The organism is Streptomyces sp. NPDC104307 (genome assembly GCF_055584045.1).
Genome location: NZ_JBVJMU010000020.1, coordinates 112,464 through 158,742 on the forward strand (window position 1 = coordinate 112,464; position 46,279 = coordinate 158,742).

Consider the following 46,279-nt stretch of genomic DNA (forward strand, 5'->3'; position numbering starts at 1 on the left):
CTGGGGCCACCTCTGGCGGGGCGCCCTGCGTGATCTGCCCGCCAGCCCCACGGCTCCCGCCCTGCGCGCCTGCGCCGTCGCCGCCTCGCTGACCGCCCTGATCCCCGGCACCATGCATCTGCTCTGGGCCACCGGGTCGACCGCCGGGCTCAACCCGGCGCTGATAGCGGAGAGCAACAGCGGCTCCCACGTCGTCGACGCGGTCGATGTCCTCTTCGCCGCCGCCGTCGCCGGGGTGCTGCTCCTCGCCTTCCGCCGGAACTCCGCGCTGCCGCTGCGGGTGCCGCTCGCGCTCGCCTGGGGCGGCTCCGGCGCGGTGGGCTGCTGGGGCGGCTGGATGGGCCTCGCCGCACTGAGCAGCGTCGACGACCTCGCCCATCGGCCCACCCCCGCCGCGGTGCTGACCTACGCTGTGCAAATGCTGGTCGGAACGCTGGTGTTGGCCCTGGGCACATACTTCCTGGCCGAGCGCGCTGCCGGTACGCGGCCGCCATCCGGTCTCCGGGCATGACGCCGCTGCTCGGGCGGCGGGCCCGGCTGCGCTGGCTCCACCTGATCATCGGCGGCGCCCTGTTGATGCCGTACTTCCTGGTGGGCACGGCGATCGTCGGCTCGTTCCGGGCGGGCGCCAATGTGTTCAGCTCGCCGGTCGACCAGCTGATCGCGTTCGCCTTCGCCCTGCCGATGGCCTCGGTCACCGCGCTCTTCCCGCTCGCCCGGCCGCTGTCGGTGTCCGCCGCCCGCGCCCTGTGCGGCCTGGAGCCGGACCGGCCGCTGGCCGACGGGCCGGCCAGGACCCGGCAGGCCCGGGTCCGTGCGGCGCTCTGGTACACCCTGCACGTGGCGCTCGGCGGCATCGTGAGCGGCATGACGCTGGCCCTGACCCCGTTCGCGGTGGGTGTGACGGTGCTGCCTTTCTTCGCCGCCGTGCGCGAGGCCCCGGTGCTCGACGTGCCGGAGGCGCTGGACGGCCCGTGGCTCCCGGTCCTTGCGCCGTTCGCCGGGATCGCGATGCTGGCGGCGATGGCCGGCTGCGCGGCGGCGGCCGGGGCGCTGCTGGCGGACCGGGCGCCGGTCCTGCTGGGGCCGACCCCCGATGACCGGCTGGCCGCCGCCGAACGCCGCTTGGCCGGCCTCGCGGTACGCAACCGGCTGGCCCGGGAACTGCACGATTCGGTCGGCCACGCGCTCAGCGCCGTCACACTCCAGGCTGGCGCGGCCCGCAGGGTGCTGGACAGCGACCCGGAGTTCGTCCGCGAGGCGCTGACCGCGATCGAGGAGACGACGCGGCGCACGGTCGACGAGCTCGACTCGGTGCTCGGCCTGCTGCGGCGGACCGCGGACACCGCAAAGGACGCAGAGGACGCAGAGGACGCGGAGGACGCCGAAGCAGCCGGGTACGCGCAGGACACGACCGGCCCCGGGCTCGACGCGCTGGACGGGCTGCTGGCGCGTTGCGGGGTGCCCGTCTCGTACACCGCAGAAGGCGACCGGGGCGCGGTGCCCGGCGCCGTGGCGCGCGAGGCGTACCGGATCGCGCAGGAGGGGCTGAGCAACGCGCTGCGGCACGGCGGGCGCGGTGGGCCGGTGCGGTTGCGGATCACGGTGCGCGCGGAGGAAGTGGAGATCGTCATGGACAGTCCGCTGCCCGCGCGGCCGTCCCCGGTACGTCCCGGCGGCGGCAGAGGACTGCGCGGCGTCCGTGAGCGCGCCGTACTGCTCGGCGGCCGGGCCGGCGCCGGACCGCACGATGGCGGGTGGCGGCTGACCGCCTGCCTCCCCCTGCGTCCCGGCGCGCGGGAGCTGGCATGAGCACGCCGGTCCGGATCGTCGTCGCCGACGACGAGCGCATGGTCCGTACCGCCCTGCGGGTCATCCTGGACGCCGAGGCCGGGCTGGAGGTCGTCGGCGAGGCCTCGACCGGGGCGGAGGCGCTCTCCGTGGTGCGCGAGCTGCGCCCCGACGTGGTGCTGATGGACGTGCGGATGCCGCAGACCGACGGCATCCGGGCCACCGAGCGGATCCTGGCCGTGCTCGACCCGGCGCCCCGCGTCATCGTCGTCACCACCTTCGAGCACGACTCCTACGTGTACGAGGCGCTGCGCGCGGGAGCCGCCGGCTTCCTCCTCAAGCGGGCGGCGGCCGAGGAGCTGGTGCAGGCGGTACGGCTGGTGGCCCGCAGCGACTCGCTGCTGTTCCCCGCCGCCGTACGGAGCCTGGCGGCGGAGTACGGGAGACGGCGGCCGTCCGCCGCGCCCGCCGCCTGGGCGGCCCGGCTCACCGAGCGGGAGGCGGACGTCCTGCGGCTGATGGCGGCCGGGCTCAGCAACGCAGAGATCGCCGCCCGGCTGCGGGTGGGCGCGGCGACGGCGAAGACCCATGTGGCGGGTGTCCTGGCGAAGACCGGCGCGCGGGACCGTACCCAGGCGGTCATCGCCGCGTACGAGTCGGGGTTCATCGCACCGGGCCGGGCCGGCGGAGGCGTATGACAGGACGATGAGTAATGGGTGAGAAGCGGCACAACCGGGAACGGCGCAGCGCGCCCCGCACGTCCCTAGTACGGGATGAACAAGACCATAAGGCGATCCTCGGTCTTCTGCCTGCTGCTGGTCCTCGCCCTGCTGGGGCGGGCGACCTGGGTGCAGGCGTACCAGGCACGGGCGCTCGCAGACGACGACCACAACCGGCGGAAGACCATCGCGCAGTACGCGCAGCCGCTCGGGGACATCATCGTGGCCGGCTCGCCGGTCACCGGATCGAAGAGGACGGAGGGCAGCGATCTCGCGTACAAGCGCACCTACAACAAGGGCGACCTCTACGCCGCCGTCACCGGATACAGCTCACAGGCCTACGGCTCCACGCAGCTCGAAGGGATCTACAGCCATGTGTTGGACGGCTCCGACGACCGGCTGAAGAACCCGCTGAACGTGGTGACCGGTGAGAAGACCGATCCGGGCAGTGTGCTGACCACGATCGACCCGGACGTGCAGAAGGCGGCGTACGACGCCCTCGGTGACGACAAGGGCGCGGCCGTGGCGATCGACCCGAAGAGCGGGCAGATCCTGGGGATGGTCTCCACGCCGTCCTACAACCCGTCCGACATCAGCGGGACGACGGACGGCGACACCTGGAAGAAGCTGCTTGCGGACCCGGACAAGCCGCTGGTCAACCGCGCGCTGCGGCAACCGCTCGCGCCCGGTTCGACGTTCAAGCTGGTGGTGGCGTCCGCCGCGCTGGAGAACGGGCTGTACAGCTCGGTCGACGAGGCAACGAAGAGCCCGGTGCCGTACACGCTGCCCGGCAGCAGCACCCCCCTGAAGAACGAGAGCGCCTCCGCGCCCTGCGAGAACGCGACGCTGCGCGTGGCGCTCCAGTACTCCTGCAACAACGTCTTCGGCAAGGTCGCCGCCGACCTCGGCCAGGACAAGGTGCGGGCGATGGCCGAGAAGTTCGGCTTCAACACAAAGGACCTCGATGTGCCGGTCAGGGCGTACGAGAGCGTCTACCCGAAGAAGATGGACAAGGCGCAGACGGCACTGACGGGCATCGGCCAGTTCGAGGTCACCGCGACCCCGCTCCAGATGGCGATGGTCTCCGCCGCCCTCGCCAACGGCGGTGAGCTGGCCGCACCGCACATGGTCTCCAAGGTGACGGACTCCAAGGGCAGCACCCTGGAGGACTTCGCGGACGGCGACATGAAGCGCATCGTCTCCGCGTCCACCGCCAAGCAGTTGCGCAGCGCGATGGTGACCGTCGTGGAGCAGGGCACCGGTACCAACGCCCGGATCGGCGGCGCAGAGGTGGGCGGCAAGACGGGCACGGCGGAGAACGGGGTGGGCAACAGCAACACCCCGTACGCCTGGTTCACCTCGTACGCGAAGGACAGGTCGAGCGGCCGGGAGGTCGCGGTCGCCGTGATCGTGGAGGACTCCGGTTCTTCCGCCTCCGAGGTCAGCGGCAACGGCCTCGCGGCCCCGATCGCGCAGAAGATGATGAAGGCCGCGCTCCAGCGGTGACCGAGGGAACGTGACGCCCCGGTACCCCGGTTCGGGGTACCGGGGCGTTCGACGCCGGATCGCGCTGACCGGCGGGGACGGCCTTCGGCACGGGGCGGTCGGTGGTCAGGCGCCGGGGACCCGGCCGGCTCCCGCGCCGAGGCCGACGAGCAGCGGCACCAGCAGCGGGCGGTCGACCCGGTCGCGCAGGGCCGGGGTCCAGCCGGCGCCCGTGGTGAGCTGCTCCTCGGGGACGCCCGCGTTGTGGACGGCGACCAGGTCCGTGCGGCGGCCGTTGACGTAGTTGTCGGCGGCCGTGAGCGAGGACTCGGACCACTTCTTGAGGATCTTCGCCCGGTCGAACTCGCGGGCCAGGGTGAACGCGTTGTGCTCTGCGACGAGTTGCGACTCCGCGCCGATGCCGTAGGAGTAGCCGTAGACGCTGCCCCGGGTGGCGACGAAGTGGTTGTTGTAGGAGTCGACCTGTCCGAAGCGGACCCGGGGCGCGCGTTCGTTCAGGTCCTTGAAGAGGTTGTGGTGCAGCGTGACCCGGAGCTTGCCGCGGTCGGTGGCCCCGGCTCCGTCGCTGTTGCCGATGAGCATCGTCTTGTCGTGGTCCTTGAGTACGTTCCAGGAGGCGGTGACCAGGTCGGCGCCCTTGACGATGTCGAAGAGCCCGTCGTGCTGCTGGTACAGCTCGTCGAAGTAACGGGGCTGGTCCGCGTCGGAGTGGTCCCCGTCGCTGAAGGTGTTGTGGTCGACCCAGACGTGGTCCGAACCGTAGACGACGAGGTTGTCGTACTCGGAGTTCCAGTGCCCGGTCGCGCCGTCGGTGGGGTCCCACTGGGGGAAGCAGTCGTAGGTGTCCTCGAAGCTGATGTTGCGGACGATGACGTTGGAGACGTCCTGGACCTGGATGGAGGCGCCGACGACCGTGGCGTCCTCGCCGACGCCGATCAGTGTGGTGTTGGAGGGGACGTAGACGTTGACGGCGGCCTTCTGGAGCTTGGCGGAGGCGAGCCGGGCGTCCTCCATGGGGCCGGACGGGACCTCCTCGCTGCCCCAGGTAGCCGGGTCGTAGGCGGCGAGGTACTTGTCCAGGGTGTAGCCGTCGCTCTCGTATTCCTCGCAGCTGACCGGGTTGCCCTCGGCGTCGGAGTTCCCGTGGACGGTGCCGTCGATCCTGACGATCTTCGGGGCGTCGCCCGCGTCCGCGAAGGCGGCGACGAGTTCGGCCCGGTTGCTCACGGTGTAGACGTGATCGGGGGTGGCGGCGGCGCCTCCGGTGGTGGAGCCCTCGGCTGCGGCCCAGCCGTCACCTGCGAGAAGCACCGCGCGCTCGGCGCCCCCGCCGCCGTGGTGCGCGGAGGCCTGGGCGGGCGCGCTCAGGGCCAGGGACAGCGAGGCGCAGCCCATCGCGACGGCGATGGCGCGGGTGCGGGTGCGGGATCTGCTTGCGGGCATGACGAATCCTCAGCTCTCGTTCGGGTGTACGGGAAGAGGGGTGGTGTGCGCGGAAGAGGGGCTCTGCGGCAGGACGGGCTCCGCCGCAGAGCGCCTTGGCGCCGGACCTGCGAGCGGCCGGATCAGCCGTTGCCGATCTCCTTCCACTCCGCCTGGGCCTTGTTCAGCTCTTCGGCGATCTTGTCCAGGAAGGCCTTGGCCGTGGTCTTGCCGAGCAGCAGCTTCTGGAACTCCGGCTCGTTGTCCGCCTTGCTGATGTTGTTCCAGTCGGGCAGGTAGTACGGCAGCTGCACGATCTTGGTGGAGCCGTCGGTGAGGGCTTTCGCGGCGAGCTCGGTCGGCTCCGTGGCGCTGATCCAGGGGTCCTTGGCGGCCTCGGTGTTGGCCGGGATGGCGCCGGCGGACTCGTTCCACTTGCTGTTGGACGCGTGCGAGGCGGCGAACTCGATGAACTTCCAGGCGGCCGTCTTGTTCTTGCTGGACCGGAACAGGCCGAGGCCGTCGACCGGGTTGGAGACCTGGACCCGGGTGCCGCCGTCGCCGACCGGGTTCGGTATGCCGGCGAACTTCTCCTTGCCCAGCGCCTTCAGGTGGTCCTGGTAGGAGCCGAGGTTGTGGCTGAGCATCCCGATGGTGCCGGTGTCCCACTGAGCGACCATCTTGGTGAAGTCGTTGTTGACGTCGGCGGCGGGCGTCGACTTCTTGTAGAGCGCGGCGTACTTCTCCAGCGCGGCGACGTTCTTCGGGTCGTTGAGGGTGGTCTTGTCGCCCTTCCAGAACTCCGTGATGCCGGACTGTCCGTACGCGGCGTCCATGGCCTGGGCGATGGAGCCGGCGCCGCCCCGGATGGTGTAGCCGAACTTGTTGTGCTTGCCGTCGGTGAGCCTGTCGGCCGCCTGGTAGAAGTCGGCCCAGGTGGCGGGGGCCTTCAGGCCCGCGGCCTGGAACAGGTCGGTGCGGTACCAGAGCGCGCCGTTGTTCGCGGAGGTCGGCACCGCGAACATGTCGTCGCCCCGGCCGCCCGCGTCCCTGACGCTCTCGACCATGCCCTCGACGAGCTTGCCCTGGAGGGCGGAGTCCTTGATCCGGTCTGTGAGCGGGTCGAGGGCCTCCTGCGAGACCATGTTGGCCAGGTAGGCGGTGCCGACGCCGCCCACGTCCGGCAGTCCGCCGCCCGCGATGGCCGTGTCGTACTTGGACTGCACGTCGGCGATCGGGATCGGCACGTACTTGACCTTGATGTCCGGGTTCGCCTTCTCGAAATCCTTGATGATCTCGGTCCAGACGGCGGTGCGCGGACCGCCGTTGTTGTCCCAGAAGGTGATCTCGCCCTTGCCGTTGCCCTCGGTTCCGCTGTCGCTGCCGTCGTCACCGCAGGCGGTGGCGGTCAGCGCGAGTACTGCCGCGACGGACACCGCTGCCGCGGCACGCCCCCGCTGCGTCTTGGAAATCTTCATGGTCGGCTCTTCTCTGTGGGTGGTCCGGGTGAGGCTTGCTGCGTGGGGGGCTTCGTACGGTCAGGCGGTGGTGCGGAAGCCGGTGAGGCAGGCCGCCCGGCGGACGTGGGCGGCGGCCTCGGCCCGGTCGAGCCGGCCGTCCGCGATGACGGTGACGACGCGGCGTACGACGGTGGCGCCGGCCGGGACGGACAGCCGGTGGGCGGCGGCGAGGGACGAGCCGACGCCCGGGTACTCGGTGCTCCGTACGAACCACGGGTCGCGGCGGGTCTCCTCCGTCGCCCCCGCGAACACCAGGGTCCAGCCGTCGCCGCTCATCGCGACCCAGTCGGCGACGCGTCCGTGCACCGCGTCCTCGCCGTCCCCTTGGCCGCTGAACACGGCGGGCGCCGAGGGTTCCTTGGGGGCGCGCCAGAAGAAGCCGCCGTATCCGGCGCCCGGCCTGCCGTTGGTGGCGGGGCTGCCGATCGACAGGCCGGAGCTGCCCGGGTTGGTGAGCGAGAAGGAGAAGTCCAGCGCCCAGGCGGTGTCGGAGAGTCCAGTGGTGGCGACCGTGCGGTGCTCCCGCAGCAGCTCGGCGTCGTCGGCCTCCCAGCTCAGCTCCTCGACGAAGCCGTCCGGGTCACGGAACTTCCAGCCCAGGTGGCGCTGGATCCCGTGGTTGTCGAGCGCGGTGGGCCCCCGGTCGCGGACGAAGGTGCGGCCGCCCCAGAAGTTGTGCCCCGCCACATCGGGCACGGCGACGGAGGTGCCCAGGTGGTGAAGGTGGTCGGCCGGGCGCTCCTCGGTGACCGGGATGCCGCCGAGGGTGGTGACGGGGTGCAGATAGGGGCGGCCCCCGGGGGCCGGGAGATAGGTGTAGCGGCCGACGGGGCGGCCGGCGCAGCTCAGGAGTGCGGTGGTCGTCACGGTGAACTCACCTCTGCAGGGGACGCCCAGGGGACGCCGAGTTCGGAGAAGAGCCTGAGGGTGTCCGCGGCCGCCGCGACGGCCGCGTCGATGCCGGGCACCACCCGGCGGGTGCCGTCGCCGGTGAGGGCGGGGGCGGTGTGCCAGGTACCGGACGGCAGGGCGGCGGGTTCGGGGGCGTTCCGTACGGCTTCGACGACCCGCATGAACGCGCCGGTGCGGTGCGGCGGGGCCAGGAGCGCGGTGCCGTGCGTCAGGTGGCGGACGAGGTTCTCCAGGAGGTCGGTCCGTCCGTGGACCTTCTCCCGCGGGCCGTGTCCGGCGCGCTGGAGCAGGACCCGGTCCTGCTTGTACCAGAAGGTGATCCGGCCCCGGTCGCCGTGGACGATCACATAGGGTTCCCCGGCCTGCTCCGCGCAGAGGGTGACGGCGGCGGTGACCGGCAGTCCGGATGTCGTGGTGAGGCGGACGCAGGAGGTGTCGTCGGCCTCGATGTCGTGGGCGCGGAAGAGTTCGGTCTCGATCGACGCGATGTCGTGGGCCGCCCCGCTGCCGGCGAGTTCGAGGGCGGTGGCGACGGCGTGGGCGAGCGGGTTGGTCAGTACCCCGTCCACCACGTCGGTGTCACCGATCCGGCGCCGTCCCGCCCAGGGCGCCCGCCGGTAGTAGGCGTCGTCCCTGACCCAGGCGCCCGCGGCCCCGTAGCCCCGCACGGTGCCGATGGCGCCGGTCCGGACGAGGGCGCGGACGGCGGGGACCGCGTGCGAGCCGAAGGACTGGAAGCCCACCTGGCAGGCGATCCCGGCGTCCCGTACCCCGGTCAGGATCCGCTCGAAGTCGGCGAGGGTCGCGGCGGGCGGCTTCTCCAGCAGCAGGTGGACGCCTCGGGCGGCGGCGGTGAGGGCCAGTTCGGCGTGGGTCTGGATGGGGGTGCAGATGACGGCGGCGCGGGCTCCGGTGGAGTCCAGGAGCGCCCCGAAGTCGGCCGACTGCTCGGGGGGTTCTGCGGCGAAGGCGGCGAGTTCGGCCGCGTCGAGCGGGTGGAGTTCGCAGACCCCGGCGAGCCGGACGAGGCCCTGGTCCTGGAGGCGGCGGATATTGGCGAGGTGCCAGCTCCCGTGGCCCCGGGCGCCCGCGAGGACGACCGGCAGCGGGGTGGTGTGCGTGTGGTCCGTCGGGCCCATGCGCCTCAGCCCTTCACGGCGCCGGCGCTGAAGCCGGTGATCAGCCACTTCTGGATGAAGGCGAAGACGATCACCACGGGGACCGCGGCGATCACCCCGCCCGCCGCGAGCGCGCCCAGGTCGACGCTGTCCGCGCCGATGAGGGTGTTCAGGCCGACCGGGATCGTCTGCTTGTCCTGCTCGCTGAGGAACATCAGGGCGAACAGGAAGTGGTTCCAGCTGTGCACGAAGGCGAACGAGCCGACCGCGATCAGCCCCGGCCGCAACAGTGGCAGCACCACCGCGCAGAAGGCGCGGAAGCGCGAGCAGCCGTCCACCCAGGCGGCCTCCTCCAGCGAGACGGGCACGTTCTTGATGAATCCGCTGATCAGGATGATGGAGAGCGGCAGTTGGAAGACCGTCTCCGCGATGACCACGCTGCCCAGTGAGTTGATCATCTGGAGGTTCTTGAAGATCTCGAAGAGCGGGACGAGCATCAGCGCGCCCGGGATGAACTGCGAGCAGAGCAGCGCCAGCATGAAGGCGTTCTTGATCCTGAAGTCGAACCGGGCGAGCGCGTAGCCGCCGGCCAGGGCGACGAGCGTGGTGGCGACCAGGGTGCAGACCCCGACGATCATGCTGTTCTGGAAGAAGACGGCGAAGCTGCGCTCGTTCCAGACCTTGTCGAAGTGCTCCCCGGTCATCGGCCACGGCACCAGCGAGGTGGACCCGGCGGGGCGCACGGCGAACAGCAGCATCCAGTAGAACGGGATGAGCGTGAAGACCAGGTAGATCCCGAGCGGTACGTAGATCTGCCAGCGCGGCACCTGGTCGAAGGCGTGCTCGCGTCCGGGCCTGCGGCGCCGCGCGGCGGGCGGCCGGGTGCTCGGCGCGGTTGGGTGTGCGGAGTGGGTGCCGTTCTTCTCGGCCAGTGCGGCGGTCACTTGTGGTCGCCTCCGAACTTGCTCAGGCGCAGATAGACGATCGAGCAGAAGAGGAGGATCACGAACGCGACGGTGGTGAGCGCGGAGGCGTAGCCGAAGTCATGGCCCTCGATGCCGGTGTTGGCGACGTAGAGCGGCAGCGTGGTGGTCTCGCCTGCGGGCCCGCCTCCGGTGAGGGTGTAGAGCAGGTCGACGTTGTTGAACTCCCAGACGCCGCGCAGCAGGGTGGCGAGGATGATCGCGTCCCGCAGGTGCGGCAGGGTGATGTGGAAGAACTGGCGCAGCCGCCCCGCCCCGTCGACGGACGCCGCCTCGTACAGCTCCTTGGAGACGGACTGGAGGTCGGCGAGGATGAGGATGGCGAAGAAGGGGACCCCGCGCCAGAGTTCGGCGACGGTCGCGGCCCAGAAGACGGTGCCGGTGTCGGAGAGCACGGAGGTGCCGTAGTCCCCGATGCCCGCGTCCGCGAGGTAGCGGCTGAAGCCGGTCGAGGAGTTGTAGAGCAGGATCCAGATGGTGCTGGTCAGCACGCCGGAGACGGCCCAGGGCGAGAAGACCATGGCGCGGGAGACGCCCCGGCCGATGAAGCTCTGGTTGACGATCAGGGCGAGGGCGAGCCCGAGGATGAGCTGGAGCGCGACCTGGGTGACCACCCACTGGGCACTGAAGCCCAGCGTGGTCCAGAACTGGTCGTCCTCGGTGAAGATCCGGGTGAAGTTGTCGAAGCCCGCGAAGCCGTTCCGCCACGGCTTGGTGACGTTGTAGTTCTGCAGGCTGTAGTAGAAGACGCTGATCACCGGGTAGGCGATGAAGCCGAGCATCAGCAGCCCCGCCGGGGCGATCAGCAGGTACGGCAGTCGGCGGGGGCTCGCGGAGCGGCGCCTGGGCACCTTGGGCGGTGTGGCCACAGCGGCGGCTTGGGCCATGACACGTCTCCGTTCTCTGGAGGTACGGGGTACGGCGTACGGGCGGTGCGTGTAGTGCGCAAGCGCTTGCCGCATGGCGTTCGACCTGTCGAACAGAGCGGTGCGCGGAATTCCGGTGGGGCCGTTCAGCCGGCGTACGGCTCGGGCACTTCTCCCGGCCGGGCCAGGAAGGCGAAGTCGCAGCCGGTGTCGGCCTGGGTGATCTGGTCCTGGTAGAGCGCCGCGTACCCGCGCTGGTAACGGTTGACCGGCGGCGTCCAGTCGGCCCTGCGCCGCGACAATTCCTCCTCGCTCACGTCGAGATGGAGCAGCCGCGCCTCGACGTCCAGGGTGATCAGGTCGCCGGTGCGGACGAGGGCGAGGGGCCCGCCGACATAGGACTCGGGCGCGATGTGCAGCACGCAGGCCCCGTAGCTGGTGCCGCTCATCCGGGCGTCGGAGAGCCGCACCATGTCCCGTACGCCCTGCTTCAGCAGGTAGTCGGGGATCGGGAGCATGCCGTACTCGGGCATCCCGGGGCCGCCCTTGGGACCGGCGTTGCGGAGCACCAGCACATGGTCGGGGGTGAGTGCCAGGGCCGGGTCGTTGATGGTGCGCTGCATCTCCTGGTAGTCGTCGAAGACGACCGCGGGACCGGTGTGGCTCAGCAGGCGGGGCTCGGCGGCGATGTGCTTGATGACCGCGCCGTCCGGGCAGAGGTTGCCGCGCAGCACCGCCACGCCGCCCTCCTCCGCGAGCGGGTTGCCGCGCTCCCTGATCACGTCGCTGTTGTGCACGAGCGCGCCGTCGAGCTGCGCGCGCAGGGTGTCGTGCGTGACCGTGGGCCGGTCCAGGTGGAGTACGTCGGTGAGCCGGGCCAGGAAGCCGGGCAGCCCGCCCGCGAAGTGGAAGTCCTCCATGAGGTACTTTCCGCCGGGCCGCAGATTGGCCAGCACCGGGACGGTACGGGCGACGCGGTCGAAGTCGTCGAGGGTGAGCCTGACGCCGGAGCGGCCCGCCATCGCGATGAGATGGATGACGGCGTTGGTGGAGCCGCCGAGCGCGAGGACGGTGGCGACGGCGTCCTGGTACGCCTCCGCCGTCAGGATGTCCGACAGCTTCCGCTGCTGCCACACCAGTTCGACGATCGCGAGCCCCGACCGTGCGGCCATCCGGTCGTGCCCGGAGTCGACGGCCGGGATGGACGAGGCGCCCGGGACGGTGACGCCGAGCGCCTCCGCGGCGGCGGTCAGGGTGGAGGCGGTGCCCATCGTCATGCAGTGCCCCGGCGAGCGGGCGAGCCCGTTCTCCAGCTCGGCCAGCTCGCAGTCACCGATGAGCCCGGCCCGCTTGTCGTCCCAGTACTTCCACATGTCGGTGCCGGAGCCGAGGACTTCGTCGCGCCAGTGCCCCGGCAGCATCGGCCCGGCCGGCACGAACACGGCCGGCAGGTCCACCGACGCGGCACCCATCAGCAGCGCGGGCGTCGACTTGTCGCAGCCGCCCAGCAGCACCGCGCCGTCGACGGGGTAGGAGCGCAGCAGCTCCTCCGTCTCCATCGCCAGCATGTTGCGGTAGAGCATCGGGGTCGGCTTCTGGAACGTCTCCGAGAGCGTGGAGACCGGGAACTCCAGCGGGAAGCCGCCTGCCTGCCAGACCCCGCGCTTGACGGCCTGCGCCCGGTCACGCAGGTGTACGTGGCAGGGGTTGATGTCGGACCAGGTGTTGAGGATCGCGACGACCGGCTTGCCGAGGTGCTCCTCGGGGAGGTAGCCGAGCTGGCGGGTGCGGGCGCGGTGGCTGAAGGAGCGCAGCCCGTCGGTGCCGTACCACTGGTGGCTGCGCAGCTCCTCGGGGGCGATGCGGCCGGTCATATGGACCACCCCGCGACCTGGTCCGCGACCTCGGCGCGCCGCGCCTCGGGCAGCACCCGGCTGGGCGGGCGGACGTCGCGGCCGCAGAGCCCGAGCGAGGCCAGGGCTTCCTTGACGACCGTCACGTTGTTGGCGGACTGCTGCTCGGCGCGCAGCTCCTCGAAGCGGCGGATCCGCTCCCACACCTTCATGGCGGCCGGGTGGTCGCCTGCCCGCAGCGCCTCCAGCATGGCCAGCGAGACACCGGGGGCGACGTTGACGAGCCCCGAGGTGAATCCGGTGGCACCTGCGGAGAAGTAGGAGGGGGCGTACAGCTCGGCGAGACCGGCGATCCAGACGAACCGTTCCAGGCCCGCGTCCCGGGCGAAGGCGGCGAAGCGGGCGGCGTCCGGGACGGCGTACTTGACGCCGATGACGTTGGGGCAGTGGTCCGCGAGAGTGGCGAGGCACTCCCCGTCCAGCTGCGGGTTGCGGATGTAGGGCACCACGCCGAGTCCGGGAACGGCCGCCGCGATGGCCCGGTGGTAGTCGATCCAGCCGTCCTGCGAGACGTACGGGTGGACGGGCTGGTGCACCATCACCATCTCGGCGCCGGTGTCCCTGGCGTGCTCGGCGGCGGCGACGGCCGTCGGCACGTCGTGGCCGACCCCGACCAGGATCGTGGCGCGGCCGCCCGCCTCCTCGATGGTCAGCTCGGTGACGGTGCGCCGCTCCTCCGGGGTGAGCGCGTAGAACTCGCCGGTGTTGCCGTTCGGGGTGAGGATGCGCACGCCGCCGTCGAGCAGCCTCCGCAGCAGGGCGCGGTGCGCCGCCGTGTCGATGGTGCCGTCCGCGGCGAACGGGGTCACCGGGATCGCCACGACGTCGGCGAGGGCCGCCTTCAGCGGGGTGAGGTCCATACGGGCTGGCCTTTCCTCGGTGTGCCGGTGGTTCACGCCGCGCCGCCCCCGTCCTCTTCGTCGGGGAAGGCGCGGCGGACGAACGACGCGATGTGGTCGTGCAGGGCGCCGGCCGCCGCGTCCGCGTCGTCGGCCAGCGCGAGCCGCAGGATCTCCCGGTGCTCGGCCGCCTCCCGCTCCCAGGACGGGATCGTCGCCCAGGCGACGGTCGACACGAGGGCCGCCTGGTCGCGGACCTCGTCGAGCATCCGCGACAGCAGCGGGTTGCCGCACGGCAGGTAGAGCGCCCGGTGGAAGTCCCGGTTGGCGAGCGACCTGTCCGCCTTGTCACCGGCCGAGTCGGCGCGCTCCAGGGCCTCCTGGGCCGCGTCGAGCGAGGCCTTGCGGGTGATGGAGCGGCGCAGCGCCTCCGGTTCGAGCAGCAGCCGCACGTCGTACACCTCCCTGGCCATGGTCGCGTCGACCAGGCGCACGGTCACGCCCTTGTACTGGCTCATGACGACGAGTCCGGTACCGGCCAGGGTCTTGAGCGCCTCACGGACGGGGGTCTTCGAGACTCCGAACTGCGCGGCCAGCTCGGTCTCCACGAGCGCCTGCCCTGGTCTCAGCTGCGCCGTGAGGATCGCGTGCTTGATCGCCTCCAGCACGTACTGGGTGCGGGACGGAATCGGGGTGGGCGCAAAGGTCATGGGTGAAGGGCTCTCACATCTCGCGTATCGCGTCTCATATATGACGTACGAAGTACGACGCGATGAAGCTAGAGGCGCCAGGAATGTTTCGTCAACGCTTCCGGCAGAAGAACTTCGCCGGACTACGACGTGTGCCCTACACCGATCCCGGCGGCGGCCCGCCCCGCCGTACGGCGTACGGCATCCTCCCGATGCCCCGGCGCTGCCTCAACCGCCAGCCTGACCGCACAACACACGTGCAGGTCAGGGAGGTTCGGTGGGCACGATGACGGGTTCCGCGACGAGACGGGTACTGGGCGACCGGACGGCAGGGTTGTTCCTGGCGGCGGTCGTCGTCTCCGGATTCGGCAGCTCCGCGATGTCGCTCGCGGCCGGGATCTGGGTCAAGTCCCTGACGGGCTCCGACAGTCTGGCCGCGCTCGCCCTGTTCACCGTCTGGCTGCCGGTGCTCTTCGGCCCGGTCCTGGGCTCGTTGGCCGACCGGCTGCCCAGAAAGCCGCTGCTGGTCTGGTCGAACGTCGTCATGGCCCTGCTGCTGACCACCCTGACCGCGGTGGACTCGGCAGGCCGGGGCTGGATCCTGTTCGCGGTGCTCATGGCCTACGGGACGAGCTCGGTGCTGATGGACTCGGCGGAGACGGCGCTGGTCGCGGGGGCCGTGGACGCCCGGCTGCTGGGCGACTTCAACGGACTGCGGATGATGGCGAACGAGGGCATGAAGCTGGTGGCCCCGCTCACCGGAGCGGCCCTCTTCACCCGGTTCGGCGGCGTATCCGTGGCCCTGCTGGACGCGGCCTCCTTCGCGCTGGCCGCCGGGCTCTACGGACTGCTGCGGGTACAACAGGCATCCCCGGCGACGACCGGCGCGGGCGGCTGGACCGCCGGGGTGCGGCAGGTGTGGGGTTCGCCCGTACTGCGGCCGCTGGTGCTCGCCGGATCGGTCACGATGCTGTGCGCCGGGCTCAACGGGGCGACGCTGTACGCCGTCGTGGACCGGGTCCTCGGCCACTCCCCCGCGTACGCGGGTGTGCTCTCCATGGCGCAGGGCGTCGGGTCCGTCGCGGTCGGGCTGCTGGCCGGGCCGCTGCTGCGACGGCTGCCGGAACGGGTGTTCACCTCGGCGGGCATCGCCCTGTTCGGGGTGGCGGTGGGGCTGCGCGCGGTGCCGTACGACGCGGTGGCGCTGCTGGCGTGCGGGCTGATCGGGGCCGGGCTGCCCTGTGTGCTGATCGCCGCGATGACGGCGGTGCAGCGAGAGACGCCGGACGCGCTGCTGGGGCGCACGGCGGCGACCGCCGGCACGCTGATGTTCGCGCCCAACGCGGTGGCGCTGGCGCTGGGCGCGGGGCTCGTCGCGGTGGTGGACGTGCGGGTGCTGCTGCCGCTGGTGGGCGCGGTGGCGCTGGCGGCGGCGGTGGTCCTGGTCACGGGCCGGCGGACAGGCCCCACGGCCCCCGCCGGCCCGCTCCCGTCATCGGCCGAGGCGTGAGAGCGCTCCGGCGACGGCCTCCAGGTCCGGATCGGAGGCCAGCCCCGCGTGGTACAGCCGCAGTTGGTTCGCCCCGAGCGAGAGCGCGTGCCGCGCGTCGCGCTCCAGGGTGTCCGGGCTGCCGCCCATCCCCCGCACCACGGTGAGGTTGGCCGCGAGGACGCCCGCACGTCCGCCGAACGGGCCGAGCACGGCCTCGCGCGCCGCGTCGGTCCCGGTGCACGGCAGCACCACGCCGTCCGCCACGGACAGGATGTGCTCCGGGTCCACGCCCACGTTCGCACCCGAGCGGTGCGGCGCGGGGTCGGCGTGCAGCAGCACCTGGAAGCCGGGGGCGGCCGCCGCCGCCCGTACCGCGCCGACCACCGACTCCTGGAGCCCGCGGGCCACCTCGGTGCGCCACCGGAGGGTGGCCGCCGCGAGGTCCGCGCCGAGGAGCTTCTCGACGCCGGACCAGCCGGTTTCCGGCGATCCGGTACCGGACCAGGCCGGCTCCAGCGCCCGGCGTACCGCCCGGCCCAGCTCGTCGGCGTCCAGCTCCTGGCCCGCGTACCCGGTCCGGCAGTCGGGGCAGAAGCAGAGCGACATCAGGTACTGCGCCGCGTCACCGAGGCCGACGCCCGCGATCTTGTCGTGGGCGTGCAGATGCGCGAAGCCGTACCAGCCGCAGGACTCCAGCTCGGTGCCGTGCGTACCGCCGCGCACCGCAGCCTCCGCCGCCAGCTCCACCAGGTAGTCGCGGACGGCGGACTGTGCGATGCACGGGGCCCACGGGTAGCGGTCGCCGTAGGCATTGACCACGCAGGTGTCCGGGTTCTCCGCGCCCAGCCGGGAGTTGTGCGCCAGCACCACCCAGCTGTGCACCTGGAGCCCGGCACCGGCCAGCGCCTGCGCGGCCTCCGCGTAGGGATCGTCGGACGCCACCCAGGACTGCGTGTGGGGCCGAAGCCGGCGCCCCTCCCACCGTCCGGGCTCCGGCGGGTAGAGCACCGCCGCGTGCTCGGCCGTGACGATGCGGTGGCCGGGGTGACGCGGGGTCAGCGCCCGGGTGGAGTGGTAGGCGGCGGCGAGCGTCACCTGCTGGACGCCGAGGTCAGCGACGCGGGCGGCCGCGTCCGGGTCCCCGACGATGTCCCAGGGATACAGGAAGGCGGAGGTCCTCACCCGCGCTCCCCGGTGACGCCCCGCTCCAGCAGCGCGCGGCCGCTCGCGATGATCCCGGTCAGCTCCTCGATGTGCGCGGCCGGCGGCTCGGTGAGCGGGCTGCGCACCTGGCCGACGTCCAGGCCCTGGAGCCGGACGGCCGCCTTGACCAGCGATACCGCGTACCCCCGGCCCTTGGACCGGAGCTCGACGAGCGGCCGGTAGAAGTGGTCGAGCAGCGCGTTGACGAGGTCGTCGTCGCCCGCTTCCAGGGCCCGGTAGAAGGCCAGCGCGATATCGGGTGCGAAGGCGAAGACGGCGGAGGAGTAGAGCGTGACGCCGATGCCCCGGTAGGCGAGACCGGTGAGCTCGGCGGTGGGCAGCCCGTTGAAGTACAGGAAGTCCCGGCCGGGCAGTCCGGTGCGGACGGCGCTGACGATGCGCTGCATCAGGTCGAGGTCGCCGTAGCCGTCCTTGAGGCCGATGATCCCCGGTGTCTGCGCCAGCGCGAGAACGGTCTGCGGGGTGAAGACGGCGTTGTCGCGCTGGTAGACGATCGTCTCCAGCCCGGTGGCGGCGGCGAGCGCCGTGTAGTGGGCCAGCAAGCCCTCCTGGTCGGCCACGACCAGGTACGGCGGCATGGCGAGGAGCCCGTCCGCGCCCGCCTCCTCCGCGAGCTTCGCGAACTGGACCGCGAGCGCGGTGCCGTATCCGGCGCCCGCCACGACGGGCACCTGGCCGGCCGTCTCCTTGACGGCCGCGGCGACGACGAGCTGGAACTCCTCGGGCGTCAGGGCGTGGAACTCACCGGTCCCGCAGCAGGCGAAGACGGCGGCCGCACCGGCGTCGATGCCCTTGCGCACATGCGCGCGGAAGACATCGAGGTCGACGGAACCGTCGGGTCCGTAAGGGGTGACGGGGAAGAAGAGCGGCCCGGCGACAGCGGTGAGTCGGGCGGCAAGAGGGGCTGAGGTCACGGGCGCTCCCTGAGCAGGTTCAGGCGTGCACAATTCTGATCGGCGTCCATATTCATGAACGCTCCTACGCTAAGGCAGTGTCTTGGCGCGGGTCAAGATGAGTTGCGGGTACTCCGCGTTGCGGGTGCGCCTGTCCGGTGGGTGGGGGGCGGTGCCCCTCCGGGGCGTCTCCTCAAAAATGGCGTGTTCACCCGGGTACGTGAGGGACCCGGGTCGTACGCCATTTTCTGCGGGGACTCCCCTGCACGTCCCCACCCCAGGCCCAGTCGCGTCTGCACACCGGCCGGAGTGCTGTCGCAGACGCGGGACGGGCGGGTTCGGGGGCGTGCAGGGGAGTCCCCGCAGAACGACGAACACAGACCCGGGTCCGCTACGGACCCCCCGCACGTTCGTCGTTTGAGGAGACGCCCCGGAGGGACCACGAACCCCCACCCACCGGACAGGGCGCACCCGCACCCGGCGGAGCACCCGCACAAACAAGCCCGTCCGGCGATTGAGGACGGAACCCCGCACCAAGGACCCGGGCACCCCTTGACGCACCCCCACCCCGCTCCATAACTTGTCCACGCATGTGAACCCCACCCAAGGACCCGGCGAGCGAAGCCGCCCCCCGTACCGAGGAGATCCGCGTATGCCCGCCCCCCGCACCGTCCTGCTCACCGGCGCCGCCGGCGGACTCGGCACCCTCATGCGCGGACTGCTGCCCGCCCACGGCTACCGGCTGCGCCTGCTCGACATGGTCCCCATCGAGGGCGAGCCGGACGCCATCACCGCCGACCTGGGCGACACGGAGGCGTTGCGCGAGGCGGTGCGGGGCGTCGACGCGATCATCCACCTCGCGGGCATCTCGCTGGAAGCCTCGTTCGACAAGATTCTCCGGGCGAACATCGAAGGCACCTACAACCTCTACGAGGCCGCGCTCGCGGAGGGCGTGCGGCGGATCGTGTTCGCCTCCTCCAACCACGCCGTCGGGTTCACCCCCCGCCCGCTCCCGGGCGACCCGCTGATCCCGATCGGGACCCCGCGCCGACCGGACACGTTCTACGGGCTCTCCAAGTCCTTCGGTGAGGATCTCGCCCAGCTCTACTGGGACCGGCACGGCCTGGAGACCGTCTCCGTGCGCATCGGCTCCTGTTTCCCGGAGCCGACCTCCGTACGGATGCTCTCGGTGTGGATGAGCCCCGGCGACGGCGCCCGGCTCTTCGACGCCGCGCTCACGGCGGAGAACGTCGGGCACACCGTCATCCACGGCTCGTCCGACAACACCCGGCTCTGGTGGGACCTCACCTCGGCGCGCTCGCTCGGCTACGAGCCGAGGGACGACTCGGAGCCGTACGCGGCGAAGCTCATCGCCGAGCAGGGCGAACTCGACCCGGACAACCCGGACCACGCCCACCTCGGCGGCCACTTCTGCACCAACCCGCCGATCTGGCCGCACTGAGCACGGCAGACGCGACAGACGCGGCAGACGCGGCCGCCGTACGGGCGAAGCCGCCCAAAGGTAAGGGAACGGCAAAGCCGGGTCATTCGTTACCTCCGACATGACCGCTATGACACCTGGCTCGAACATCCCTCTCTCCGCCCCCCGCGTGGCGGTGGACGTCGCCGCTCCGGTGCGGCTCGACGTATCGGGCCTGCTGCTCACCGCCGACGGCAAGGTGCGCTCCGACGACGACTTCATCTTCTACAACCAGCCCACGGGCCCCGGTGTGGCCTACCGTTCCGGCGGCGGCACCGCGCCCGACGCGATCGTGGTCGACACCGCTGCCGTGCCGTCCGGGATCGAGAAGATCGTCATCACCGCGAGCCCGGACGGGGCGGGCCAGACCTTCCAGGGCATCGAGCCCACCGCCACCGTGCGCAACGCGGACGACGGCAGCGTGCTCGCCACCTTCACCCCGCCCCAGCTGAGCGCGGAGACCGCGCTCGTGGTCATCGAGGTCTACCGGCGCGGCGGCGCCTGGAAGGCCCGTGCGGTCGGTCAGGGCTATGCCAACGGGCTGGCCGGCATCGCCACCGACTTCGGCGTCTCCGTCGAGGACGAGCCCGCCGCCGCGCCCGCGCCTGTGGCGCCCCCGGTGCCCGCCGCCGCCCCGGTGGACCCGAGGCTGGTCGCCCCGCCGGCGCCCGCCGCCCCGCCCGCCGCCCCGCCGGCAGCTCCTCCGGTGGCTCCGGCCACGGGCCGGATCAACCTGGACAAGGGCCGGGTCAGCCTGCAGAAGAACCAGACGGTGTCGCTGGTCAAGGGCGGCAAGCCGCTGCTCTCGCAGGTCAAGATGGGCCTCGGCTGGGAGCCCGCGTTCCGGGGCAAGGACATCGACCTGGACGCGTCGGTGATCGCCTACGGGCCGGACCGCAACCACCTGGACAGCTGCTACTTCGGCAAGCTCTCCATCCTGAACGGCGCCATCAAGCACTCGGGCGACAACCTCACGGGCGAGGGCGCGGGGGACGACGAGATGATCGTCGTCGATCTGGGCCGGATCCCGGCGGAGGCGACGGGCCTGGTCTTCACGGTCAACTCGTTCACCGGCCAGAAGTTCACCGAGGTGGCCAAGGCCTACTGCCGGCTGATCGACGCGGCCACCGGCGAGGAGCTGGTCCGCTTCGACCTGACGAGCGCGGAGCCGCAGACCGGCGTGATCATGGCCAAGCTGATCAAGCAGTTCTCCGGCGAGTGGGAGATGACCGCGGTGGGCGACTTCGTGAAGTCGCGCACCGTCCGGGGCATGGTCAAGCCCGCCGCCCAGTCGCTCTGATCACCCGAGGGGAACGGCTTCAGGGGCACCCGGCTGGTGCGGGTGCCCCTGAAGGCCGTCCGTAAGGAAACGTGGAGGAGTACGGCGGACGCGGCGCGTGCTCGTCGCTTCTCTCAGAGCTTGGTCAGCTTGGAGTACGGGCTCAGGATCCTCCCCTGTCGCCCCGAGAAGTCGATGAGCACTGCGTCGTTGTCGCCCTCGACAGCAAGGACTCGGCCGAGTCCGAACTGGTCGTGCGACACCCTGTCGCCCACATCGAACAATTCGACCGGTGGGGCCGCCTGGGCCGGGCGGTTGAAGGGACTGGAAGGCAGGTGACGCCGGGATCCGGCTGACTGTTTCATTACCTTGAGTATGCGCCCTGGAAACGCCGGACGCCATGCCCGACCGCTCCTGGAGCCCCACTGATGCCGGATTCGTAATCAGCGATTCCGCGCCCGGCGGGCCTCCTGTCCCGCTCCCGGCAAGGGCACCACGCCGAAGCACGCCCCTCGCACGACCCCCGGGGATGTGGCGCTTATCCCTTTCCGACATGGGACGCCGGCGCCGGTCCACCGGCCGCGAGGTCCGCACGCACCCCGCACCCCCGCCGGGCCGGTGCCACGCCGCGATGTCCCTCTGCCGGAGGACACCGGCACGGCCCGGCCCGGACCACTCGTACGTGTTATCGCTGCTCTCGCGGCTGACGCTTCCACGGGCCGGTGATGGCCACCATGATCCCGGGCGTCTGGATGTTGGCGAACAGCGTCTTCCCGTCGGGCGAGAACGTGACGCCGGTGAACTCGCTGTACTCCGGGTCCTCCTCGGTCCCGGCGTTCAGCTCGTTGCGCGCGATGGGGTAGGTGCGGCCGCTCTCGGTGGCCCCGAAGAGGTGCTGCACGCCCTCGCCGTCCTCGGCGATCACCAGGCCGCCGTACGGCGAGACGGTGATGTTGTCCGGGCCGTCGAAGGCGCCGTCCTTCGACGGGTCGGCGTTGACGCCGAGCAGCACCTTCAGCGTCAGGGTGCGGCGCTTCGGGTCGTAGAACCAGACCTGGCCGTCGTGCTGGACCGGGCTCTCGTCACGGGCGAACGAGGAGACGATGTAGGCGCCGCCATCCCCCCACCACATGCCTTCGAGCTTGCGGGCGCGGGTGATGTCCTTGTCACCGAACTGCTTGCGCACCGAGACGGTCTTCGCGTCCCGGTCGGGGACGTCGACCCAGTCCACGCCGTACACGGTGCCGATCTTCGTGGCGCGCGAGAGGTCGTCGACGAACCGGCCGCCGCGGTCGAAGCACTTGGTGGCCTGGAGGACCCCGGCGTCGGCGGCGAGCGTGCGCAGCTTGCCGTGGCCGTGCCTGAAGCCGTGCGGCGGGACCCAGCGGTAGAGCAGTCCGTTGGGGCCGGACGCGTCCTCGGTCAGGTAGGCGTGGCCCTGCTTGGGGTCGATGACGACGGCCTCGTGGGCGTACCGGCCGAACGCCTTGATGGGGCGGGGGTCGCGGTTGGCGCGCTTGTCGTACGGGTCGACCTCGAAGACGTAGCCGTGGTCCTTGAGCAGACCGTTCTTCCCGGCCTTGTCCTCGGTCTCCTCGCAGGTGAGCCAGGTGCCCCACGGGGTGGCGCCGCCGGCGCAGTTGGTGGAGGTGCCGGCGATGCCGACCCACTCGGCGGTGCGGCCGTCGCGGCGGGTCTCCACGACGGTGCAGCCGCCGCCCGCGACCGCGTCGTAGACGAGACCGTCGGTGAGCGGGACCGGGTGCTCCCAGTCGGTGCGGACGCCGGCCAGCTCGTGGTTGTTCACCAGCAGGGTGACACCGCGCGCACCTTCGAAGGCGGCTGTGCCGTCGTGGTTGGAGGGGGTGTACTCACCGGTCTCCAGCTTGGTGACGCCGCTGTGGGTGATGACCTTGTACGAGAATCCGGCGGGCAGCGCAAGTATGCCCTTCGGGTCGGGGACGAGCGCCCCGTAGCCGGGCCCGTGGTCGTGCCCGTGCCCGCCGTGGCCGTGTCCGTCGTGGTCATGACCGTGGCCGTGGTCGTCGTGGCCGTGCTTCGAGTCCCCGGCGGCGAGGGCGCCGGGCGCGGTGGCCAGCGCGGCGACGGTTCCGGTGAGGGCGACGCCGGCACCGGTGAGGGCGGACTGTCTGGTGAATTCCCTGCGCGTGAAGGCCATCACGTACTCCTGGTGCAGCTGGGGCGGTAGCGGGCGGGATCACCGTCGCGCGCCTTCGCCAACACCAGTTGAACTGTGGACGGCTTTCAGGGAATGCGTTCCGTGAACTTCCCCGGGTGGCGGGGCCGTCCGCCCCGCCACCCACCGTCTCCCGCTCAGTTGCCGGAGCCGCCCCGGGACCGGGCCTTGAAGGCTGCCTTGCGGGCGGCCTTCGCCAGCTTCTTGTCGCTGTGCAGCCGGCCCATCGCCTCAAGGACGTCCGCCGTGGCCGGGTGGTCCACCCGCCACACCTCGTCGAAGAAGCCGCTGTGCTGGCCGGAGAGCCCCTCGACCAGGCCCTGGAGCTCGTCGAGATCGCCGTCCGCCTCCAGCTGCGCCGCGATCGTGTCGACGGCGAGCCAGAAGATCATCGGCTCCGGCGGCGCGGGCACGTCGGCGGCGCCCAGCTCCGCGAGCCAGACCCGGGCGAGGCCGCCCAGTTCCCCGTCGTCGAGCACGGCGCGCACGGCGGGCTCCGCCTCCGCGCCGACCAGGGCGAGCGCCTGCTGGCAGTGCAGCCGGCGCAGCGGTGCCTGCGGGTCCTCGCCGCGTGCGGCGTCCAGGAGCTCGGCGGCGGCCCCGCCCGCGCCGCGCCGGGCGAGCCAGAGCTGGACCTCGGCGCGGGCCGCGTCCTCCGGGTAGTACGCGATGCCGCCGAGGAGCGCGTCGGCGTCCTTGTCGACGAGGTCCCCGATGGCGGGGGCCTCCAGGCCCCCGTCCAGCATCCTGGACCGGATGCCGTACAGGCCGAGGGGGGTCAGCTTCACCATCCCGTACCGGGTGACGTCGTCGTCGTCGGCGGGCGGGGTGGCGTCCTCGCCCTCCTCGGCCAGCAGCGCCTCGTCCACCGGCTGGTACTCGACGATGCCGATGGGCTCCAGGACCCGGAACTGGTCGTCGAGGCGCATCATCGCGTCCGAGACCTGCTCCAGGATGTCGTCGGTGGGCTCCCCCATGTCGTCGGGCACGATCACCGACGCGGCGAGCGCGGGCAGCGGTACCGGCGCGTCGCCCGCGGCGCTGTCGGAGACGGTGAGCAGGTAGAGGTTGCCGAGCACCCCGTCGAGGAATTCGGCCTCGGCCTCCGGGTCCCAGTCCAGGGCGTCGAAGTCGATGGAGCCGTCCTCGCCGACGAGGTCCGCGAAGTCGTCGAAGAAGGGAGCGGTGGCGTCGGCGTGCGCGGCCTCCAGGCCGTCGAGCCAGATCGCCAGGACGTCCTGCGGTGATCCGCCGGTCAGCAACGCGAGGTTCTCGCCCGCCGTGACGGTGCCCTCCGCCTCGGGGCCTTCCTCGCCGGAACCGTCCTCCACCGCCGGGTCCGCACCGGGCTCCGGGTCCTCGACCTCGACGAGCCCGGTGTCGACGGCGAGCCGCCAGGCCTCGCTGGCCTCCGCCGCGCCGTCCTCGTCCGCGCTGAGGCCGAGGTGCTCGGCCGCCGCGGGCAGCTGCGCTTCGACGAGCTCGCCGCCGGCGCCCACCCTGGTGCCGGGCCCGGCCCAGCGGGCGAGCCGGACGGCGCGGGCGAGCAGCGGCGCGGCAAGCGCGTCCCGTGCCAGCTCGGCCTCGGTGTGCAGCCGTACCGGCGGCAGGGTGGGGCGCTCTGCGGACATCAGGGGGGTCTCCTAGGAACGGTTCGGGTCGTACGCGCCGCCGGGCGCGTACGGGGACAGGCGGCCCAAGCGTAGACGTATTTCGTCCTCCGCCGCCCGGTACCCGGACAGGTCCGCCGCGGCCCGCCCGCCGGTCCCACGCAACCGGTGTGCACGCCCGCGTGGTTACCGTGCGGGGACCGCCGGTCGCAGACTGAGCGCGGGGGTGTAGCGGTGCACACCGCCGCCGGTCACGCCGGGGTAGGCCTGTACCCGCTCCCACTGCGGCGTCCGCGAACCGACCCCGTTCCCGGGCGCGGCCAGCGCGTCGATGTGGGCCCGTGCGCTGACCCACTCCGCGTAATTGAGCACCCGGGTTCCGTCGGTGCTCACGTGGAAGTGTCCGGCGATACCGCCGGGCGCGGGCGCGGGGTCCGTCCCGAGGGCCTCGAACACGCCGTCCACCCAGTCGCGTTGGCGGGCGCCGTCCGCTCCCTCGAACTCGACGTCGACGGTCACGACGCACCCCGGCTCCCGGGCGTCGGACCCTTCGGGCGACGAGGAGCGGTACAGCTCGTACGTGTGCAGCCCGAGCCGTTCGATGCCCGGCACGGCCGCGTCGATGTCGGCGTTGCGCGCGTCCCGGCCGGTCCGGACGAAGGCCTGGTAGCTCTCCTCGTCCGACCACTGCGAGTAGTGCAGGAGCGTTCTGCCGTCCTCCCCCGCGCCGACCGAGTAGGAGAGCAGTCCGGGGTGCGGCCACTCCCGGCTCGCCCAGGCCTCCCGGATGGCCTCGACGGTCTGCCGCTGCCGCTCCGGTGTGCCGACGTCCCAGGTGCTCGCCTTGACGATCCCCGCGTCCGCTCGGGTGAAATCGGGCCGGGTCACGAATTCCACGCTCATGGCTGCTCCCCTCGCGGGCGCTCCCCTGCGGCTCGCCCGTGACAGCCACCCTGTTACGTCAAGTGCGCTTGAGGTCAACTACGGCCCGCGCTGTCGTCGTTAGGCTGACGAATCAGACATAACCGGACTCGGACCCAACCGGACAACGAACGGAGTACCGCATGTCGCTGCGAGTCGAGAGCATCACGCGCGAACAGCATCTGGCGTTCGTCGCGGGACGGGGTTCCGCGAGCCATATGCAGGTCCCGTCGTGGGGTGAGGTGAAGCCGGACTGGCGCGCGGAGAGCATCGGCTGGCTCGATGGCGGGGAGCTGCTCGGCGCGGCGCTGGTCCTGTACCGGCCGATCCCCCGGGTGAAGCGGTATCTGGCCTATCTGCCGGAGGGGCCGGTCATCCCGTGGCACGAGGGCGATCTGCGCCCCTGGCTGGATCCGCTGGTAGCGCACGTCAAGGCGCGCGGCGCGTTCACGGTACGGATGGGGCCTCCGGTGGTCGCCCGCCGCTGGGAGGCGCAGACCGTCAAGGACGCCATCCCCGATCCGGCCGCGCGCAGGCTGCGCGACGTCGAGCCGGACGTGTACGAGCCGGGCGCCGCCGAGCTGGTGGAGCAGCTGCGCCGGCTGGGCTGGCGGCAGGGCAAGGACGGGGACTCTGAGGGCTTCAGCGCCGGGCAGCCCCGGTACGTCTTCCAGGTGCCGTTCGCCGGAAGGTCGCTGGAGGAGGTCCGCGACGGGCTGAACCAGCAGTGGCGGCGCAACATCAAGAAGGCGGAGAAGGCGGGCGTCAAGGTGGTCGAGGGCGACCACGACGACCTTCCGGCCTTCTACGAGCTGTACCGCGAGACGGCCGAGCGCGACCGTTTCATCCCTCGCCCGCTCGACTACTTCCAGCGCATGTGGACCGCGCTGCGCGCCGAGGACCCCGGGCGGATGCGGCTGTACCTCGCGCACCACGACGGGGAGGTCCTCTCCGCGGCGACGATGCTGACGGTCGGAACGCACGTCTGGTACTCGTACGGCGCCTCCACCGGCCGCCGCCGCGAGGTGCAGCCCAGCAACGCGATCCAGTGGCGGATGATGAGCGACGCACACGAGCGGGGCGCGGCCGTCTACGACCTGCGCGGCATCACCGACACCCTCGACGAGAGCAACCATCTGATGGGCCTGCTGCGGTTCAAGGCGGGCACCGGCGGCCGGGCGGCCGAGTACGTCGGTGAGTGGGACTACCCGGTCAACAGGCTGCTGCACAAGGCGTTCGGCCTGTACATGGCCAGGCGCTGACGGCTGGGCCCACCGTGCCGGAATCCGGGGTGTGAACCTGCGTACCGCCACCCGCCAGGACCTGCCCGCCGTTCTCGCCCAGCCCGGCGAGGACCTCCGAACGGTCCCGGCGCGGTGGTCACCCGGGCGTCGGGGTGCGCCAGCCCGTCATGCTGAACTCGTCGAGCATCCGTACGTCGCTGCCCTCCAGCGGGAAGGTGCGCGCCTCCAGGCCCGGCGCCGGGGCGATCTCCAGCGCGTCGCCCTCGATCAGGTCGCCGCCGGTCGGGGTGGAGACCCAGGCCAGGAGCGACCGCATGGTCTTCCCGGGGGCCAGCATGACCTCTTCGGGGCCCTTGTCCTGGCCCATGTAGGACGAGCCCGGGTTCACCTTCACCGGCAGCGCGTCGCCGTTCTCGTCGAGCGCCTGGACCGAGGGGTAGCCGTCGACCCGGACGGGCTTGCCGCCGCAGTTGGTCAGGGTGAGTCCCACCGCGCGGTGGCCGAGGGCGGCCTCCACGGGGCCCATGTCCACGACGAGACCGGAGTCCGGGCAGCCGCCGGTGGCGGAGGGCGTGGGGCTCGGGCGGACGGACTCCCCGGGACGCACGGCGGGCGGGGACGCGATGGCGAGGGGGGACGGCGGGCTCACGTGCACGCCCGTGGATGCCGTGCGCGACGGGCTCGGGCCCGGCTCGCCCTCCCCCGCCGGTACGAGGAATCCCGCGCATCCGGACAGGGTGAGTGTTCCGGCCATGATCAGAGCTGCGGCGGCAGCTCCGCGTATCCCTGTCCCCGTCAGTCCCCGCACGCTCATGTTCCCGCCCCCAGGTCGGCCCGCCCCATGTGCGGCCGATCATGCCAGAGCACAGAATCGTTGAGCACTCCTTCACCTTCACCCGGAGAAGAACTAAGTAGACCTTCACGGTCTGCTGGGCGGACACTTCGGACATGACGTCTCCCGCAGCAACCCGGCCGCGCCCCTTCGGCAGCGCTCTCTGCGCCATGATCACCCCGTTCACCGCCGGTGGGGCCCTCGATCCGGACGCGGCCGCCGGGCACGCCCGCGCCCTGGTCGCGGACGGCTGCGACGGGCTGGTGCTCAGCGGCACCACCGGCGAGTCCCCGACCACCTCGGACGCGGAGAAGGCGACGCTGCTGCGCGCGGTGCGCGAGGCGGTCGGTCCGGACGTGCCGGTGATCGCGGGCATCGGCACCTCGGACACCCGGCACACCGTGGAACTGGCCCGGCAGGCGGAACGGGCGGGCGCCGACGGCCTGCTGGTCGTGACCCCGTACTACAGCCGGCCGCCGCAGGCCGCCGTCGAGGCGCACTTCAGGCGGGTCGCGGACGCGGCGGGCCTCCCGCTGATGCTGTACGACATCCCCGGCCGCACCGGCACCCGCATCGAGCCCGAGACGGTGCTGCGGCTGGCGGAGCACCCGCGCGTCGTGGCGGTGAAGGACTGCTCGCAGGACCTGCTGGGCGCGACGAAGGTGATCGCGGCCACCTCGCTCGCGTACTACTCGGGCTGCGAGGAGCTGAATCTGCCGCTGTACGCGGTGGGCGGCGCGGGGTACGTCAGCACGGTGGCCAACGTGGCGCCACGGGCGCTGCGGGCCGTCCTGGACGCGTTCGACGCCGGGGACACTGCGGGGGCGGCGCGGCTGAACGGGCTGCTGGCCCCGCTCGTCGAGCTGATGATGGCGTCCGGGCTGCCCGGCACGGTGACCGTGAAGGCGCTGCTGGACGCGGGGCCGGTCCGGGAACCGCTGCAGCCCGCCGGGCGCGAGGCGTCCGACGGGCTGCGGAGGGCGTACGAGGAACTCCTCGCCGCCGCTGCTCAGTTCATCGCTGCTTAGTCGTCGCTGCTCAGTCGTTGCTGTGCAGGACGTCGTTGAGGCCGTCCCAGACCGCGTTGTTCGGGCGGGCCTCCACGGTGCCGGTCACCGAGTTGCGGCGGAAGAGGATGTTCGAGGCGCCGGAGAGCTCGCGTGCCTTGACGACCTGGCCGTCCGGCAGCGTGACCCGGGTGCCCGCGGTGACGTACAGACCGGCCTCGACGACGCACTCGTCGCCCAGCGCGATCCCGACCCCGGCCTCCGCGCCGACCAGGCAGCGCTCACCGATCACGATGCGCTCCTTGCCACCGCCGGAGAGCGTGCCCATGGTGGACGCGCCGCCGCCGATGTCGGAGCCGTTGCCGACGACGACGCCCGCGGAGATCCGGCCCTCGACCATGGAGGTGCCGAGGGTGCCGGCGTTGAAGTTGACGAAGCCCTCGTGCATGACGGTGGTGCCGGAGGCGAGGTGCGCGCCGAGCCGCACCCGGTCGGCGTCGGCGATCCGGACGCCCTTGGGCGCGACGTAGTCCGTCATGCGCGGGAACTTGTCGACCGAGGTGACCTGGAGGTGCAGGCCCTCGGCGCGGGCGTTGAGCCGCACCTTCTCCAGGTCGTCGACGGCGACCGGGCCGAGCGAGGTCCAGGCCACGTTGGTGAGGAGGCCGAAGAGGCCGTCCAGGTTCTGGCCGTGCGGCTGGACGAGGCGGTGCGAGAGCAGGTGCAGTCGCAGGTAGGCATCGTGCGCGTCGAGCGGCTTGTCGTCGAGCGAGGCGATGACCGTGCGCACGGCGACGACCTCGACCCCGCGGCGGGCGTCCACGCCGATGGCCTTGGCGGCGCCCTCCCCGAGCAGGTTGACGGCGCGGTCGGGGGTGAGCCGCTCGGTTCCGGCCGGGCCGGGCTCCGCGGTGAGCTCGGGCGCGGGGAACCAGGTGTCGAGAACGGAACCGTCGCCTGCGATGGTGGCGAGTCCGGCGGCGACGGCGCCGGTGGTGCGGGTGGAAGTCGTGTCGGTCATGACCAGAACCTAACCGGCCGGGGCCCGCCCCGGCCAACCGGTCTCAGCGGCCGCCCCCGTCGCCGGGAGGGGCCTTGCGGGTTCACGCAGCCGCCGGGCCGCGAGCACGGCCACTCCGGCGCCGCAGGCCAGCACCGCGCAGGCGGGCCACAGGAGCGCGGGCGCGGTGGTGTAGAGCGCGCCGCCCAGCGGGGGTGCGAGCACCTGTCCGCTGATGGAGGCGCCCGCGTACAGGCTCTGGAACCGGCCCTGGGCGTGGGCGGGTGCCTGGTCCGCGACGTAGGCCGTGGCGGGGGTCTTGTAGAGGATCTCGCCCAGGGTCAGCGAGACCATCATCAGGACGGCGAACAGCACCCCCGCGCCGGGGATCAGCACCGCGTAGCCGGTCCCGACCAGCAGCAGTCCGGTGCCGACGACGGTGAGCGGCGCCCGGTCGCGCAGCGCGTGGGCGGCGGGGAGTTCGAGGCAGAGGATGACGCCGCCGTTGATGGCGATGAGCCAGCCGTAGAACTGGGTGCCGTGGCCGTGGTCGGCGAGGAAGACGGGCAGGGTGGAGTACTGCTGGCGGTAGACCAGGTCGACGCAGACGATCGCGGCGAGGAGCACCGGTACCGCGGGTCTGGCCCGCAGTTCGCTCCAGAGCCCGGGGGCGTCCGGGCGGTGCACGGGACGGGAGTGCGCGGTGCCCCGGGCGGGCAGGATCCGTGCCGCGTACGCGGCGTACAGCAGGGTGCCGACGCCGTCGATGACGAAGAGCCAGTCGTACGAGAAGCGGGCGGCGATCAGCGCGCCGAGCGGCGGTCCGACGGCGAAGCCGCCGTTACCGGCGAACCGGGTGAGGGCGAAGCTCTGGCGCCTGCGGCCTTCGGGGACGGAGACCGCGACGAGCGCGGCGTTCGCGGCGCGCACCACCCCGGTCGCGTACTGGGCGAGCGGGAGCACGCAGTACAGGGCGGGGAGCGGCAGCAGCGGGAGGCTGACGAGCACCACGCCGCTCGCGCAGGCGCCGGTCAGCAGCGCCCGGCGGTGCCCGTAGCGGTCACCGAACCAGCCGCCGGTGAAGTTGCCCGCGACGATTCCGGCCCCGCCGATGCCGCTGAGCACTCCGGCCTGGGCGACGGAGAGCCCGCGCGGTCCGGTCAGGTAGACGAAGAGGTAGACGAAGGTGAAGCTCACCACGCCGTTGAAGAACGCGCCGAGGGCCAGCAGCCGCACCGTGCGCGGCACCCCTCGCAGCATCCCCGTTCCGGTATCCGTCCCCATGCCGATCCCCGCCCCGTCGCCGTTTCCGCAGGCACTCCCAGTTAAGTTCCTTTTGGGAACGGACTATGGCAGCATGCTTTCCGCAGGTCAATCCAGTTGAATGGCCGTCCGACGCGACGGAGGAACCCCATGCCCCAGCGAACCAGCCTGGCCGACGCCGACTGCGCGATCGCCCAGGCGCTCGACGTGGTCGGGGACTGGTGGACCCTGCTGATCGTGCGGGACGCGGCGCGCGGGGTGCACCGTTTCGACGCGCTCCAGCACGAGCTGGGCGTGTCCCGCAAGGTCCTGACGGAGCGGCTGCGGCTGCTGGTCGACGCGGGCGTGCTGTCCCGGGAGCCGTACCAGGAGCGGCCCGCCCGGTACGAGTACCGGCTGACCCCGCGCGGCCGCGCCCTGCTGCCGGTGCTGATCGCGCTCCAGGACTGGGGCGACGCGTGGGTGACGGGAGACGGAACGACCATGGCCACCGCACAGGAGTCCTCGCAGGAGGCCGCACGGGTGCACGCGCTGGTGGGCACCCGGGTGCCGGAGCTGAGCCTGCCGTTCCACACCGGCGGCGAGCACGACCCGGTCGCCTCGGCCACCCCGTACACCGTCCTGTACTTCTTCCCCGGCGCCTACGCCCGTCCGGAGTCCTATCCGCCGGACTGGGCGGGCATCCCCGGCGCGCGGGGCTGCACCCTCGAATCGTGCACGTACCGCGACCAGCTGGCCGAGTTCACGGCGGCGGGCGCGACGGTGCACGGCGTCTCCACCCAACGCCCGGACGAGCAGGAAGCGTTCGCGGCGGCGGAGCGGCTGCGCTTCCCGCTCCTGTCGGACGCGGGGCTGACGCTGACGGCGGCCCTGCGGCTGCCCACCTTCCGGGCGGCGGGGATCAGCCGGCTGAAGCGGCTGACGCTGGTGGTGGACCGGGACCGCACGGTCCGCGAGGCGCTGTACCCGATCACCGACATCGAAGAGAGCGTGCGGGCGGCGCTGGCGGCGGTCCGGGGCGCGGCGGGAGTGGAAGCGGGCTGAGCGCGCGGAAGTGGGAGCGGGCTGAGCGCGCGGGCACTCGCCTCGTGATCCGACCCCGTTCGGGTACCGATGATCGGTTGTTGTGATCAGCTGCCGTCCCGGGCCGCGATGGGCCCTTCGGGTGATGCGGCCGTGATGGGGTGTCGTGGACGGAGCAGAAACGTTGATGCCTGCGTGGAGCCACGTGAACTTTGGGAACGAAACACGCTGCTGGCCGAGGCGTTCTGCAGCACGGACGATCAGGTGCGGGAGGCGCAGGCGGTGATGGACGAGGCGCTGGCCAGGCGGACGAGGGCGCTGGCCGCGTTCGCGGTGACCGTCGGCAGCGACGCCGCTGTAGCCGATCTGATGGGGTTGAACGAGCGCGAGGTACGTGTCGCGCGCCGTACGGTCGGCAAGGCGGACGCCCATGTCGTCGCCGACCAGTTGCTCAGCCCTCCCGCCGAAACGTTGCTTCATCCGGCTCCGCCCGTCCCGGATCCCGGAGGGGAGCCACGCCCGGAAGTTGTGAGCATCCCTGTGCCCCATCCGCGCCCGGAGGTGGTGCCGGCTGCCCCCGCGCCCGTCGTGGAGACCGCGGCTTCGAGCGGCGCGGTGACCTGGACGCCCGGGATGGACTCCGTACTGCAGTGGAGCTGGCAGTCCGGACTGGACCTCCAGGCTGTCGCGGAGGAACTCGGCCTGCATTCGGAGGATCTTCTCCGACGAGCGCAGATGCTGACCACCGAAGGGCGACTGACGCCGCAGCCCCCGACGCACGAGGCGAGCCGGTCCGGCCGCCACCGCCGGCACAACTCCATGCCGTACAACCCCGTCCCCGACAGCCCGGAAACCCTGTACCACTCGCCGAGCCTCTACGTCTGAACCGCCGCCGTACCGTCCTGGCAGACCCGCCCGCCGGCCTTGAGGGCGGGCGGGCCCGCGATCCGCCCCAGCATCTCCCGGGCGTACGCCTCGTCGTAGTCGCCGCCGGTGAGCAGGGCCTGGAGACAGATCCCGTCCATCAGCGCGACCAGCGCCCGTGCGGTGGCCGGGTCGGTACGCGCCGCGAGGAGTCCGGCCGTGTCGTCGGTCCATTCGGCGGCGACCGGCCGCAGCGCCGGCCTGCGCAGGGCGGCGAGGTACAGCTCGTACTCCAGCTCCGCCCGGCCCCGGCCGCCGCCGAAGAACTCCCCGAGCAGCCGTGCGAGTTCGGCCGCGAGGTCGGCGGCCGGGTCGGCGAGGGCGGCGCTGTCCCGCATGAGCGCGGCGAAGTTCTCGTTCGACCGGCGGAGCGCGGCGATCAGCAGTTCGTCCAGCGAGGCGAAGTGATACGTCGTCGAGCCGAGGGGCACATCGGCCTCGGCCGCGACGGAGCGGTGGCTGAGCCCGGCGATGCCCTTGGCGCCGACCACCCGGATCGCCGCGTCGATGATCCGGGCGCGCCGCTCGGGGTCGTACCGCCGCGCCATCAGTGCGCACCGCCCAGGTTGAGCACCACCACACCGGCGATGACCAGCGCGATGCCCGCCACCTTGACCAGGTTGCCGGACTCCCCCATGAACAGGATTCCGATGACGGCGACGGCGGCGGTGCCGATGCCGGCCCAGATCGCGTACGCCGTGCCCATCGAGAGGGTCTTGAGGGTCTGGGCGAGCAGCGAGAAGGCGAGCAGATAGCCGACGACGGTGATCAGCGAGGGCCAGAGCCGGGTGAATCCCTCGCTGTACTTCATGGCGGTCGTCCCGGCCACCTCCGCCGCGATGGCCGCGGCCAGCAGTCCATATCCCATGTGTACGAGTGTACGCATCGGCGGTCGCGAAGTACCCGGGGTTAGCCGGACCCACCGGGCGCTACCGTGGTCCGTCCATGTACATGACCGAGGGACAGGCGGAACGGCAGTGGCGCAGGACGCAGGGTGGGGCGGCGGGCCGCAGGGCGCGCCGTACGGGGGACCTTCGTACGGGGGCCCGCCCAACTGGGGCGGCTGGGGCGGCGGCTGGACGCCGCCCAAACCCGGGGTGATACCCCTGGGGCCGCTGAGGCTCGGGGACATATTGAACGGCGCGTTCGCCACCGTGGGCCGCCACGGCAAGCAGCTGTACGGCGTCGGCGCGGCCGCCTACGGAGGGGCGTTGGCCGTGGTCGTGGCGGCGATCGCGATCGCCTACTCCGCCACGGCGGGCCATCTGGACCGGCTCGTCTCACTCAGCTCCGACGAGGACGCAAGGACCGAGGACTGGGTACCTGTCCTGGTCGCCTTCTGCGTGGTCGCCCTGGTGTGCCTGATCGTGGGCGTCCTCTCCACAGCCCTGATGTACGCGGCCGTGCCCTCGGTCCTCCAGGAAGCGGTGCTGGGCCGGCCGACCACCTTCTCCGCCGTCTGGCGCCGGGCCTGGGCTCGGGTTCCCGCCGTGATCGGAACGGTCTTCCTGACCGGGCTGATCGCGATGGTCCCCATCGTGCTCGTCTGGGCCGCCGTCATCACCCTCATCGTCGGCCTGGCCGACTCGGGCGGCGGCGGCGGATCGGTCGCACTGATCGTCATCGGCGTCCTCGGCGCACTGGCGACGGGACCGCTGGCGATCTGGCTCTGGGTGAAGTTCAGTCTGGCGCCCTCGGCCGCGGTCTTCGAGAACCAGGGCCCCATCGCCTCGATGCGCCGCTCTTCCGCGCTGGTGCGCGGGGACTGGTGGCGGATCTTCGGCATCACCCTGCTGGCGGGCGCCATGGCGGCGGTCGCGAGCTATGTGATCCAGCTGCCGTTCACGTTCCTCGGCATGTTCTCGGGCATGCTCGGCTCGGCCAACCTGAGCGACGACCCGAACGCGGCGTCGGTCGTCGTCGCCATGAGCGGCTACCTGCTGGCCGTGCTGGTCGGCCAGTTGGTCAGCCAGCTGATCGTGGCCACGTTCCCGCCGCTGGTGACGGGCCTGCTGTACGTGGACCGCCGCATCCGCACCGAGGACCTGGGCCCGGTCCTCGCCGAGGCCGCCGCCGTACCGCCGCAGTACGCGGGCTGAGGCGGCCCGCGTGTTTGACCTTGACACGGTGACAAGGTCTTGACTGCCTGCCAAGGAGGTGGCCCCCATGGCGATCACAGGGCAGGACACGGGCACGGGCACGGATACGGATGTGGCACGGGCGCTTCACGCTCTGGAGGACGACCGTTCGTCGGTACGGCTGCGGGCGGCGCTCGCCGTCGGCACCGCTCCCGACCCGCGCTTCGTCGACGGACTCATCGAGCGGTGCGCGGTCGAGCCGGAGTTCCTCGTCCGCGACATGCTGACCTGGGCACTCACCCGCCACCCGGCGCCCCTGACGCTTCCCGGACTGCTCCGCGAACTCCGCTCGGAGCGGGCGCAGGCGCGGAGCCAGGCGCTGCACACGCTGTCGAAGATCGGGGACCGGCAGGCGTGGCCGGCCGTCACCCGCACGCTCCTGTGCGACGCTGACGAAGAAGTGGCGCGGACCGCCTGGCGGACGGCGGTCGCGCTCGTACCGGAAGGTGAGGAGTCCGCACTGGCCACGGTGCTGGCGGCGCAGCTCGGGCGCGGTGGGCGGGAGACGCAGCTGAGCCTGAGCCGGTCCCTGGTCGCGCTCGGGGAAGCGGCCGGACCGGCCCTGCTCGCCGTGACAACCGCCTCCGAGCCGGGTGTGCGTGCGCACGCGATCGCCACCCAGCGGCTGTTGCGCGACCCGGACGCGGGATTCGAGTACGCGATCGAGGAGGCGAAGCGCGTCGTGGCCCTCGGCGGGTACGGGCAGGAGGGATGACGAGGCGTGTTGATCGGTGAGGTCGCCCGGCGGTCCGGGGTCAGCGCCCGGATGCTCCGGCATTACGAGTCGCTCGGCCTGGTGCGTCCCTCCGGGCGCACCGGTTCCGGCTACCGGGAGTACTCCGGGCAGGACATCCGGCGGATCTTCCACATCGAGAGCCTGCGGTCACTGGGGCTGTCGCTGCGTGAGATCGGACGCGCACTCGACGACCCCGGCTTCACGCCCTCGCTGCTCGTCGACGACCTGGTCCGCCAGACGCGCGAACGCATCGCGGCGGAGACCGAACTGCTCACGGTTCTGCGCCGGGTCGACGCCACGGACCCGGCCGGCTGGGACGACGTCCTCCAGGTCGTGGCGGCCCTGCGGGCGCTGGGCTCGACGAGCGCCGACGCACGCCAGCGCGCGGCCCTGTCCTCGCCCGACGAGGTGCCGGTACCGGTGGAGGCCCTGGTGGAAGCGGCGCTGAGTGAGACGGAACCGAACGTCGCCGGAGCCATTCGCTGGGCGCTGGCACGCTCGGGCGACCGGGGCCCGGCACTGCTGGCGGCGGGCCTCGACTCCCCGGTGGCGGCGGTGCGGGAGCGCGCCGTCCAGTCCCTCGCCGAGCTGCCCGGCGCTGAGGCCGCCGCCCGGCTGCGGGACGCCCTCGCGCACCCCGACGCCGTGGTGCGCGGGCACGCGGCTCTCGCGCTCGGTGAACGTGGCGTGGCCGAGGCGGTCCCGACGCTCATCGACATGATCGTGGCGGGAAGGAACGACACCGGCGCGGCCGACGTGCTCGGCGTGCTCGCGGCCGACACCGCTGCGGCGGACCGGATCGCCGCCGGGCTCGTCGACCGGATCGCACAGGACACCACGGAGGCGCCCGCACGCGGCCGGCTGACCCAGGCACTGGCGGGCATCCCCGGGACGAGGGCGGCGCGAGCCCTCGTGGAGCTGTCGCGGGACGGGGACCGAGCCGTCGCCCTGACCGCGACGTACTTGCTTCAGCTGCGCGGCGAAGGGTGACCGGCCCGGATCCGGCGTGTTCAGGTTCGGCTCAGTGCCGCGGCCTGCGACGACGTCCCGTCATCAGGGCTCCGGCGATCACCAGGAAGAGAGCACCGCTCGCGGCGTAGAGCGTGGTGGACGAACCGGTGTGTGCGAGGCCGCCGCCCGGGGGGTGATGCCCGCCGTGGTGGGTGGCCGGGGAAACGGAATGGGACCAGGTGGGCGTCGGCTCCGTCGGAGTAGCCGTCGGCTCCGTCGGAGTAGCCGTCGGCTCCGTCGGAGCAGGCGTCGGCTCCGTGGGAGTCGGCGTCGGCTCCGTGGGAGCAGGCGTCGGCTCCGTGGGAGTCGGCGTCGGCTCCGTGGGAGTCGGCGTCGGCTCCGTGGGAGTCGGCGTCGGAGTGGGGGTCACGTCCCCGGTGCAGTCGATGTCGGCGGCGAAGGGGAACTGGTGGATCTCACCGGCGTCGGTGGAGGAGGCTCCGCCCTCCGTGAGCGGTCCCGCGGTCAGTTCCTTCACCACGACCGTCCCCTCGATATTGGCGGGGTCGATATCGGTGAGGTGGGCCCGGGGCGCGAAGATCGTGCCCTCCAGCGAGTCACCGTCGGCCATGGTGATGTCCGTGGCGTCGGGGAAGTTCCACAAAATGTAGGGGGCCTGTGCGCCCGAGACCCCGGCGAGATTGGGGACATGCCAGACGTAGGTGCCGTCGCTCGCGGTCGTGTCGACGTCGACCACGAACGGAGTCGACGCCGTCGGAGGGGTGTCGAAGGTGATCTCGGACAGGTTGTTCAGTGCCTCGCCGGTCAGCCGGAGCACGTTCGTCTCTCCCTCGGTGAGGGTGATGTGGGCGCTGGTCCCCGCCGGGAAGCCGGTCTGGTCGGGCAGCGGGGTTCCGGCCGCGTCACGCAGGACCACATTGGTGTCACAGGTGTCGATCGCGTCCGACCGGTCCCGGTACGTCGCGAAGAGCGTGTCGAGGTCCGGCAGGCCGGTCGGGTCGGTGACGGAGGCGACGGGCTGATGAACCGTTTCCTCGATCCGGGGCGTGGAGTCGTAGGCGGCGCCCGAGGCCACCTCGTGCGTGGCGACTTCGGCGTTGTTGGCGTCCTGGTTCAGGACGGACGTGCCGGTCGGATCGCCGATCTTCACATAGCCGTCGCTGAGGACCCTCAGTACGCCTTGCGGCGAGCTCCCGGCATAGTCGACGCGGCCCTTGACCAGGAGTGCGGTCGGGCGGTCGTCACCGGGGGCGGTGAAGGTGCCGGGGGTGCGCAGGGCGACGTTGTACCCGGGCCCGAAGGTGAGGTCGCCGCCGATGGCGACCGAGCCCTCGGTTTCGGTGCTGCCCAGGGTGGCGTCACCCTGGACGATCACACCGAAGCCGTTGTCCCCGGCCAGCGGGTTGCCGGCGTAGTCGGCCGCGGCGGGGACGGTCGCCGCGGCCAGGCACAGCAGGCAGGCGGTCGTGACGGCGATACTCGTGCGTTTCATGGGCAGACCGTAGGGGGCTGCCCCCGGCCGCGGAGCCGAGCGTGGCCCGGGAGCAACCCGTCTGGCGCTCGCCATCCTCCCACTGGAGGAACGCCGGCCGGGCCACGGCCGCCTGCCCTGCGGGCCAGAACGCGGTCGGGCCAGCACCCTCGCCATGGGGCAGACCTCGATAGCGCTGAAGCCTCAGACCGAGAAGGCTGACGGTATCGGCCGCTCGACCGGCATCCGCCCCGGCCCTACCGCACTCCAAGCGGACGGAACTGGACGCTGATGCGCCCTCCGGCGGTCCGGGCGGACTTGGGGATGGCGTGCTCCCAGGTCCGCTGGCAGGAGCCGCCCATCACGATCAGGTCGCCGTGACCCAGCGGGCGGCGGACGGTCTCGCCACCGTGGAGGGGCCTGAGCAGCAGGTCACGGGGTGCGCCCACGGAGAGGATGGCGACCATGGTGTCCTCGCGGTCGCCCCGGCCGATGCGGTCGCCGTGCCAGGCCACGCTGTCGCGCCCGTCCCGGTAGTGACACAGGCCGGCGGTCGTGAACTCCTCGCCCAGCTCGGCGGCGTAATGCGCGGAGAGGGCCCGGCGCGCCTCGTCGAGAACCGGGTGCGGCAGCGGCTCCCCGGCCCGGTAGAAGGCGAGCAGCCGGGGCACGTCCACGACCCTCTCGTACATCTGCCGCCGTTCGGCCTTCCACGGAACGTCGGCGGCCAGCCGCTCGAACAGGACCCCGGCGCCACTCAGCCACCCCGGCAGCAGGTCGATCCAGGCCCCGTCCCCGAGGACCGTCCTGCGCATCCCGCTCAACGGGCCGAGGCGCACATCCTCGCCCTGGTCGAAGAGCGATCCCTGGAGCTGGTGCGTTGCCATGGGTCCAGGGTACTGGAATCGAACTGATGCGCTAATCAGTGATCAGTGCTTTCGCCCGGAACATCACGCGCCGAAGCGAACGTCTCGGCAAAGGCCGAGGGGTGGCCTCCGGGAGCGTGCGGGGTGACTCCCGCCCAGGACCGCCCGGACGGGCGCCCTTATGTCTTCGCCCTGCGCATCCGTGCGGCGGGGCCGACTTACGCCATCACGGCGACCTGCCCGCCGTCGGCGGTGACGCCGGACACCGGTACGATCCGCCGACCGGGTCACACGGCAGCCCGGCCGTGCACAACGGCCGATACACCCGCCCTCGGTCCTCGCCGAAGGGCTCTCAGCGACGGGCGGAACGGGCTAGGGTTTATGTGATCTTTCACCTGTTATGACTAGGGAGCCTGATGTCCGAGCACGCCCCGGACCCATCCTTCACCCACTTCGGCCGAGACGGCATGCGTCGGATCGCTGTACCCGGCTGGTACGGAGCAGGGCTGTCGGGCGGGACCCGCGGCATGCTGCGCGACGTAGGTGTCCCCTTGCACGTGGCACCGTACTTCACAGCGGCCGGCGAGACGGACGGCCCGACTCTCGGCGTATTCACCGGCCGCGGAGGCCCCACCCTTCGGGATGAGCGCGCGGACTGGGTACGCGTCGGCACCGACGGCTTGGCCCACCTGTGCGTGAGGCCCGACGGAGGCGTGGTGGGGGTCTTCGTCACGCGGCCGGGGTCAGACGTCTTCGTGAGTACGGATCTCAGTGCTTTCAACGCATCGCTAGCCGCCCTCGACCGCCGCCTGCCGGTGATCGCAGCCTCCACAAACCTGTCCGTGGCAGCAGCCGCGTTCCGGGAGCTGAACGCGGAGTTGCGACAGATCGACGCGGCCGCATTCGAGGACCATGAAGGCTGGTGGCCACGGGTGTTGGACGACGTACGTCACACCCTCAATTTCCCGTTCTCGTCGGCCTTTGAGTATGTCGATGACACGGGGAAGAAACAGATCGCCACGGCCCAGGCAGAGCCCGGGGGGCCACACCCCGAAGAGATTCTGTGGCAGCAGCTTTCCGCAGCCGGGGCGGCCGCCGCGCAGGTGCGCCGAGTGTATTGCGAGCTGGAGCCCTGCATGATGCCGGGTCACTATTGCGCCATCTGGATGCAAGCGCTCTTCCCTCAGGCGGAGTTCACCCACAGCTTCGACTACGGAGACACCGCGGGCTCCCGCGAAGAAGGCCTGAAGGGGCTGATGGCCCACGCCGCGCAGCAGGAAAGGCACCCGTGAGCGAAGAGATATGGGACCGACCGGGCTCGGGACGTGAGCCCGCCGGAGCGGCGCTACTGTCCTGGCTGGCAGATCCGGCCGCTCCACGGCTCTGCCTCTTGACCGGGGGAGAAGGCTGTGGGAAGTCTGCCCTGCTGGCCTGGCTGGTTGCCCACGGTTCCGCGGCCGGCGCCAACCCACAACGCCGTGTGCACGGATTCGCCCCACTCGCCAACCAGACCGCGGCGACCGCAGCCTGGGCGCTGGCGCAGCAGTTGTCCTTGCCGACACGCACCCCCGGGGAATTCGTTCGTTCGCTGAGCCTCGACGCACGGCGCACTGTTCTCGTTCTGCCCGACTTACACGCGGCCGAAGACCCAAAGGCCATCAGCGAACTGGTACACCACCTCGCGCGACACGACCACATACGGCTAGTGGTGGAAGTCCGGTCCGGTACACCGGAGATCCCGTCCCTCATGGCGTTGGACCCGGCCGTGATGGACCTGGACCACGAGCAGTGGACAGATGCCACGCGCAAGGCAGCAGAGAGTGAGACCGCATCCGGAAGACCCGGAGTGGTCAGCCGCGACACAACGCTGGTGGGCTGGGACGGCGACCTTGCCGACGCCGCCGCAGTCTGCGCATCGGACCCGTGGCAGATATCCCGGCGCTACGACCTGTCGGAGGAAGATCATGGCGGTCTGCGTACGGCCTGGCTACGCGCCGCGGGGTCGCTGACGCGTGACCAAAGCGCTTCCGACCGGGCGTTGACGCTCCTCGCCGCACTGGGTGACGAGGCCGATCCCCGGCTGAATGAGCAACTCGTCTCGCTTGCCTCCGGAGCAGCGTGGCGTCTGATCTGGCGCCGTGTCCGTAATGACATCCGTCCTCCATGGCCCGGTCCGGTCCGGGCCATGGCAGCACGCCATTCAGCTCGCGTGAACTCCCTGGTAGCCGCTGATCACCACGGAACCATTCGCATGCTTGATGTACGAGATGGCGCGCCGCAGGGCCGAATGCCCGCTCCGGTCGACGGAGCATGTTCGGTCAGCGCGCGCCCCGACGGAACGGTGCTTGTACTGGATGGGCATGGGCACCTACACACACAGCACGCGCCGGGTGAGCCCAGACAGAACAGAATCAGCGCGTTGTTCGACGATGCCCCGGGTCCTCTGGAGCGTCTAGTGGAGGCTGTGAACAAACGTAGAAGTGGCAGCCGCAACACTGCGGTCGCTTCCTCCGAGACCGTCCTGGCTGTGGCGGACGACTCCGGCTCAGGGTACGCCTATGCGCTTGAGGACGAACGGGAGTGGCATCGCAGCGCTCAGCTCCACAACGGGGCCATCACCGCTCTGACCGTGCTGGAACCGCCCATCGGCCACAGCAACGAACGTGCCCCTCTCATCTACAGCGGTGGCATCGACGGGCGCGTCCGCGTCTGGCAGCCCGCGACAGCACCCCTCTCCGCTCCTGTTGCCATGCGGCGATGCCCAGTGACGGCACTGGACGCCGCACACACCACGGACTCCGGCCCCGTACTGGCGATCGGCTGGGCAGACGGACTGGTCGAGTACATGGCCATGGACACGGCGACGGTCCATGCGTTCCGCCCCGGGCCCGCGGTCCGGGCGGTGGCGCTCCTTCATGACGGCAGCTTGGCAGTCGGTACGGACGAGACACTCGTGTGTCTGCAGCCTCTACGGCAAAGGCTTCCATGACCTGTTCTTTTCGCCCTCGGTTGACTTTTAGTCAATTTACTTTGACGCTACGAAGGTTGTAGACCTACGGGGGGGGAATCGAACGTGGGGAAGACACTGCCCGACGACCTTGTCGAGGTTCTGGACCTGGTGGGGGTGAATTGGCCCAACATCGACGAGGACGAGGTTCGCGGCTCGGCCAAGGACTATCGCAGTCTCGCGGAGGGCCTTCGTGACGTAATCACGGAGGGCAACAGAGCGTGTTCCCACATCGTCGGCGGCAAGAGCAAGGGCAAGACGGTTCAGGCAATCGACCGTCGCTGGGGAAAACTGACCACGAAGGACCTCACCACCTTCATCGGCGCGCTCGACGACCTGGCGGGCGCCCTCGACGACTGCGCCGGCCTCATCGAAGGATGCAAGATCGCTTGCATCGCTGAACTGAGCTCAACCGCGGCGACCGCCACGGCCGGCATCATCGGCATGTTCTTCACCGCAGGCCTCAGCGGCCTGCTCAGCGCAGCCGCTATCGGTCTCTGCCGCATCGCCCTGCACGAGGCCATCGACTACGCAGTCGGTGAGATCACTTCGGTCGTCACGGACAGGATAGAGACAACGATCCTCGGGAAGATCGAAGACCTGTTCACCAATCAGCTCGACGCCCACGATGACGGCAACATCGACCAATACACCGCCGGCTCGGGCGATATGGCCCAAGATCTGGTCATAGAGTTCGACGAATTCGACAGGGCATCAGGAGGCTACGGCGAGACCAGGCGCAACTTCGACAAGAAGAAGAACGAGCACAAGACCGGCGGCACAAAGCGCCGTGGCTCCGTCAAGAAGGACAGCCGATTCCACAAGTTGGCCACGGTCATGGACAAGGCAGAGGACGCCGTAGAGAAAAAAGCCGACGAGACCGTTGACGTCCTGGAGAAGCACGGCGGAGAAATCGACGCCAGTAAGAAAGGACACGAAGAGAACGAGAAGAAGACCAAGACGGATCTCGATGGCTGCGACACCGGAAATCCAATGTACATGGTCAATCTAGATGGCTCCGTCGTTCAACTGAACGCAAACGGCACAACCTCGCCCGTAAGCAAAACTGATCCATCGGGCATAAATATGCTGCTCACGGAAAACGGGGGCACCCGGACGTGGCGCCCCCGCTCCGGCGAGAACAACCCGTACAGCGTGACGGGCGCGGACACCGACCGCGTCACGTCCAAACCCATCAAACCCGGCTCCACTGAACTGGCGCGGGCGACACAGACGGCCCGCTACGCACGTAAGGACTGGACCGGAAACAACTACGCCGCCGGCTCGTTCAACGACGGCAAAGGCCACCAGTTCACGCTGGTCGGCTACAGCAAGAGCGTCCACTCCGAACGCTCCGTCGGATACCCGCTGTTAAAGGCAGACCAACAGGCCGGACTCAAGAGTCTCTACACCGAGCGCGAGCCCTGTCAGAAGGCACCCTCCTTCTGTGACCGATGGACCGCCAAGTACTTCGGCAAAGACCTACCCGTGAGCCACTCACAGTCGTATGATCAATCTTTACCGCGGCAGCCCGGCGAGACCGACTGGAAATACGGCAGAAGAGTTGACGCAGAACACATTCAGTACCGTAAAGACCTCAAGGACTGGTACAAGACCCACACACCACTCACGCCGTACCAGAGCTGAACGGAAAACGGCAGGCAACTGAGATGATCTTCGAAATTTCTCGCGATGAGCTCATTCACACCTTTGATGAGGAGCGAGTCCACCAAGCACCTTCAGAGACGGCACGGGCGGCTGGCTTCAGCGGCGATGCTCTGAATTCCCTCACGACCATCGGACTGCCGGACAACGAGTTCATCTCCTTCCCCCGGATTGACGCCGAGGACTTCGGATTCCGCGCTGTCGCGGTCGACGAGCTCGGCAGCACGTGGAACCTACCCGCCGCCGCTGCCAACTGGGTCTTCCTCGGAAACTTCGAGATCAGTGCTGTCGTAGCTGACACGCGAACAGGTGAACTGCACCAGCTGGCCGAAGGCATCATGCGCCCGATCCCGCTCCACGGCGATCTCTCCTCGCTGGTCCACACCATTACAGGGATGACAAGAATCGTCGGAAGCCTCCCAGAGGACTACGGGGACGACGAAGAGCTCATCGAAGCCTTGGCAGAGTCTCTGGACACCTTCAGAAACAAGATCAAAATCAAGGATCCACGCCCCTTCGGTGATGAGCACTCTGAGTGGGTGGAGATCATCGCCAACATCGGAGCCGGCATCTGGGGACCATGACCACAGAGAATCTGGCGGTACGGAACACCGGGCCCGGTGGGGAAATCGACGGGTCGTCATGACGTATCCGCGCCGGAGGCGCCCACCGGGGGCTTCAGCCCGTGGCAAGCGTGCGCTTGATGCCGCGCCGCAGGAAGGCACGGGCTCGCATCCCTCGGCGGATACGCCGCACACGGCCGATCGGCTTGGGGTCCGCGTACCGGCGCTCATGGATGTCGCGGACCACATCTGCGGGCGCACCCAGGTCCACCCAGATGTCGTGGAGCCAGCGCCGGGGTTTGCCCATGGCCGGGATCCAGTACTCTCGCAGGTCGCGCCCGGATGAAGTCATCCAACTGCACACATATCTCGGTGAACTGAGCGACTCTCAGCTCACCGAGTACATAGAGGAGAATCCGCAGGAGAGCAGCTCCCGTCCGCGCACCCCGATGCCCAGCAACGTTCCCACCACACCTGTGTACGCCACCGCGGACGCGGTCATGGAGGCCATGGGGAAGGTGGTCTTGAGTGCAAACTGCTCCGCCGTGCAAGAGCCAATTTCGGGGAACCTAAGAAGGACTCGCAAGCGCATACCTGAACGGGCGGCGGATGCCCCGCCGTGATGGACGACACGGCGGGGCATCCGCCGAGCTATCAGACGGTTCCGAAATCTCCGGCCTTCACGCCCGCCACGAAGGACGTGAACGAGCCGGTGGGGATGCTGAGGACGGGGCCCGCCACGTCCTTGGAGTCACGGACGGGGACGATGCCGCGCGAGGCAATGAGGTTGGTGGCGACCTCCACGCATGCGCCGCCGTTCTCACTGTATGAGGACGTGAACCAGCGGGGGGATTCGTTCGTCACGGAATGCCCTTTCGTAACTGGTCAATCGTGCCCACGGACGCCGCCCGGGGCCGTGCCCCGACCGGTAGTTGATGGTAGTCCGGCATCGTGACCGCGTCACCGGGGCGACGTTCGTGGCAGCGACGCCTATGCGGGGCGTCCGCCGAAATACCAGCTGTGCACCTCGATGGCCGCGTACCGGTCCGGAGTCAGAACGGCGCGCGCCGTCTCCCGGTCCGGCGCGCGGACGAGCGCTGCCGTGCCCAGCCAGACGGTCCCGTCGTCGGACAGCAGGGGGCCGTACGCGATCAGCTCGTCCCGGGCGGGCGGCAGCTCGACGTCTGCGGCCTGCCCCGTGCCGAGGCCGAGGACCAGATACCGGTCCTCGCCTTCCCGGCCGCCGGGAAAATCCCACATGGTGCGTCCGAGCATGTTGCGCCACCGTCGCAACATCACATCCCGGTAGGCCCCGGCCTGGTAGTTCGGCTCGTCGAAGGCGAACGCGCGGGCAGCGGCGGGATCGGGCAGGTCGAGGATGTGCACGCTTCCGGTGAGGGTTTCACGGTCATCGGCGAAGGTCGGACCCCGGGCGATCATCTCTTCCGCATACCGGTCCATGTAGGACCAATGCTCTTCCGACAGCTCATCGCGCAGCGCCAAGGAGCCGGGCCGGTCGCGGTGGTAGCAGAGAAATTCCATGCTTGATGATCTCCTCAACGACGCGGTGAGGTCGAGCGGGTTTTGCCCACCGAGGAGGAACCGGCCGTTGGCACCACGCCCCGGCTCAGTTCCCCTCGGCACCTCGGTGTCACAGACCGGCGCAGAGTCCGGACGGGTCAGACGGCGCCGAACTCTCCGGCCCTGACGCCCGCCACGAACGACGTGAACGAAGCGGCCGCGACGTTCAGCACCGGGCCGGCCGGGCTCTTGGAGTCACGGACGGGGACCACACCGCGCGAAGCGATGAGGTTGGCGGCGACCTCGATGCACTGGCCGCCGTTGTTGCTGTACGAGGAGGTGAACCAACGGGGGGATTCGGTCGTCACGGGGTGCCCTTTCATAACTGCTCGATCATGGTCACCGATGTCGCCTGCGAAGGCGATTCAGCCTGTAGCTGATGGTAGGCCGTCAGCATGGGCAACACCGACGTACTTTCCCGCTCAAGGTGCCCCCGATGCGATGACTCCGCGTACGACATGAGTGAGCGATCCGCCATCGTGAGCACTGTTATCGGCAGATCGAAGGGCCTGTGCGCCCCTAAGGGCTGTCCCGCAAAGATCTTGGCTCCGAGTGCAGAGCAGCCGGAAGAGCCGGCGAGGTGCTCAACTAGTGGTTCGTGAGGTGTCCAGGA

At 70.8% G+C, this 46,279-nt stretch carries 45 protein-coding genes and 1 pseudogene (1 of these 46 running past the window's edge); 18 read left to right on the plus strand and 28 right to left on the minus strand.

From position 1 onward, the window contains the following. The 4 genes from ACZ601_RS34345 to ACZ601_RS34360 all read left to right on the plus strand — a co-directional run. Positions 1-511, plus strand: partial view of a hypothetical protein gene (locus tag ACZ601_RS34345; RefSeq protein ID WP_469545207.1) — the 3' end only. 524 nt of this gene lie to the left of the window's left edge; only the last 511 of its 1,035 coding nucleotides appear in the window; its start codon lies beyond the left edge, outside the window; its stop codon occupies positions 509-511. Further along, the gene (locus ACZ601_RS34350; RefSeq protein WP_469545209.1) at positions 508-1,812 is read left to right on the plus strand and encodes a sensor histidine kinase; all 1,305 of its coding nucleotides are present in this window, start codon (positions 508-510) and stop codon (positions 1,810-1,812) included. Before ACZ601_RS34345 ends, ACZ601_RS34350 begins: the two co-directional genes overlap by 4 nt. After that, positions 1,809-2,489: a response regulator gene (locus ACZ601_RS34355; protein WP_469545211.1), complete on the plus strand. Its 681-nt coding sequence runs from the start codon at positions 1,809-1,811 to the stop codon at positions 2,487-2,489. The genes ACZ601_RS34350 and ACZ601_RS34355 overlap by 4 nt, the downstream gene beginning before the upstream one ends. A gap of 75 nt (positions 2,490-2,564) precedes the next feature. Continuing rightward, on the plus strand, positions 2,565-4,016 hold the full coding sequence (locus tag ACZ601_RS34360; RefSeq protein WP_469545213.1) for a peptidoglycan D,D-transpeptidase FtsI family protein: 1,452 nt from the start codon (positions 2,565-2,567) through the stop codon (positions 4,014-4,016). 105 nt (positions 4,017-4,121) lie between these two features. Here ACZ601_RS34360 and ACZ601_RS34365 read toward each other — a convergent pair whose 3' ends face one another. From ACZ601_RS34365 to ACZ601_RS34405, 9 genes are all read right to left on the minus strand, one after another. Beyond that, positions 4,122-5,459, minus strand: coding sequence for a pectate lyase family protein (locus ACZ601_RS34365; RefSeq protein WP_469545215.1), 1,338 nt, complete (start codon positions 5,457-5,459; stop codon positions 4,122-4,124). Positions 5,460-5,581: 122 nt separating this feature from the next. Next, entirely contained in the window at positions 5,582-6,916 is a 1,335-nt protein-coding gene (locus ACZ601_RS34370; protein ID WP_469545216.1) for an ABC transporter substrate-binding protein, read from the minus strand. 60 nt (positions 6,917-6,976) lie between these two features. Beyond that, on the minus strand, positions 6,977-7,825 hold the full coding sequence (locus ACZ601_RS34375; protein WP_469545217.1) for a DUF6807 domain-containing protein: 849 nt from the start codon (positions 7,823-7,825) through the stop codon (positions 6,977-6,979). After that, positions 7,822-9,009, minus strand: coding sequence for a Gfo/Idh/MocA family protein (locus ACZ601_RS34380; RefSeq protein ID WP_469545218.1), 1,188 nt, complete (start codon positions 9,007-9,009; stop codon positions 7,822-7,824). The genes ACZ601_RS34375 and ACZ601_RS34380 overlap by 4 nt, the downstream gene beginning before the upstream one ends. A 5-nt stretch (positions 9,010-9,014) precedes the next feature. Next, positions 9,015-9,932: a carbohydrate ABC transporter permease gene (locus tag ACZ601_RS34385; protein ID WP_469545219.1), complete on the minus strand. Its 918-nt coding sequence runs from the start codon at positions 9,930-9,932 to the stop codon at positions 9,015-9,017. Beyond that, complete coding sequence (locus ACZ601_RS34390; protein ID WP_469545220.1) at positions 9,929-10,858, minus strand: carbohydrate ABC transporter permease; 930 nt, start codon at positions 10,856-10,858, stop codon at positions 9,929-9,931. Before ACZ601_RS34390 ends, ACZ601_RS34385 begins: the two co-directional genes overlap by 4 nt. Positions 10,859-10,983: 125 nt before the next feature. Further along, positions 10,984-12,711: an L-arabinonate dehydratase gene (gene araD / locus ACZ601_RS34395; RefSeq protein ID WP_469545222.1), complete on the minus strand. Its 1,728-nt coding sequence runs from the start codon at positions 12,709-12,711 to the stop codon at positions 10,984-10,986. Then, complete coding sequence (locus ACZ601_RS34400) at positions 12,708-13,610, minus strand: dihydrodipicolinate synthase family protein (protein ID WP_469545224.1); 903 nt, start codon at positions 13,608-13,610, stop codon at positions 12,708-12,710. The genes araD and ACZ601_RS34400 overlap by 4 nt, the downstream gene beginning before the upstream one ends. Before the next feature lie 32 nt (positions 13,611-13,642). Then, positions 13,643-14,299 (minus strand): GntR family transcriptional regulator, encoded by a 657-nt coding sequence (locus ACZ601_RS34405; protein ID WP_469545225.1) that lies wholly within the window; start codon positions 14,297-14,299, stop codon positions 13,643-13,645. A gap of 265 nt (positions 14,300-14,564) precedes the next feature. On the opposite strand from ACZ601_RS34405, the gene ACZ601_RS34410 reads away from it, so the two are divergent. After that, a complete protein-coding gene (locus tag ACZ601_RS34410) occupies positions 14,565-15,788 on the plus strand; it encodes an MFS transporter (RefSeq protein ID WP_469545281.1) in 1,224 nt (407 codons plus the stop codon). Here ACZ601_RS34410 and ACZ601_RS34415 read toward each other — a convergent pair. Further along, the gene (locus ACZ601_RS34415; RefSeq protein ID WP_469545227.1) at positions 15,771-16,952 is read right to left on the minus strand and encodes a hypothetical protein; all 1,182 of its coding nucleotides are present in this window, start codon (positions 16,950-16,952) and stop codon (positions 15,771-15,773) included. The genes ACZ601_RS34410 and ACZ601_RS34415 overlap by 18 nt on opposite strands. Beyond that, complete coding sequence (locus ACZ601_RS34420) at positions 16,949-17,908, minus strand: 5-dehydro-4-deoxyglucarate dehydratase (RefSeq protein WP_469545228.1); 960 nt, start codon at positions 17,906-17,908, stop codon at positions 16,949-16,951. The genes ACZ601_RS34415 and ACZ601_RS34420 overlap by 4 nt, the downstream gene beginning before the upstream one ends. A gap of 631 nt (positions 17,909-18,539) precedes the next feature. On the opposite strand from ACZ601_RS34420, the gene ACZ601_RS34425 reads away from it, so the two are divergent. Together ACZ601_RS34425 and ACZ601_RS34430 are read left to right on the plus strand one after the other, a co-directional pair. Further along, positions 18,540-19,349, plus strand: coding sequence for an NAD-dependent epimerase/dehydratase family protein (locus ACZ601_RS34425; RefSeq protein ID WP_440575758.1), 810 nt, complete (start codon positions 18,540-18,542; stop codon positions 19,347-19,349). 109 nt (positions 19,350-19,458) lie between these two features. Then, positions 19,459-20,667 carry a TerD family protein gene (locus ACZ601_RS34430; protein WP_469545283.1) on the plus strand — a complete coding sequence of 403 codons (1,209 nt, stop codon included), beginning with the start codon at positions 19,459-19,461 and terminating at the stop codon, positions 20,665-20,667. Between the two features lie 113 nt (positions 20,668-20,780). Here the strand turns inward: ACZ601_RS34430 and ACZ601_RS34435 are convergent, their stop codons facing one another. The 4 genes from ACZ601_RS34435 to ACZ601_RS34450 all read right to left on the minus strand — a co-directional run bounded on the left by ACZ601_RS34435 (position 20,781) and on the right by ACZ601_RS34450 (position 25,356). Further along, positions 20,781-21,011, minus strand: a complete 231-nt coding sequence (locus ACZ601_RS34435; RefSeq protein WP_037711258.1) for a hypothetical protein — start codon at positions 21,009-21,011, stop codon at positions 20,781-20,783. 320 nt (positions 21,012-21,331) lie between these two features. Beyond that, a complete protein-coding gene (locus ACZ601_RS34440; RefSeq protein WP_469545231.1) occupies positions 21,332-22,825 on the minus strand; it encodes an alkaline phosphatase PhoX in 1,494 nt (497 codons plus the stop codon). 155 nt (positions 22,826-22,980) lie between these two features. Continuing rightward, positions 22,981-24,474 carry a hypothetical protein gene (locus ACZ601_RS34445; protein WP_469545233.1) on the minus strand — a complete coding sequence of 498 codons (1,494 nt, stop codon included), beginning with the start codon at positions 24,472-24,474 and terminating at the stop codon, positions 22,981-22,983. Between the two features lie 165 nt (positions 24,475-24,639). After that, positions 24,640-25,356 carry an antibiotic biosynthesis monooxygenase gene (locus ACZ601_RS34450; RefSeq protein ID WP_469545235.1) on the minus strand — a complete coding sequence of 239 codons (717 nt, stop codon included), beginning with the start codon at positions 25,354-25,356 and terminating at the stop codon, positions 24,640-24,642. Positions 25,357-25,517: 161 nt separating this feature from the next. Between ACZ601_RS34450 and ACZ601_RS34455 the strand changes: the two genes are divergently transcribed. Next, entirely contained in the window at positions 25,518-26,636 is a 1,119-nt protein-coding gene (locus ACZ601_RS34455; protein WP_469545237.1) for a lipid II:glycine glycyltransferase FemX, read from the plus strand. Positions 26,637-26,754: 118 nt separating this feature from the next. Here the strand turns inward: ACZ601_RS34455 and ACZ601_RS34460 are convergent, their stop codons facing one another. Further along, positions 26,755-27,372, minus strand: a complete 618-nt coding sequence (locus ACZ601_RS34460) for a DUF4232 domain-containing protein (RefSeq protein ID WP_469545239.1) — start codon at positions 27,370-27,372, stop codon at positions 26,755-26,757. Positions 27,373-27,566: 194 nt separating this feature from the next. Here ACZ601_RS34460 and dapA point away from each other — a divergent pair, with 194 nt between their 5' ends. Continuing rightward, complete coding sequence (gene dapA / locus ACZ601_RS34465; protein WP_469545241.1) at positions 27,567-28,478, plus strand: 4-hydroxy-tetrahydrodipicolinate synthase; 912 nt, start codon at positions 27,567-27,569, stop codon at positions 28,476-28,478. A 10-nt stretch (positions 28,479-28,488) separates the two neighbouring features. Here dapA and dapD read toward each other — a convergent pair whose 3' ends face one another. Together dapD and ACZ601_RS34475 are read right to left on the minus strand one after the other, a co-directional pair. Then, positions 28,489-29,478: a 2,3,4,5-tetrahydropyridine-2,6-dicarboxylate N-succinyltransferase gene (dapD, locus tag ACZ601_RS34470; RefSeq protein ID WP_073735354.1), complete on the minus strand. Its 990-nt coding sequence runs from the start codon at positions 29,476-29,478 to the stop codon at positions 28,489-28,491. 9 nt (positions 29,479-29,487) lie between these two features. Continuing rightward, a complete protein-coding gene (locus tag ACZ601_RS34475; RefSeq protein ID WP_469545243.1) occupies positions 29,488-30,741 on the minus strand; it encodes an MFS transporter in 1,254 nt (417 codons plus the stop codon). Positions 30,742-30,870: 129 nt separating this feature from the next. Between ACZ601_RS34475 and ACZ601_RS34480 the strand changes: the two genes are divergently transcribed. Further along, positions 30,871-31,764 (plus strand): winged helix-turn-helix transcriptional regulator, encoded by an 894-nt coding sequence (locus tag ACZ601_RS34480; RefSeq protein ID WP_469545244.1) that lies wholly within the window; start codon positions 30,871-30,873, stop codon positions 31,762-31,764. Between the two features lie 174 nt (positions 31,765-31,938). Next, positions 31,939-32,628 (plus strand): hypothetical protein, encoded by a 690-nt coding sequence (locus ACZ601_RS34485; RefSeq protein WP_469545246.1) that lies wholly within the window; start codon positions 31,939-31,941, stop codon positions 32,626-32,628. On the opposite strand, the gene ACZ601_RS34490 is transcribed toward ACZ601_RS34485, so the two are convergent. Next, positions 32,619-33,215, minus strand: a complete 597-nt coding sequence (locus ACZ601_RS34490; RefSeq protein WP_440577055.1) for a TetR/AcrR family transcriptional regulator — start codon at positions 33,213-33,215, stop codon at positions 32,619-32,621. The two genes, ACZ601_RS34485 and ACZ601_RS34490, sit on opposite strands and share 10 nt — an antisense overlap. Then, positions 33,215-33,535, minus strand: a complete 321-nt coding sequence (locus ACZ601_RS34495) for a DMT family transporter (protein WP_024494376.1) — start codon at positions 33,533-33,535, stop codon at positions 33,215-33,217. Before ACZ601_RS34495 ends, ACZ601_RS34490 begins: the two co-directional genes overlap by 1 nt. Positions 33,536-33,644: 109 nt before the next feature. Between ACZ601_RS34495 and ACZ601_RS34500 the strand changes: the two genes are divergently transcribed. The 3 genes from ACZ601_RS34500 (at position 33,645) to ACZ601_RS34510 (ending at position 36,531) form a co-directional block, all read left to right on the plus strand. Then, complete coding sequence (locus ACZ601_RS34500) at positions 33,645-34,766, plus strand: DUF7847 domain-containing protein (RefSeq protein WP_469545249.1); 1,122 nt, start codon at positions 33,645-33,647, stop codon at positions 34,764-34,766. A 67-nt stretch (positions 34,767-34,833) separates the two neighbouring features. Next, positions 34,834-35,520, plus strand: a complete 687-nt coding sequence (locus tag ACZ601_RS34505) for a HEAT repeat domain-containing protein (protein WP_469545251.1) — start codon at positions 34,834-34,836, stop codon at positions 35,518-35,520. A gap of 6 nt (positions 35,521-35,526) precedes the next feature. Beyond that, positions 35,527-36,531 (plus strand): MerR family transcriptional regulator, encoded by a 1,005-nt coding sequence (locus tag ACZ601_RS34510; protein WP_469545252.1) that lies wholly within the window; start codon positions 35,527-35,529, stop codon positions 36,529-36,531. Positions 36,532-36,562: 31 nt separating this feature from the next. Here the strand turns inward: ACZ601_RS34510 and ACZ601_RS34515 are convergent, their stop codons facing one another. After that, positions 36,563-38,005 carry a collagen-binding domain-containing protein gene (locus tag ACZ601_RS34515; protein ID WP_469545254.1) on the minus strand — a complete coding sequence of 481 codons (1,443 nt, stop codon included), beginning with the start codon at positions 38,003-38,005 and terminating at the stop codon, positions 36,563-36,565. A gap of 236 nt (positions 38,006-38,241) precedes the next feature. Further along, positions 38,242-38,871, minus strand: a complete 630-nt coding sequence (locus ACZ601_RS34520) for an alpha-ketoglutarate-dependent dioxygenase AlkB (protein ID WP_469545256.1) — start codon at positions 38,869-38,871, stop codon at positions 38,242-38,244. A gap of 395 nt (positions 38,872-39,266) precedes the next feature. Between ACZ601_RS34520 and ACZ601_RS34525 the strand changes: the two genes are divergently transcribed. From ACZ601_RS34525 to ACZ601_RS34540, 4 genes are all read left to right on the plus strand, one after another. Further along, on the plus strand, positions 39,267-40,142 hold the full coding sequence (locus tag ACZ601_RS34525) for a nucleic acid/nucleotide deaminase domain-containing protein (protein WP_469545258.1): 876 nt from the start codon (positions 39,267-39,269) through the stop codon (positions 40,140-40,142). Beyond that, the gene (locus ACZ601_RS34530; RefSeq protein WP_469545260.1) at positions 40,139-41,839 is read left to right on the plus strand and encodes a WD40 repeat domain-containing protein; all 1,701 of its coding nucleotides are present in this window, start codon (positions 40,139-40,141) and stop codon (positions 41,837-41,839) included. The genes ACZ601_RS34525 and ACZ601_RS34530 overlap by 4 nt, the downstream gene beginning before the upstream one ends. A gap of 84 nt (positions 41,840-41,923) precedes the next feature. Then, the gene (locus ACZ601_RS34535; protein ID WP_469545262.1) at positions 41,924-43,504 is read left to right on the plus strand and encodes a WXG100-like domain-containing protein; all 1,581 of its coding nucleotides are present in this window, start codon (positions 41,924-41,926) and stop codon (positions 43,502-43,504) included. Positions 43,505-43,527: 23 nt separating this feature from the next. Continuing rightward, positions 43,528-44,106 (plus strand): SUKH-4 family immunity protein, encoded by a 579-nt coding sequence (locus ACZ601_RS34540; RefSeq protein WP_469545264.1) that lies wholly within the window; start codon positions 43,528-43,530, stop codon positions 44,104-44,106. Positions 44,107-44,200: 94 nt separating this feature from the next. Here the strand turns inward: ACZ601_RS34540 and ACZ601_RS34545 are convergent, their stop codons facing one another. The 6 genes and pseudogenes from ACZ601_RS34545 to ACZ601_RS34570 all read right to left on the minus strand — a co-directional run. Further along, positions 44,201-44,437, minus strand: coding sequence for a hypothetical protein (locus ACZ601_RS34545; RefSeq protein WP_469545266.1), 237 nt, complete (start codon positions 44,435-44,437; stop codon positions 44,201-44,203). 36 nt (positions 44,438-44,473) lie between these two features. Then, complete coding sequence (locus ACZ601_RS34550; RefSeq protein ID WP_469545267.1) at positions 44,474-44,596, minus strand: hypothetical protein; 123 nt, start codon at positions 44,594-44,596, stop codon at positions 44,474-44,476. Between the two features lie 143 nt (positions 44,597-44,739). Then, positions 44,740-44,949 (minus strand): DUF397 domain-containing protein, encoded by a 210-nt coding sequence (locus tag ACZ601_RS34555; protein ID WP_469545269.1) that lies wholly within the window; start codon positions 44,947-44,949, stop codon positions 44,740-44,742. A gap of 126 nt (positions 44,950-45,075) precedes the next feature. After that, positions 45,076-45,627, minus strand: a complete 552-nt coding sequence (locus ACZ601_RS34560; RefSeq protein ID WP_469545271.1) for a YciI family protein — start codon at positions 45,625-45,627, stop codon at positions 45,076-45,078. Between the two features lie 137 nt (positions 45,628-45,764). After that, positions 45,765-45,974 (minus strand): DUF397 domain-containing protein, encoded by a 210-nt coding sequence (locus tag ACZ601_RS34565; RefSeq protein ID WP_469545273.1) that lies wholly within the window; start codon positions 45,972-45,974, stop codon positions 45,765-45,767. 11 nt (positions 45,975-45,985) lie between these two features. Beyond that, positions 45,986-46,279: pseudogene (locus ACZ601_RS34570) on the minus strand (hypothetical protein); the annotation flags it as partial.

What these genes read in the sequence shown, in the direction of transcription:
- ACZ601_RS34520 (WP_469545256.1), bottom strand. Translation starts at nt 38,871, where the DNA reads ATGGCAACGCACCAGCTCCAGGGATCGCTCTTCGACCAGGGCGAGGAT.
- ACZ601_RS34540 (WP_469545264.1), top strand. Translation starts at nt 43,528, where the DNA reads ATGATCTTCGAAATTTCTCGCGATGAGCTCATTCACACCTTTGATGAG.
- ACZ601_RS34480 (WP_469545244.1), top strand. Translation starts at nt 30,871, where the DNA reads ATGCCCCAGCGAACCAGCCTGGCCGACGCCGACTGCGCGATCGCCCAG.
- ACZ601_RS34390 (WP_469545220.1), bottom strand. Translation starts at nt 10,858, where the DNA reads ATGGCCCAAGCCGCCGCTGTGGCCACACCGCCCAAGGTGCCCAGGCGC.
- ACZ601_RS34410 (WP_469545281.1), top strand. Translation starts at nt 14,565, where the DNA reads ATGACGGGTTCCGCGACGAGACGGGTACTGGGCGACCGGACGGCAGGG.
- ACZ601_RS34430 (WP_469545283.1), top strand. Translation starts at nt 19,459, where the DNA reads ATGACACCTGGCTCGAACATCCCTCTCTCCGCCCCCCGCGTGGCGGTG.
- ACZ601_RS34455 (WP_469545237.1), top strand. Translation starts at nt 25,518, where the DNA reads ATGTCGCTGCGAGTCGAGAGCATCACGCGCGAACAGCATCTGGCGTTC.
- ACZ601_RS34445 (WP_469545233.1), bottom strand. Translation starts at nt 24,474, where the DNA reads ATGTCCGCAGAGCGCCCCACCCTGCCGCCGGTACGGCTGCACACCGAG.
- ACZ601_RS34360 (WP_469545213.1), top strand. Translation starts at nt 2,565, where the DNA reads ATGAACAAGACCATAAGGCGATCCTCGGTCTTCTGCCTGCTGCTGGTC.
- ACZ601_RS34425 (WP_440575758.1), top strand. Translation starts at nt 18,540, where the DNA reads ATGCCCGCCCCCCGCACCGTCCTGCTCACCGGCGCCGCCGGCGGACTC.
- ACZ601_RS34450 (WP_469545235.1), bottom strand. Translation starts at nt 25,356, where the DNA reads ATGAGCGTGGAATTCGTGACCCGGCCCGATTTCACCCGAGCGGACGCG.
- ACZ601_RS34560 (WP_469545271.1), bottom strand. Translation starts at nt 45,627, where the DNA reads ATGGAATTTCTCTGCTACCACCGCGACCGGCCCGGCTCCTTGGCGCTG.
- ACZ601_RS34460 (WP_469545239.1), bottom strand. Translation starts at nt 27,372, where the DNA reads ATGGCCGGAACACTCACCCTGTCCGGATGCGCGGGATTCCTCGTACCG.
- ACZ601_RS34515 (WP_469545254.1), bottom strand. Translation starts at nt 38,005, where the DNA reads ATGAAACGCACGAGTATCGCCGTCACGACCGCCTGCCTGCTGTGCCTG.
- dapA (WP_469545241.1), top strand. Translation starts at nt 27,567, where the DNA reads ATGACGTCTCCCGCAGCAACCCGGCCGCGCCCCTTCGGCAGCGCTCTC.
- ACZ601_RS34400 (WP_469545224.1), bottom strand. Translation starts at nt 13,610, where the DNA reads ATGGACCTCACCCCGCTGAAGGCGGCCCTCGCCGACGTCGTGGCGATC.
- ACZ601_RS34545 (WP_469545266.1), bottom strand. Translation starts at nt 44,437, where the DNA reads ATGACTTCATCCGGGCGCGACCTGCGAGAGTACTGGATCCCGGCCATG.
- ACZ601_RS34475 (WP_469545243.1), bottom strand. Translation starts at nt 30,741, where the DNA reads ATGGGGACGGATACCGGAACGGGGATGCTGCGAGGGGTGCCGCGCACG.
- ACZ601_RS34355 (WP_469545211.1), top strand. Translation starts at nt 1,809, where the DNA reads ATGAGCACGCCGGTCCGGATCGTCGTCGCCGACGACGAGCGCATGGTC.
- ACZ601_RS34435 (WP_037711258.1), bottom strand. Translation starts at nt 21,011, where the DNA reads ATGAAACAGTCAGCCGGATCCCGGCGTCACCTGCCTTCCAGTCCCTTC.
- ACZ601_RS34525 (WP_469545258.1), top strand. Translation starts at nt 39,267, where the DNA reads ATGTCCGAGCACGCCCCGGACCCATCCTTCACCCACTTCGGCCGAGAC.
- araD (WP_469545222.1), bottom strand. Translation starts at nt 12,711, where the DNA reads ATGACCGGCCGCATCGCCCCCGAGGAGCTGCGCAGCCACCAGTGGTAC.
- ACZ601_RS34495 (WP_024494376.1), bottom strand. Translation starts at nt 33,535, where the DNA reads ATGGGATATGGACTGCTGGCCGCGGCCATCGCGGCGGAGGTGGCCGGG.
- ACZ601_RS34405 (WP_469545225.1), bottom strand. Translation starts at nt 14,299, where the DNA reads ATGACCTTTGCGCCCACCCCGATTCCGTCCCGCACCCAGTACGTGCTG.
- dapD (WP_073735354.1), bottom strand. Translation starts at nt 29,478, where the DNA reads ATGACCGACACGACTTCCACCCGCACCACCGGCGCCGTCGCCGCCGGA.
- ACZ601_RS34550 (WP_469545267.1), bottom strand. Translation starts at nt 44,596, where the DNA reads ATGGCCTCCATGACCGCGTCCGCGGTGGCGTACACAGGTGTGGTGGGA.
- ACZ601_RS34505 (WP_469545251.1), top strand. Translation starts at nt 34,834, where the DNA reads ATGGCGATCACAGGGCAGGACACGGGCACGGGCACGGATACGGATGTG.
- ACZ601_RS34380 (WP_469545218.1), bottom strand. Translation starts at nt 9,009, where the DNA reads ATGGGCCCGACGGACCACACGCACACCACCCCGCTGCCGGTCGTCCTC.
- ACZ601_RS34365 (WP_469545215.1), bottom strand. Translation starts at nt 5,459, where the DNA reads ATGCCCGCAAGCAGATCCCGCACCCGCACCCGCGCCATCGCCGTCGCG.
- ACZ601_RS34350 (WP_469545209.1), top strand. Translation starts at nt 508, where the DNA reads ATGACGCCGCTGCTCGGGCGGCGGGCCCGGCTGCGCTGGCTCCACCTG.
- ACZ601_RS34370 (WP_469545216.1), bottom strand. Translation starts at nt 6,916, where the DNA reads ATGAAGATTTCCAAGACGCAGCGGGGGCGTGCCGCGGCAGCGGTGTCC.
- ACZ601_RS34440 (WP_469545231.1), bottom strand. Translation starts at nt 22,825, where the DNA reads ATGGCCTTCACGCGCAGGGAATTCACCAGACAGTCCGCCCTCACCGGT.
- ACZ601_RS34490 (WP_440577055.1), bottom strand. Translation starts at nt 33,215, where the DNA reads ATGGCGCGGCGGTACGACCCCGAGCGGCGCGCCCGGATCATCGACGCG.